A 57,671-nucleotide genomic window follows, 5' to 3' on the forward strand; every position below is an offset into this window, starting at 1 on the left:
AAAATTATAGTAAAGCGTACAAGTATTTTGATGAAATAAAAGGAAAAAAAGTTGATAATATTGACGCTCTTAAATACTATAAAGTAGTTGCAAAAGCTTTATCTACATTGAATATAAGTAAGGATAATGAAGTTGTTGAATCTGTTAATAATCTTGAAAAATACATAGATGGAAGCTCGGATATACATTTTAAAATTGGTGCATATATAACTTTAGCTCAAATTTATAGAGATAATCCTCAAGTTTTTGATGGAAATACAGATAAAGAAATATCCATTCTGGAGAAGGCTAATACTCTATCTGTTGATAAAAATAATATAATATTATATCAACAGCTGGGAGAGGCGTATTACAGTAAAGCATGTGAATTAAAGCTGGAGCAGGAAAAATATAAATTGTATTTAAATAAAGCACTTGAAAATTATAAAATAGCCATAAATGCAGGGAGCCAAATATCAGATTCTTATTGTAAGCTGGGAATGATATATAAGTATTTGGATAATGCGGGCGAAAGTAAAAACTCATTTCAAAAGGAAATTCAGATGTTTCCGGATGATTATAAAGGATACATGGAACTTGCACTTTTAGAATATGATGGACAACAAAAACTTTCAAGTAATCAAAGAAATTATAGTGATTTTATTAAGTATTATAAGCTTACAATATCTAAAAAATACAATGAGAATGATAATGAATTTATGAATTTAAGTCAAAAGTACAATGATCTTAAAAATCAAGGTATCATAAGGTGAAGGAGGCTTTTTTCAATGAGTTCTATGCAGATTCAAATAGCTAAAATAGTTGTTGGCGCTTTGGGGATTATAGTAAGCATATTGATTTTGTATTACGCTATTAAAAGCAAAGATGTAAAGGGTGACTATGAAAAAGCAGATGATTCTAAGGCAGTTTACGATATTAAGGAAAATGACAAACAGGAAACAGTTACTTTGGACAACTTAACAGATAGCACAGTACTACTTGATGACAAAAACAAAGATGAAACTGTTTGTTTATAGGATGGAGGATGTAATTATGGATAATTGCTCTAATATAAATATTTCAGAAAAAAGTATAGAAAAGAAATTTGCTGTATTAACTTTTGATGACTGGGAAAATATTGATGAAGAAAAAGTTGATATTATAAATAGTTCGAAAGCCAATTTGCTTCGTGTAGAAGTGGAAAATAGAAAAGAAAAAATTGATGTTTTATATGATATTACAAATAAAATTACTCTTGAAGAATATTTAAAGGATAAAATTTTGAAGGTAAATGAGTTTTCCAATGTTTTGCTTGAAGTGTTGAGAGAATTAAAAAAAATAGAGACTACGAAGCTTAAAGGATTTAGCTTTTTGGATTCAAAATCAGTGTATGTTGATATTTATTCTGGAGATCCTTATTTTATTTGTCTTCCTATTAAGACGCCTAGGAAGCTTCAATTGTCAGATGAGTTTTCTAAATTTACTAAGATGTTGATTATAGATGCTGCTAGAATTGATGATAGGGAAAATTTTATATCTAAAGTATTAAATTTTCTTAGGGAAAAAGCGTTTGGTATAGATGAATTTGAAGAGCTTCTTCGTAAATATTCTCAAGATAAAGCTGCTAATATGAGTAAGGTTGAAGTGGAGAAAGAACAACCGATTAATATTAAAAGTTTTAAAAAAGAGCCTGTAGTTCACAAAGTATTGAAACAGGATCAGGATGATATGATAAATCCTAGAACTGAAATTATTAAATGTGATGCTGAAAAAAGGGATGATAAAGAAAATAGTTATGTTAAAGACATAATTAAAACACGAAAAATCAAAATAAGGCGATTAAATGTTAAATATGGTCTTATAATTTCAGCAATTCAGTTGGCTGCTGCAGCTGGTGTGTTTTCGGTTATATTTTTTTTCCGTGATCAGGGATATTTAATTGAATCTATAATTATTTCAGTAATTTTAGGAATAGATTTAATTTTAGCTTTATTTTTAATATTAAATTTGTCAAGTAAAAAAAGAGCATATGAAGCTAAAGTAGCAAGTAAAAACACAGAAAATATTCGCAGTATAACGGCAAAGAATACAAATAATATAAAAATGTCCAAGAGGGAAATTGTGTCTCAAATGTCTTACTCTACACAAATTATTGAAGAAGAATATCCTTATTTGGTTGAAAATAAAAATGGCATTGTTGAAAAAATTTATATAAATAAAGATATTTTTAAAATTGGAAGATTGGCTGAGCTTGTTGATTATGTAAGTGATAATAAAGCAGTGGGAAAAATGCATGCGGAGATAAGAAAAATAAATTCGGAATATTATATTAAGGATTTAAATTCTAAGAATGGAACCTATATTAATAATAAGAGATTAGAAAGCAATGAATTATATAAGATTAAAGAAAATGATTCTATAAAATTTGCCGATAGTTCTTATGCTTTTAGGCTTAATTGAAGAGGTGAGTTATGCATAAATTTAATTTGATAGCTGGTGCTTTTAGTGATAAAGGAAATTTTAAAGATACAAATGAAGATAATATACTGGTAAAAATAGGAGAAGATAAAAGCGGAGATTTTGGAATGTTTGTTGTATGTGATGGGCTAGGAGGATTAGATTTTGGAGAGATTGCAAGTAATACAGCTGTTGTAAAGCTGAAGAAGTGGTGGGAAGAAGAATTAGCTCAAATAATAAAAACAAAGATACAAGATGAAATTCCAACAATGTTATCTTCTGTACTAAAGAAAATAAATGAAACAATAATTGAATATGGAATTCAGAAAAATAAGAAGTTAGGCACTACGGTATCTCTAATATTTATATATGGTGTTAGATATTACATATTACATGTTGGTGATAGCAGAATTTATAGTGTGAAAAATAAAATAGAAATGCTTACAGAAGATCATTCGTACGTTGCGTATAAAGTTAAAAATAATATGATGACACAAGAAGAAGCAAAAATAAGCCCTGATAGGCATGTGCTTATGCAGTGCGTAGGTGTAAAAAAAGAAATTGATATTTTTAAGCAAAGTGGTATTTTAAGTGACAAGGAAATTTTTGTGGTATGCAGCGATGGGTTTTACAATAAATTAAAGGAGGAGGATATAAAATCAAATATTATAAATGACGATTTTGATGATGAAACTTTGCAAAAATCAGCTAAAAAGCTTGTTCAACTTGTCAGAAGTAGAGGTGAAACTGATAATATTTCTGTGATTTTAGTTGGAGTAAAGAAGAATAAAATATTATAGTAAGCTTTTTTAACAAGTGTAAAGAATAGCATTTTTAAAAATGTAGTCTAATATTAGAACACTTATATTATATATTAGTTTAATAGCAAGTTTAATTGTATATTAAATTTTATAAAAAAAGTGGAAAAGTAATATATTATATGGTATTATATTGATTATTATGAATAATAATGGTTGGGTGTATATTTATTTTGGATGGTGAATTATGAGTAAGGTTAATTTTATAAAAAACATAGAATTTAGTGATAGTAACTATATTGAGCTTGTTATAAATTCTGATAGCTTTATAGATGATTATCAATTTTCTATTGTTAATGGTAGTGGAAATAACTTGATTAATTGTATTAAGGATAAGTATAAAGCAAACTGCATTTTATATTATGTTGAAAGTTATATTCCTCTTAAAAATTTTATTTTAAAGAATGTTTTTTCAATTGATGAATTTAAAAAAGTAGTAGAGCAAATTGTTGATTTGATTTTATGGATAAAAAAGCACAAGCTTGTAACTTCAAATCTAGTTATAGATATTAAATATTTGTTTATAGATGCATATAGTCATGATATTAAATTTATATATGCGCCTGTTAGTTCTAATGATTATAGTAATTCAACTATAGAAAATCTTAAAATACTTTTAAGGCAATTAGTAAATAGCAGTCAAATAAGAGGTGGAGAAGAGTTAGTAGGCTTTATTTTATCTAAGACAAATAATGATGATTTTGATATTAATAACTTTAAAAATAAAATATCAAGTTTTAATAAAAACAATGATAGAAATTCTAAAAAGCCTAGCAAATTTAAGGGCTTTGTTATTTCATTTTGTAGTATCCTTTTTTTATGCATATGTGTACCATTAATAGGTAATTATTTTAAAATTAAATTAATAATACAGTATATTGGGTATAATGCCTTAATTGGATTTTCAATATTATTTTTTACAGCAGAGTTAATTTCTTTTATAATAGTGTGCCTGACAGGAAATAAAAAGAAGAGCAGTGAAGATGAAGTTTATACTAATTTAAAAAGTGATATGAGTTATGAAAATCAGCAGGTAAAGGAAGATATTGATATAGTAAGGAGAGCTGAAGATGCTCATAAAAGAGTTAATAAAAGGGAATACAGTCCAGTAATTAAAGAAGAATTTGATTTGGATTCGAGAAAATTAAAAAAAGAAAATGATCATAGTATTTTGGATGAAGAAAATGGTACTAGCGTTCTATTTAATGATAGTTCAAATAATGCATATATCATAAAGCCAGATTCTGAAGTTGCAGACAAAATTTATATAGATAAGGCAGAATTTAATATAGGACGGGACAAGGTAAATTCAGATTTTGTAATTGAAAAGCCTACAGTTTCAGGTAAGCATGCAGCTATATTATCGGATAATGGAGAATATTACATTATTGACAATAATTCTAGTAATGGAACGTATTTGAATAATGTTAAGCTTCAACCTAATAAGAGGTACAAGCTCAACAGCAAAGATAACATTATTTTCGCAGATCAGAGTTATTGCTTTTTCTGTAATTGATTAGACAGTATGTATTACAAAATTAAATTTATGACGAAGGGATAGTATTAAATGCAGTTAACATTAATAAAAAAGGAGTCTATAAATTCTTGTATTTTGCCAGAAAAGAAAAATGGACAGTACTGGATAACTGAAAAAGATGCTGACGGTTGTGAGAAAAATGTTATAAGTGTTGAAGGTTATCAAGAAAAGTGGTTTTTGATTTCAAATAAAAAAGTTGTTATAAGAGATGAAAATAATAATAAGCTTTCTAAGGTGGCAATAGAACCGCTGCAATTTTATAATGTATATTTTGTAGAATTTAATGAAAGTGCACTTGTATATTCTGAACCAGTTACAGATGATAGGCGGTACTTTAAAAAATTTATTTTTTCTTCCAATAATAAAATTACTATTGGTAGAAATAGCGATTGCGATATAGCTTTTGAAAATAGTTTTGTATCATCTAAGCATGCAGAAATTGATGTTTATGAAAAAAATATTACTATAAAAGATTTACGCAGCTCAAATGGAACCTTTGTGAATGGATTTAAGGTTAAAGAAAAAGAGCTTGTACCGGGTGATGTAGTTTACATATTAGGGCTGAAAATTATAATTGGGAAAGGGTTCTTAGCTGTAAATAATCCTGATAATAAGGTTAAATACAATGAAAAAGTTTTGAAAAAATTTATTAAACAAGAAGTTCAAGCATTAAATGATGAAGAAGATGAAGTAAACAGTGATAATTTATTTTATCGTTCACCAAGATTTAAAAGAGATATTGAAAGGGTAAAAATAAGAATAGATTCTCCGCCAGCAATTGGAAATCAGGATGATATGCCGCTTATGCTTATATTAGGACCATCCTTAGCAATGGGAATGACATCACTTTTTACAGGTGTTATTACACTGCAAAATGTTATGAGTACTCATGGAAATATAATGACAGCAATGCCAACGCTTATGATGTCTCTTAGTATGCTTTTAGGAACAGTACTTTTTCCAATAATGTCAAAGAAATATGAAACAAAGAGGAGAAAGAAAAAAGAAAAGCTAAGACAAGAAAAGTATAGAAAGTATTTAAAGAAAGTGGATCAGAGGATTGTAGAAGAGTGCATTCATCAAAGCAAGATACTTCATGAGAATAATGTAACTCTAGATGAATGTGTTAGTAGAATTAAGCTTAAGCAGAGAAATCTTTGGGAGAGAACCTACGAACATAAAGATTTTTTAACTGTAAGGCTTGGGCTTGGCAGTATACCTTTAGAGGCTGATATAAGTTATTCTGAAAAAAGTTTTTCTATGGATGACGATGTGCTGAAGGATGAACTGTATAAGTTAGTTGATAAGCCTAAAATGCTAGAGCAGGTTCCTGTAACTATTTCTCTTTTAGAAAAATGGATTTCTGGATTAATTGGTGAAAGATCGAAAGTAATAGAACTCATTAAAGGTATTATAGTCCAGCTTACAGCACTGCATAGTTATGATGAACTAAAGCTTGTATTTATATATGATAAAAATGAAGAAAACATATGGAATTTTGTAAAATGGCTTCCACATGTTTGGAATAAGGATAAAACCATAAGGTACATAGCTGAAAATTCAAATGAAGTAAGGGAACTTTCCTCGTATTGTACAGCAGAATTTAAAAAGAGAAAAGGTATGGGTAAAGATAAAAGTCTTGAGGAAATGGGACCGTACTACATTGTATTTTCAATGAGCAGGGAACTTGCTAAAAAAGCTGAAATTGTGGATATGATACTTGAGAGTAAGTTAAATTACGGTTTTAGTCTGGTGGCTCTTTATGATGAACTTAAGAATTTGCCAAAAGAATGCAGAACTATTATAGAGTTAGGTGATAGTGAATGTAAGATATATGATAAAAGTGATATTACAGGAAAGCATACTGATTTTCAACCAGATATTTTTCTTAGACAAAGTATAGACGATATAGCAATGCATTTGGCAAATATAAAGCTTGATTCATTAGATGCTTCCTATAGTTTGCCTAAGGTTTTGACATTCTTGGAAATGTATAATGTTTCTAAAATTGAACACTTAAACCCGCTTGAACGCTGGAGAAAGAATGATCCAACTGCATCGCTAGAAATTCCATTAGGGGTTGATACTAGTGGTGAAGCTTTTAAAATTGATTTTCATGAAAGATATCATGGACCTCATGGATTAATTGCGGGAATGACGGGATCTGGTAAAAGTGAGCTTATCATGACACTAATTCTTTCATTAGCTGTAAATTACCATCCTTATGAAGTTGCATTTATACTTATTGATTACAAAGGTGGAGGTATGGCAAATGTTTTTACAAAATTACCTCACTTAGCTGGAACAATAACAAATTTGGATGGTGCAGCAGTAAACCGTTCACTTGTATCAATTCAAAGTGAGCTTAAACGTAGACAAGCTATTTTTAGTGAAACAGGTAAAAAATTAAATGTTAGCAATATTGATATCTATAAATACCAGAAGCTTTATAGGGAAAAACTTGTTACAGAGCCACTACAGCATTTGTTTATAATATCAGATGAGTTTGCAGAATTAAAAACACAGCAGCCAGAATTTATGAATCAGCTTGTAAGTGCTGCGAGAATAGGAAGAAGTCTTGGTGTTCACCTTATACTTGCAACACAAAAGCCATCTGGAGTGGTGGATGACCAAATATGGAGTAACACAAGATTTAGAATATGCCTTAAGGTTCAGGAAAAAGAAGATAGTATGGATGTTATAAAAAGACCAGATGCAGCGGAACTTTCTTTAACAGGAAGATTTTATATGCAAGTTGGTTTTAATGAATTATTTGAGCTTGGACAGTCGGCTTGGGGTGGTGCACCATATTATCCATCAGAGCAGGTAGAAAAAAAGACATATGATAAAGTTTCAATTATAGATAATTTAGGACATACAATTAAGGAAGGCAAGATTAATAGTAAAAAAGCAATGATAAAAAATCCACCAAAACAAATTGATGAAGTGGTTAAATATCTAGATAATCTTGCAAAGGAAGAAAAAATTAAGGTTAGACCACTTTGGTTAGATCCAATACCAAGTGTTGTTTATGTATCAAATTTAATAAAGAAATATGGGATTCCTAAGAACGAAAAATATATTTTTAATCCTGTTATAGGAGAAATTGATGATCCATCAAATCAAAGGCAGTTGCCTATGACACTTCCTATTACAGAAGAAGGGAATATAGTTGTTTATGGAGCTGCTGGTAATGGTAAAACAACTTTCTTAACAACAATGATGTATTCCCTTATGGAGGATCATTCTCCAAGTGAACTTAATATATATATTCTTGATTTTGCCTCTGAAACTCTTAATGCGTTTTCAAAGGCTCCACATGTAGGAGATGTAATTTTATCGCATGAAAGCGAAAAAGTTAGTAATTTATTTAAAATGTTAAATAAAGAAATAGAGAATAGAAAAAAGATACTTTCAGAATATGGTGGGGACTACATTTCATATGTCACAAAAGGGAGTGGCAGTAAGGAAACTATAATTGTTATAATACATAACTTCTCAGCTTTTACAGAAGTTTATGATGAACTTGAGGATAATGTAGCCTATCTAACTCGTGAAGGAACTAAATATGGCATTTATTTTGTTATTACTTCAGCTAATACCAGTGCTGTTAGATATAGAATCTTGCAAAACTTTAAACAGCTGTATGTATTACAATTAAATGATGTAGCTGATTACCCAGGGGTGCTTGGAAGCATACATGGAGTTTATCCATCTAATTATAGAGGAAGAGGAATTTTTAAGAAAGACGATGTGTATGAATTTCAAACTGCAATTGTAGGCAACCGTCCTGATAGTATATTTGAATTTATACGAAGATACTGTGAGGAATATGCAGATACTTGGAAGGGAGCAGCAGCTAAAAGAGTTCCAATATTACCTGAAAAAGCTGATGTAAATTATTTTCAAGGCGAAATAGTGCACAATGATTTTGATAGAGTTCCTATTGGAGTTGAAAAAGCTAGCCTTAAAACAGCTTATTACAATTTTGAAGGTGTAAATATAAATTATGTATTATCCGCTGACAATAACAGTGTAAGCTTTTTAGAGGGGTTATCAGAAATATTTGTACTAAAAGAGGTAGATGAATTAGTTGTACTAGATCCAATAGATATGTTTACTAAAACTGAAGATAAAAAATATAAATATGCAAAATCTGATACAGAATTAGAAGATATGGTTGTTTATTTATTTAATACATTGGTATATAGAAATAACACATATAAGGATTCAAAGGAAAAAGGAGAAGATGTTCCTAAGTTTGAAAGATTGATTTGTATTATAAATTCTATGTCAAATTTAAGAAGTGTTCTTTCAGATGATGCAAAGGATAAGCTAAATATTCTTCTTGAAAAATGTGAAATAGAATATAATGTATTCTTTATTATTGCCGATGCTGTAGGAAATTTAAGTTCGTATTCCTTCGAAAACTGGTATAAAAAGGTTCCATTTAATAGGGGCTTTTGGATTGGTGATGGAATAGGAAATCAGTATCAATTTAAAATTTCAAACATGTCCAAAGAATTATATAAAAATATTGAAAATGACTTTGGATATGTAATTGTAAATGGGAAAGCACGACTCATAAAGTTATTATCATCAACGAACAGTGAAGGAGATGATATATATGGATAAAATTTTGGTTGATGTATATGTGCCAGCTATAAATAAAAATTATGATGTGTATATACCGGCTAAAAGTAAATTTTATGAGGTTGTTAAGTTGGTAGTCCATATGATTGAAGAATTATCTGAAAACTACTTTATAGGACAAGATGATTCAGTAATATGTGATAGGGTATCAGGAGCAATTTACAATATCAATATGTCATCAGCTGAGCTTGGATTAAAAAATGGTTCCAAGCTGATGTTAATATAATATAAATTTTAAAAAATGAGAGGAGAAATAAAAAATGGGAAGATCAATAATGGTAGATCCAACAAAATTACAATCAACATCAAGCAACATGGATTCACAAATTGCAGAATACGAGAGGCAGTACAATCAACTTTACAGTGAAGTTGAAAGTATGGGAGCAGCTTGGCAGGGATCAGATAACCAAGCATATGTATCACAGATAGACGGCTTTAAAGAAGATTTTAAAGCAATGGTACAGGTAATGAAAGATTACTCAGACTTTTTAAAGTCAGCATCAAGGGTTTATACAAAGGCTCAAGATGATACTATAAGTGGAGCAAAAAGACTTACAAATTAGTAGGAACTTAAATAAAACCATTATAAAAAATGAAGAAAGAAGGAATAAAAAATGGCAGCAGATGGAATTAAGATTTCTTTTGCAGAAGTATCAAAAACAGCATCAACAATAAGGACATTAAATCAAGGATTAACACAAAAACTTGAGGAAATAAAAAAAGAAATAAACGATTTATCAGGAACATGGCAGAGTGATTCAGGAAATACAATTAGAGAAAAATTTAATGCATTATCACCAAAATTTGAAGATTACAGAAAAGTAGTAGATTCATATTCAAAGTTTTTAGACAGCGTAGTAGAAAACTACACTCAGACAGAATCAGCAATAAATAATAACGCAAGTGCTTTTAGATAAGACAAGCTGAAAAGATAAAATTGATAATACCAAATTCATCCTGTAAAATTGGAATTTAACTCAGAGTACAGAGTACATAGTACAGTGAAGGTTAATTTACCTTTCGTTTTACTCTGTAATCTGTACTCTATTATTGAAATTAAATATGAAAATAATTAAAATTTACATAGATAATAAAAATTTATAAAGGGGGGATTTTAGTGATTAATGTTTCAGCAGCGAGTTCAGAAGCTAATAAATTAACTAATAATTCTAATACGCTTAGTAGCATAAAAGGTAATTTAGACAATATAAGAAATGGAATTGACGCTGATTGGAAGTCATTTGAAATTATGAGCTTAAATTTAGATGTTGATAAGATAACAGAGGCTATGTCTAAATTAATGAATGAACTTCAAACTTTAAGCAGTGATATAGTAACTACCGCAGAGGAGATAAGAAGAGAAGAAGAGGAAGAAGAACGAAGAAGAGAGGCAGCAGCAAAGGCAGCAGCAGCAAAAGCAAAGTCAAATTAAACGAATTGAAATTTGGAGGTGATTATTTTGTCACGACTTGAAGTAAAAATTAGTGAAGTTAAGAGTTTAAGTGCTAAACTTGGGCCAGATCTCACAAAAGTGTCAAGTATAGCTGATAGCATAAATTCGGTGCGAGGTAACTTAGATAGCAGAATAACTGCAAGAAGAAACATAGGTTCAAGGTTAAGCAGTGCATATAATGAGGCAAAGTCTATACAAGCAAAATTAAAAGAGTTACAGAAATTTATAGATGATTCTATGGATAGGTATGAAAAGGCAGAAAACAAGGTAAATGATGAAGCAGAAGCGTTAATGGTTTTATGGAGTATAGAATATGGAGGAGAATTTGCATTAGAGTGGGGCGGCGGAATGTATGATGTGCCGGGAAATTCAGCATTAAATGGAAAAATATATGAAGCCGGAAATGAAAATTTTGAAGATATAGTGCCCATCATAGAAGATGCAAAACGAGACCAAAAAGTTTCATATGTGTCAGTAGGACTTACAGGATTATCTAATATGGATTCTGAAAAGTTTTTAATTACAAATGATGGTATGCAATTTAAAATGTTTAAACAAAACGGCCAAATATGTATTAAAGTTGTTAATGGAGGAATAGAAAATCAAGCGGATTTTTTATACTATAGGGGTTTACTAAAGGATGGACTAGGCGGCAGGTGGAAATGGAGTAAGGATCTGACAAAGAGCTTAGTAAATGATGGTGTTCCACTCTATAGTAAAGCAGATAAGAGTTTTTTCAAAAGCAATACTAATAAGTTTTTAAATACCAAAATGGGATCGCTGGATGATTATATTGGCAGGGTTGGAAAGAATCCACTTAAAGTAGCTGGTAATACTTGGACAAACACCTTTAAAGAAAATATGAATGTTAAAGAAGCATTTGCAGGGCTTAAAAATATTGATAAGGATGCCACGTTACTAACAAAAGCGGGTAAATTTGCAGGGCCAATTGGAACTTTATTAACTGTAGGTGAGGATGGTTATGAAGAATTTTTTAGTCCGAGTGCAAAGGGAAGTATGGGGGAAAAAGTACAAAATACTGTAATAGATGTGGGAGTTGATTTAGGTACTGGCTCAGCAGCTATGGCAACAGGAGCAGCTGTTGGTTCCTTTTTCTTGCCACCATTGGGTACTGTAGTTGGTGTAGGTGTAGGCGCAGTAGCAAATATAGGTATAAATTACAAATTTGGAGGGCCACCACCTGAAAGTATTGTAGATCGTACTAAGGATAAAGTAAAGGATACTGTAAAATCAGCAGAAAAGTTTGGTGGATGGGTAAAAGATAAAATAGGAAAAATTTTTTGGTAAGGCTGGTGAACTAGTTTATGTTAAAAAAATATTCAGAAAGTGATTTTTATGAATTAAAAGATGTATCGGAAGATAGGCTAAGTCCAGCTGGAATTGCGGTATTTTTTATAACTTCGTTTGCAGTTAGTGCCATATTTACAGCAGTTTGCTTTTTTGGATTGTACAAGAATAAAAATATTACCAATCCAATTTGGCACCCAATTATTATTGTTATGCTAATATTATTGCTGATTCAAGCAATAATTACATTTTTATATTGGGGAACAAAAAAATCATTTAAGCATCAAAAATTTCAAGCAGTATGGTTAAATATTGTTTCAATAAAAATGTCAATAGATACGTATCCGTTTTATTTTTTAGCTTGCGAGGACAAGCATGCACCTAGTTATATGTTTGATATTGGATGGCTTTTTTTACTAGGTGGATTTGTATATTTGATTTTATCTACAATTAGGGGAGTATTTAGAGTAAGAAAGGGAATGTTCAGAAAAGGAGGAAGATATTTATATGATTTTTCTAATTCAAAGTTGCATTTTAGTGTTCCATTAATATATGGAATTGTACTTATAGCAGGAAACTTATCGAGAAATTTATCTGCTTCTAGTGATGAAAATAGCCAAATATTTGGATTAATAGTTATTTTAGTATTTACTGTTTTAGTTCAGTATGGTATAGCAATGGCGTGGCCGGAGTTCTTCCTCTTAGCTTATTGTAAATTTAGATTCAAATCATTTATTGAAGAAATACCAAAAGCATGGTTAGAGGAATTAAAGGAAGACCATATAAATGAAAACTTGCGTTATTGGTGTAATAAACCTATAGCAGTATTAAAGTCTATTACTGGGTGGAGGGTAAAAGAAAAAGCACCATTTACTGCACTTATTGTAATTTATCTTGAGGCCTCAATGATGATTTTCGCTGTTTTAATGCTTGGAGTTATTCGGAAAATAATTATAGGTAAAATTTTTATGTATAAATTAATAGAATTAGTTATTGATGCAGCGGAAGTTTCTTTTTCGATAGGGCTTGTTATAATCGTGCCAATGTTAATTTTATTTAAGCTTATGAATGTAATATTTAAAGGGAGGAAAATTAAAAAATGAAGATAAGGCGATGTCCATTAGTTTTTAACAATGTAATAAGTGCAAATCTAAAATGCAAAGTAGATGATTGGTATGAGCTTGCTGCTGAATTTAGAAATAGGATAATTAGGAGCGGACTATATGTAACAGGACCTGTTATATATAAGTATGAAAATTTTAATAACATAGATGATGATGTTAATTTCACATTTTATTTGCCAGTTAATGAGCCAATTAACATGGCTAAAAATGATGTATTTAATTTTTATAAGCTTTGGAAAATTGAAGATGGACTAGCTATAAGGCATGCAGATTTAGATGAAGATATTGAAGAAGATAATAAGATACTTAAAGCATGTGCAATAGCAAATAAATGCAAATTACAGGAACCGTTTTATAATATTTATTTAGATGTATATGGCGGCGGAATCATAGATATTTATGCCCCGATAGTGGAGGGATGATAGTGTGATTAACCCAAATGACTCAATTAGATTTACAAATGTAGTTTCAAAAAAGTATCAATTTTATTATACAGATATGGATAAAGCAATAAAAGAATTCCTCAATGATATAGATAGAAAAGGAGCAATAATAAAAGGTCCATTATTTTATTCTCTTAACAATGTTCCAATGGATAAAAATATGAATGTTGAATTATTTATGCCTATTAAACAAGATAAATTTAAAATTGATAAGGATATGTACTTTCATAGTTATTTTAGCATAGAAGATATGGTTTCTATTTATGTGCATGCTAATTTTGAAAAAAATACAGAAATAGCATATGCAGCTCTACTAAATTATATGGATGAAAATAAATTAAATCAAGTAACTCCAATATTTCATATTCTATCAGGGGATGAAACAATGCAGTATGTAGCTGTAAAGGTTGGTGTGATTTCCGATGAGGAAAATGAGAATGATGAAAAAGAGTCACCAACTGATATAGAAAACTTAAAATATAAAGGAACAGATAAAGTTACAGTGATAAACGACAATTCAAGTGCATTTAGATAATAAAATTTTAATGCAAAGGTGGAGTACAAACGCTATCTTTGCATTAATTAAATATGAAAATAATTAAAATTTACATAGATAAGGATGAAAAAATAAGAAGCTTTTTTAAATAGGAGAAAATATGTTGAAAAATTGTAAAGAGGAAGATTTTTATAGTTTAAAGTTATCATATTTTTTCCTTTTTTTGTGCAGATGGAAACTTACATAAGTTATATGCCTAATATTGGAACTGTAAATTTAATAGGTGGAGTTGTATTTAGTAAGTGAAATTAATTCATTAGAAGAATAGAAAAAATTTTTTGGTAAAGCTGGTGAATTTGTTTATGTTAAAAAAATATTCAGAAAGTGATTTTTATGAATTGAGAATGGTATCCGTAGATAGGCTAAGTCCAGATGGAATTGCAGCATTTTTTATAACCTCGTTTGCAGTTAGTGCCATATTTACATTAGTTTGCGTTTGTGGATTGTACAAGAATAAAAATATTACCAATCCAATTTGGCACCCAATTATTAATGCTATGCTAATGTTATTGCTGATTCAAGCAATAATTGCATTTTTATATGGGGGAACGAAAAAATCATTTAAACATCAAAAATTTCAAGCAGTATGGTTAAATATTGTTTCAATAAAAATGTCAATAGATATGTATCCTTGTTATTTTTTAGCTTGTGAGGATAAGCATGCACCTAGTTATATGTTTGATATTGGATTGCTTTTTTTACTAGGTGGATTTGTATATTTAATTTTATCTACAATTAGGGGAATATTTAGAGTAAGAAAGGGAATGTTCAGAAAGGGGGGAAGATATTTATATGATTTTTCTAATTCAAAGTTGCATTTTAGTGCTCCATTAATATATGGAATTATACTTATAGTGGGAAATTTATCCAGAAATTTATCTGCTTCAAGTGATGAAAATAGCCAAATATTTGGATTGGTAATTCTTTTGATATGTAGTGCTTTTATTCAGTATGCTATAGCAATGGCATGGCCAGAGTTTTTTCTCTTAGCTTATTGTAAATTTAGATTCAAATCATTTATTGAAGAAATCCCAAAAGCATGGTTAGAGGAATTAAAGGAAGACCATATAAATAAAAACTTACGTTTAAATAAAGATTTACGTTATTGGAGCAAGAAGCCTATAGCAGTATTAAAGTCTATTACTGGATGGGAGCTAAAAGAAAAAGCACCCTTTACTGCACTTATTGTAATTTATCTTGAGGCCTCAATGATAATTTTTGCTGTTTTAATGCTTGGAGTTATTCGGAAAATAATTATAGGTAAAATTTTTATTTATAAATTAATGGAATTAATTATTGATGCTGTGGAAGTTTCTTTTTCAATAGGGCTTGTTATAATCGTGTCAATGTTAATTTTATTTAAGCTTATAAATGTAATATTTAAAGTGAAGAAAATTAAAAAATTAAGATAAGGCGATGTCTATTGGTTTTTAACAATGTAATCGTATAATTGATGTAAAACATAGAATAGCTTTAACTTTGGGTATTAAATGGATTAAACTTAAATGAAATTTTTAGTTTGCTGAAGAGTAAGTTTTAATTATTTTAAATTTATTTCTTCGTTGACACGCTAATTTATAAAATATATAATGATTTTTGAAGTCAATGAACTTGAGGTCGATAAAATGAAAGTAACACAGAGACAAATTCAAAAGGAGCAAACAAGGAAAAGGATACTTAAAGCAGCATATGATGAGTTTGGAAAAAGAGGAATAATGGCAACTAGAACATCAGATGTAGCTAAGGCAGCTGGGGTTTCACATGGCACCATTTTTGCTCATTTTAAAACTCAGGAAGAACTTATAACAGCAGTAATTCAAAACTTTGATGAAAGAATTACTAAACGTACACATGAACTTGCTGAAAATTGCTCTGGAGTTAGAGAGGTACTTAGTTCCCAGCTTCAGGGTATTAAAGAGTTTGAAGCTTTTTATACAAGGCTGATTGTAGAAATTAGGCTGCTCCCAGAAGCTTCGAGGACTATGTTTGTGGCCCTTCAATCAAGTATGTCTTTTCATCTAAATAAGGTTTTGCAACAAGAAATTGATAAAGAAGAAATTGTTGATCTTCCAATTTATTTTATATTTAATACTTGGAATGGACTTATAAATTATTATTTAGTAAATAGTGATTTGTTTGCACCTGGAGAATCTGTAATTGATAGGTATGGAGATGAATTGCTTGATAATTTTATGAAGCTTATTAACTGTAAAAAAGTAAAATATAAATAATTAAGAGGTGTAAGTAAATGATAGAATGGAATGAAGAATACGTCATAGGAATAGAAAAAATAGATGAACAACACAAGAAATTATTTGAAATTGCAAATGAAGCTTATAGACTTTTAAAAGACCCATTTTTAATAGACAAGTATGATAGAATTCTCAGGATAGTTAAAGAGTTAAAGGATTATACTAAATATCATTTTGATTATGAAGAAGAGTATATGCAAAATATAGGATATAGAAAATATTTGTCTCAAAAAGTAGCACATGATGATTTTATTGATAAAATCAATAAAGTTAACTTAAAGGAAATGGATAATAATCAAGATGAGGCTATATTAAATCTATTAGAGTTTGTAGTTAAATGGATTGGGGAGCATATAAAAATGGAAGACATTCAAATAGCTGAAGCACAGTAATATGCTGTAGAAAATAAAAATTATCTTTAGTGATAAAACAATAGAAAATTTATATAACCTTATATTAAGTGAAGGAATAGTATTTAAAAGAACAATCTTACTTTGTGTTCTAAAATATTATTCCTTTATTTTTTATAATTTAGTGTTGACATTCTTAGTTGCAAATAATAAAATGAGTATATAGTCATTGAGCAACAAGTCAATAAAAACAATTATATTATATGGAGGATTATAATTATGAAAATTTGTATTGCATGTGGAATGCCTATGAATAAAAAAGAGGATTATGCCATGGGAGATGAATCTAAGAATTACTGTAAATATTGCATGAGGGAAGATGGAACTATGCAGTCTTATGAGGAAAAACTTAAAGGCATGACTGAATTTATTGTAAGAACTCAAGGAATCGATAGAAATGTGGCAAATAAAACTGCAAGGAAAATGATGGATAAGCTTCCAGCTTGGGAGGATTTAAAATGAAGAATTATGATAATTTTTTTCTTGGAGTTAATAATTTAGAGGATGCTAAAGAATATTATCAAAATGTTTTAGGGTTAAAGCTAAAGTTTGATTTCTCAAATAAGGGAATGGCAGCTTTTAATATTGGAAATGAGGAACCAGCTATTATTTTAAAAGATAAAAAGGTTTTTGAAGATATAAAACCCACTATTTGGTTTGAAGTTGAAAGTGTTGAAAAAGAATATAAAAGGTTATTAGAGAATGGAGTACAATTTTTATCTAAACCATTTAAAATAATGACAGGTATGGCAGTAGAATTTGAAGATCCTTTTGGAAATAGACTTGGTATAACAGATTATGTAAAGTAGTAGTAACATAAATTAAACTGTAAAATATAATAGTTATTGATATTATATTTTAATTTAGGAGTAGCTATGTATTATCCTTATAATATGAGCAACTTTCACAGAATAAAAAGAACCTATGATACATTACTTACCGACAGTGGTACTAATATTATGAAGATAGGAGAAAACGCATGGGTGATTTTAGATGATAATCCATCTACGGGTTATTCTTGGAGAGTTGTTACAGATAGTTCAGGAATATATAAAGTTATAAAAAGTTTTTATTTGCCAACCAATACAGGAAGTGTTGGGTCACCAGGCAAATCTATATGGATTATAAGAGCTGTAGATACAGGAAGAGGCTCAATAACATTTAAGTATAGTAGAGCATATTCTACAGATTCTAATGATAAAGAAATACGATATGAAATTAATGTAATATAAGAAAATGCCGAGTGACAATATTTCGTTATATTAAAAAATTCTATAAGTCTAAGGCAAAAAAATCTTAAAATCATAAAATGTTTTAAGACTTTTTTACTGAGATTTATTAGAATTTTTTTTATTATTTCTTCATAATTGTATTTGATTTTCATTGATTGACTATGATTATAATGCATTATTGAAGGATATTGGAGAAAAGTTTAATTCATACTCCAAGTTAAGTAACAACATTAAATAAATAGTAATTGGCATTTGACAATAACAAAATTTAACTATATAATAATGGCAAATGCCAATTATATTTGAGGAGGAAATTTAAATGCCAAGACCAATTAAGTATAGAAAGGTTGAAAACTTGCCTAAATATACATATTTCATGCCAGCTGGAATAAAGAAATGTGAGCTTCAAGAAATATTAATAAAAATTGAAGAAGTTGAAGCTATGAGACTTAAAGATATAGAGGAGTTAAATCAGGAAGAATGTGCAGAAAGAATGCATGTTTCAAGACAGACTTTTCAAAATATAATAGACAGCGCAAGAAAAAAAGTTGCTTTGGCATTAACAGAGGGAAAGGCAATAAATATAAGTGGTGGAAATTATACAAGGAATTTATGTAAGTTTAAATGCATAGCTTGTGGCAATATATATGAAATAAAGTATGAGGAAGATAAAAATATATGTCCATCATGTGGTTCAAAAGATGTTATGTGCAGTAAAAAAAGTGATTTCTGTCATAGGGTATGCCATAAGAGGTGCAAAAATAATAAAGAAATTGGAGGAAATTTAAATGAAAATAGCAATACCTAATAATGGTAGTTCATTAAATCAGCATTTTGGTAAGAGTAAGAGCTTTATGATTGGAACAGTAGAAAATGATAAAATTGAAAAGCTTGAGGAAGTGTCAACAGAAGAGCTTGCACATCAACATGAAGGTTTGGCAGATTTACTTTTTAAACATAATGTAGATGTAGTTGTAACTGGAGGTATAGGTGCTGGCGCATTAGAGGCTTTGAGGAGTAAAGGCTTTAAGGTTATAAGAGGTGCGAAGGGTGAATGTAAAGATGTTATTGAAAGCTATATAAGTGGAAATTTAGAAGATAAGGATGTAATGTGCAATCATCATTGTGATCACTAAATATTTTGCATATGAAGAATTTTATTCTGGTATATAAATTTATATATCAGAATTTTTTTATAAAATAATGGTATAATAATGGTATAAATTACTATAGAGTTTTATAAAGGGGAGGAGTTTAGTTGAAAACTGAAACTTATAAGTTGGGAATTGTTGAAGATAAAGAATTGAGGTTTGCAGTTATAGTTTCAAAATTTAATGGTAAGTTTGTATATGGAAGGCATAAAAAAAGAGAAACATGGGAAATACCGGGTGGTCATAGAGAAGTAAATGAAAATATTGCTTTAACAGCAGAAAGGGAACTTAAAGAGGAAACTGGAGCAGTTAAATTTAATATAGAGCCTGTGTGTGATTATTCTGTAAAAAGAGAAGGACAAGTTCAGGATTATGGTAGAGTATATTATGCCAATATTGAAGAATTAGGGGAATTACCTAACTTTGAAATTGAAGAAATTAAATTATTTGACTATATACCAGAAAAGCTTACATATCCAGAGATTCAGCCGATTTTACTTAAATATGTTATGAAATATAAAATAGAAAAATTAATTTCAAATTTTAAGCTAAGAAGGATATATGCTCAGTATTTTGAAAATCTTGATGAAGTGAAGAAAGAAATTGAAAGATTAATTCCAGAAAATGCTTCTATTGGAATAGGTCATTCGGCAACACTTCAAAAGATGGGTATAACTAAAACCTTTATTGATAAGGGTAATATTGTATACGATAAAGAATTAGCTAAGGATAAAAAAGAATGTAAGGAAATAAAGAAGAAAGCACTCATTGCGGATTGGTATATTACAGGCTCTAATGCTGTATCTGTTGATGGACGAATAATTAATGTTGATCACAGTGGAAATAGGGTGGCTGCAATAACTTTTGGACCAGACAAAGTTATTATAGTTGTTGGGATTAATAAAATTGTTGATACCTGGCAGGAAGGAATAAAAAGGGTTAAAAATATAGCATGTCCATTAAATGCAGAAAGAGCTGGTTTTAACCCTCCTTGCGTTACATTAAAAAAGTGCGTTGATTGCTCATCAATTGAAAGGGTATGTAATAGTCTCTCAATAATAGAAGGACAATCATTAGAAAGTAGAATCAAAGTATTTATTGTAAATGAAAGTTTAGGATTTTGAATATAATTAGCTGATAATTAAAGTAGCTAGTATTTAAAAAAATAAAATATATTGATTGGAGAATAATGGTGAATCAATGGTTTACAATTGAGAAAATAGATAATGAAACTTATGCTGTAAGTGAGTATGGACATTGGGAACAGGTACATTCTTATTTACTTATAGGAAGAAATTATGCACTTTTAATTGATACAGGGCTTGGAATTGGGAATATAAAAAAAGAAGTTGAAAAATTAACAAATTTACCCATAATAGTAGTTACTACTCATGTACATTGGGATCATATAGGTGGACATGCATTATTTGATACTATTTATGTTTACAAGGATGAAGTTGATTGGCTAAAGTATGGTATTGATATCCCACTTCATGTTGTTAAGAAGAATATTATGAGAGACCCCTTTACTAAAAAGCCGCCTATAGAATTTAATATAGATAATTATAAAATTTACAGTGGAAAACCGAATAGGATACTAGAAGACAATGATATTATCGATATAGGTAAAAGAAAGGTAAAAATAATTCATACGCCAGGACATTCTCCGGGGCATATTTGTTTTTTTGAGGAGGATAGAGGATACTTATATACAGGAGATTTAATTTACAAAGGAACTTTATATGCTTTTTATCCAAGCACAGACCCTGTACTTTTTAAAAAATCCATAGATAAAATCAGTGAGCTTAAGGGGATAGTAAAGCTGTTGCCAGCACATAATGATATAAATATACAAGTTGATTTAAGATATAAAATACAAAAAGCATTTAAACATATTGAAAATAAAGATATGCTTAAACATGGTACTGGAGTATTTGATTTTGGCGAGTTTAAGATATATTTATAGGAGAATAACAAATGAAGTACAAATTAGTATGCGTTGACATGGATGGAACTCTTTTAAATAGTAAAAAAATTGTAAGTGATGCTAATAATAAGGCCATTAGAAAGGCACACAAATTAGGAGTTAGTATAGTAATAACTACGGGCAGGATATATGAAAATGCTGCTTTTTATTCAAAGCTTATTGGTATAAAATCTCCTGTTATTGCCTCAAATGGAGCTATTATAAAAGAAAAGAATACTGATAAGGTAATATATAAAAAACCACTTGCAATTGAAAATATAAAACAAATTATTAGTATATGTAATAAGCATAAAGTTAAGGTTAATTTTAATACCCAGGACAGTTTTATTTGTGGAAGCAGATTTGTATATTTACTAATAAGTAGATTTTTTTTAAAGTCCATGAGTTTAGCTGATGATGGCAAATTAAATATAGAGTATGTAAAGGACAGTCATAAGCTCATAGAGAAAGCTGAGCAATGCTATAATGATATTATTAAGTGTGAAATTATACATACAAATCAAAGAAAAATTAGTGCACTAAAAAAAGAATTACGAGAACTTAGTAATATTGAAGTGGTAGGATCATCTAAGTACAATATTGAAATTACAGCTAAGTTTGTTTCAAAAGGAAAGGCAGTTGAAGCTTTAGCTAACCTTTATAGAATACAAAGACAAGAAATAATTACAATTGGCGACAGCGAGAATGATTTGTCAATGATAGAATATGGTGGACTTGGAGTTGCAATGGGAAATGCCTCAGAAGAGATAAAAAGTAAAGCTGATTATATTACAGATACTAACGATAATGATGGTGTGGCAAAAGTTATAAATAAGTTTATATTAAATAATGTATTGTAAAAATGGAGGAATTTAATGCTAGTATGGTTAGTCATATACTGAAATTAAATTATTTTGTAAAGTGCTTTTTATAATCTTTTCCCCATTCACACATATAGCCAAGTATAGGTTTTAAGCTTTCCCCAACTTCTGTTAATCCATATTCAACTCTTGGTGGAATTTCAGCATAAACTTTTCTATAAATTATTCCGTATCTTTCTAATTCTCTAAGCTGCATTGTTAAAGTCTTTTGTGTTATATTTGGCAGCAAGCGTTGAAGTTCATTAAATCTAACAACGTTTTGAGATAAGTGCCATAAAATTGATAACTTCCATTTTCCACTCAATATATTAATAGTTATATCCATTGGACAGCTATCAGTTAAATTTTTTGACTTTGCCATTTTTACCCTCCAATATTTTTTATGTCGAAATGATTATTCTACCGTAATAATATCATTTTTGATACTACATTTCAAATTTGTGCGTACTTATATTTAAAATTTAAGGATGATATACTTTTACATGAAATAAATTGTAGGAGTGATATTAAATGATAATTGATAGTCATGCACATGTTGTGTTGCCAGTTGAAAAGCATATAGAATTGATGGATGAGGCAGGAATTGATAAAACAATACTATTTTCTACTTCTATGCATCCGGAATTGGCACAAAATTTGGAAGAGTATGAAAATGAATTAAATAAGTTATATGATATTATTTCTGGTAAAAAGAATAATATGGATGCTAAAATAAACTCAATTAAAGAGCAATGTGAGATTATTAAAAAATATTCATCAAGATTTTATGGTTTTGGAAATGTACCAGCAGGTTTCGATTATGAAAAAACAGCCTCATGGGTAAAAGAATATGTAGTGAAGAATAATTTTAAGGGTATTGGTGAAGTTACTATAGGTAATGGTAGAACTCAAGATTTAAGTGGTATTTTTAAAGCAGCACATGACTTTTCAAATTTACCAATATGGATTCATGCATTTTGGCCCTTGGATTTAAATGATTTAAAAGGAATATTTAATTTAGCAAAGCAATATAGTGACGTACCAGTAGTAATAGGACATTTAGGCGGACTAAATTGGCTTGATACTATTAAAATGGCAAAGGGAGTCAAAAATGTCTACATAGATTTATCAGCATTTTATGCTGCAATTCAATTAAGCATGGTAATAAAGGAATTGCCAGATAGATGCTTATTTAGTACTGATCTTCCATTCGGAGATTTAGCTATAGAAAAATTTGCTATAGAACGTGTTTGCACTGATAAAGCAGTTATAAAACAAGTTATGGGAGGAAATGCAGCAAGGCTTTTACAATTGAATGTGTAGATAACTTAAAATATAGAGATACTTTAATATAAGTTAAAGGAGGATAATGGAATTACATCTCAAGTTCCGCGTATGATCATTATCTTTATTGAGCAAGTTATTACGTATTTTCTATAATCAGTTTCCCTACAAAACAATATATTGTGAACGAGATTTTGCAATGAACATAATAATAAATTGTTTAAATAATGAATTATAAAGATTCACACTAAAATTCCGTAGGTACGGAGGAATTTTTTCCTTGCACTACTGTGGAGGTGAAGTAACAATGCTGAAGGAACGATTTAAAAAAATTCTAATAAATCTTGGCTCAAAAATTGTGAAATGCTTAGATATTTCAATCTGTTTGAGCAACGCGAGTTATTGAAATATCTTAGTATTTTATGATTTTTGAACCCTAGATTTACAGTATTTTTTAACGCGACGAAGTATTGTTACTTCACCCTTTTGACATTTTATAATTACCTTTGCAGTTAAAATCTTCCTTCCAGGCTTTATCTGCAGCTGGTTTGAAGTTTTCTGCAAGCTCATCGAGCTCTTTCATAAATTTAGGATCACTAATCATATTTTTAGCACTTTCATCAGTAGGTTTTGCACCGGTTTTTTTAACAACTTTACGTATAACATTAGGATTGTCTATCATCATGCAGGGCATCAATAAATTTTTATTATAAGGTTGTATCCTTCGTAATTCTTTGAAATATGGAGTCTTGAAGGCGTCTACAAGATGATGATTTTTTACGTTAAAGGATGAAAAATGAGAGAATATACATGGTTCTACATCTTCCTTTGCATTTATGTGGCAATAGTATTTTCCGGCAATGCAGCCGCCAACATAAGGAGCATCATTAAAAAAATCCACACAAAAATAGGGCATTGTAGTTCTAATTGCTCTTGTTCTTTTTCCAAGCTCAATTCTCTGAGTAGGTGTAAGCATATTTTTAACGTCAACACCAATTCCCACAGGCATGTAAATAAAATACCAGCTTATTTTAGAGCCTTTATCAATTAACATTTGTATAAATTTTTTTGATGATACGGTTTCAAAGTTATGAGTAGAGGTTGCAGAGGATACACCAAAAATCACACCTCTTTCACGAAGTAGGTCCATGCCATGCATTACTTTATTAAAGGTACCTTTTCCCCTCCTTGCATCAGTTTCTTTTTCAAAACCTTCTAGAGAAAACATTGGTGCAACATTTCCTAATCTTTGTATTTTGTCAGCTAAATCTTCTGTAAAAAGAGTTCCGTTGGTAAAAGGTACAAACATACAGTCATTATATTTTTTGTATATGTCCAGCATATAGTTGTTTATAAAAGGCTCTCCACCTAGAATTATAAAAAAGTACGTCCCTAAATTTCTTGCTTCGCCTATAAGTCGATCAACTTCCTTAAAAGGAATATCATCTTTTTTGCTGTAATTTCCCGCATAACATCCAGTACACCTTAAGTTACATCTCATTGATGGGCTTAAAAGAATTACGAAAGGTATTTTTGTATCTTCGTCATTCAAATATTTATCTCGTTTAGACATTCCATACCATACGGAATTTGCTAAAAAATTTACAAAAAACTTCTTAAGACATTTTTTATTTATAGTTTTAAGTATATTTTGCATATACTCGTGTACACTTTTATTTGTATTATAGTAGTTTAGGACAGTGTCAATTTGTGATAAGGAATAGTGGTCTTTGACTGCAGTTTTTATAATCCCAAATACTTTATTTACATTTTTTTCTGGATTTTTATCGATATATGATATTACAGTTTTTATAAGTGATTCTTTCACTTTTTTTTCAAAGGATTGTGTTAAATTCATAATTGGCCTCCTCCACGTAAAAACATATATAATAATCTATATATATTAAAAAAAAATATTTTTATGTCTTGAAAATAAAACGTTTTAGCTGTTATTTAATTTTTATTGGCGATAAATTTTTAATTATCTGATATAATTGTTTATAAAGATAATTGGTATTTTAGAACATAAATAGTTTGAGTTTCACAGTAGGTTCACTATATATTAAGCTATATCTTAAAAGAAAAGTTTACAGAATTACTTATATGATGAAGAGGGTGTGTGGGATGAGAAGAAAAGATAGAGAAATTACAGATTTAAATAAAATTGCGGCAATTATGAAAAAGTGTGATGTGTGCAGCTTAGCATTTTTTGATGATGAATATCCGTACATAGTACCATTAAATTTTGGTATGAATTTAGTAGAAGATAAAATAACGTTGTATTTCCATGGAGCTAATGCTGGAAAGAAATTAGAATTAATAAAAAAGAACAATAAGGTAGGATTTGAAATGAATTGTTCTCATAAATTACTTTTAGGTGAAAAAGCGTGTAATTCAACTATGGAATATGAAAGTGTATGCGGAAATGGAATAATTGAAATCCTAAAAGAAGCAGAAAAAAGGGAAGCATTAACATACATAATGAAACAATATAATGATAAGGAAGAATATGAATTTGATAGGAAATCAGTAGATGCTGTTGTAATATTTAGGCTTATAGTTTCTGAAGTACATGGGAAAATTTTAAAAAAACAGTAATGGGAAAAGGGGGTAGTGCTTAGTGGAATTGTAATTGCTATTATGTACTTTTTCACTAAGTATATAAATGGGTGATATAAATAAAAATAAGAAATCAAATGCAGAAAAGTTTATTGTGATTTATAATGAGTTAGATAGATATATGAGAAAATGTCTTGATGAGGATGATAGAATAGGTCATACTGATTTGGTAAAAAGGATGACTAAAAGAAATAAGACATTTGCAAAAAACAAAGATGATTTAATGCTTTTTGCAAGGCTTAGAAATTCAATTATTCATAATCCGTACAATAGAGAAATAGATCCTATTGCAGAACCACATGATAAAATTTTAGATAAATATAAAGAAATAAGAGATAAAGTACTTAATCCTCCTATTGCATTAGACTCTATAGCTGTTAAGGGGAAGAATATATATTCAGTAACTGTAGATGAGTTTGCGTTCGATGTTATGAATATTATGAGAGATAATAACTATACTCATGTGCCTGTAATTGATGGTGATTTTATAATTGGGGTGTTTAGCGAAAGCACAGTTTTTTCATATATGGTAGCTAATGAAGGTAGTCCTATTAATAGAGATACTAAGATAAAAGAGTTTGAAGAATTTATTCCTCTTGATAGGCATGTTAGTGAATTTTTTTCTTTTGTGCATAAGGACACATTGGTAGTGGAAATTGAAGAAATATTTCAAAGGAAGTTCAATGGTAAAAAGAGACTTTCAGTGATTTTTATTACTGAAACGGGGAGAGTTAAGGAGAAGATTCTAGGGCTTATAACTCCATGGGATGTTGCAGCAAAGTAGTAGAGATTGATTTTTGTATGTTTCTATAGAGAATTTAAATGAATTTTAACTTAAGTTAATCAAAAGAACTCTAGGTAACTTGATATGAGGGTTACCTAGGGTTTTGTTTAATTAAAAATACATTAATAATATGGTATAATTAAAAAATGTACAAATTTACGAATTAATAAAGAAAGGAATTAATTTATAGTATGAGCTTATTTATTGACATATTAATGAGAACTGTAGTAGAAACAGTTTATTTAACAGGTATTATTATTTTAATAGGTTTTTTCCTTGGTGTACTTAGAAATAGTTCAATTAAAAATTTTCAGAGAAGTTTTGGAATAAGAGCTGTGATGGTAACAGCCTTTATAGGAGTTCCAGTACATGAATTGAGTCATGCAATTGCAGCACTTTTATTTAGGCATCATATAAATGATATAAAATTACTTCAAAAACCTGATGGAAATGGTGTTCTTGGATATGTTAATCATTCGTATAATACTAGAAGTGTTTATCAAGAGATAGGAAACTTCTTTATAGGAATTGCACCTATTTTTGGCGGAATTGCATCTATAATTGTTTTAATGAGATTTTTAATGAAGGATGCTTATGATAAATTTGTTCAAATAATAATATCAAATTTTCATATAACGGTGTTAAATGAGGAAATGTTAAAAAAAATTATGAGTTCATATTTGGGACTAGTAAAGTCAATATTCTCATTTAGTAACTTTAAAAATCCGTGTTTTTACGTGTTTATTTTTTTGGCTATATGCATATCCTCACATATATCCTTAAGTAGTGCAGATATAAAGGGGGCTTCAAGGGGACTTGCTATTATATTCATAATACTGTTTTTGCTCAATGTCTTTGGATTAATCAATAATATATCAAAGTTTAATATAGAGAAATATAATATTTTTATAACAAGTTTTCTTTTTATAGCTGTTATATTATCGCTTATAACATTTATTATAAGTTTGTTTTTTGTAATTATAAAAAGATAAGCAATATGCGGAAAGAAGGAATAAAATGTTAGAGAAAACATCAAGATTAGGAAAACATTTTGAAAATTTATTCAGTAATATTGATAATAAGCTACTTATTGAAAAAGAGCAAAGACTTAGAGCAAAGCTTGGAAATGAAATGCATGATTGTATTTTCACAGAAGAAATAAATCACAAAATGAATGTTATTGATTTTTCAGACTTAGGCTTATTAGATAGTTCCAACGATGAAGTTGCATTTCTTTTTTCTACAATATTTCCAGTATTTATTGAGAATAATGGCGTTATTTTTAGATTATATAGGCATAAAATAGAGGTTGATTTATCTGATGAAATGTCAGACAGATACATTTTTATATTTTCAGAAGGTAGATTTACTTCTGGATTATTTCAATGCTTTAGATTATATGATGATGAGTATATTTATGGAATAAAAAAAATAATAGCAGCAATTCCAATGCTTAGAAAGGCTATTTTAGATGCTTTGGATAACTTGGAAAAGAGCAGTCAAAACTTTAAAAGTGACATGAATAATTTTAAAAGTAAAGTTGATTTAGCAGAAAAAAATTATAACGAAGTGCTTAAGGAATTAAGATGTAAATAATTATTTTAGAAGTTTTAAATATGAGGCAGAGCAACAAATAATAGTTGCTTTGCCTTATTTTTATAACAATTATTTAATTTTATAATGTAGCTGATATTTTAAAGTAGTAAATTACATTATATTCTATTAAAAATATATACAATATTGTAAAAATAAGTATAATATGATAAAATTAGTTTAAATATGCATAAAATTTATTTATATAGGTGGGGGTATATGATGGGATTTATAAGAAATTCAGCAAAAGCTATAATTATAAAAGAGGATAAAATTTTGCTTATTAAAAATTTAGATGATAATGGCTATTTTTACTTGCTTCCTGGTGGAGAGCAGGAGAAATTTGAAACTATGAAGGAAACAGCTATAAGAGAATGCAGAGAAGAAATTTCAGCGGAAATAGAGGTTGGTGATATAAGATTTATAAGGGAATATATAGGCAAGAATCATGAGTTTTATGATGCTGATTTTGAATTGCACCAAATCGAATATATATTTATTTGCTACTTGAAGGAAAATAGTAAGGTTAAAAATGGATCTATACCGGATAACAGACAAGTAGGAATTGAGTGGATAAAATTAAATAAGCTTAAGGAATATAGAATTTACCCAGGGATACTTAAGGAATTAATTAAAAATGATGGAAGTATTACTGGAGAAATATATTTAGGAGATGTAAACTGATTAAATATTAAAATAAATATAGGTTTTTGTTATATTAAACTTTAAATTATAATTTATTTGTTGTAAAATATAATTGTAAAATTTGCTTTTAGGAAGTGGTCTATTGCAAGGAGAAAAATGTGCAGTATGCGATAAAGAAGGAGAAAGGCATCACATAGTGTATAAAAGTCAGGGCGGATTAGATTTCCCTCTTAATTATGTATATTTGTGCGCTGAGCATCATAGAGGCGTTAATGGCCCTCATAAAAATAGAAAAGTGGATTTAAAATATAAGATTGAAATGCAAAAGAAAATCGAGGAGATTTTAGTTTATGATTTTTATAAGTTAAAAGATTTTATGGAGCTCTTGCATATTAATAAAAGACAGGCAAAACTTATAACTAAAGACTTTAAATTATATAAAGAAGGTTATAGAAAGATAGATTTAATAAAAAGGATCATGGGTGGCAAATTATATTATGATTATATGCTAGATGATAATTATGATGAGTCATGGAAAGAGCTCGACAATCTAATTTAAATATATTGGTTTTATTAACGAAAAGGAAATATAAAGAGACTGTGATACAGTCTCTTTATATTTCCTTTTCTATTTCCATTTCCATTTCTGTTTCTGTTTTTGTTTCTATTTCTTTTAAACTTTTTGCTAGACTTTCAGTGATTTTATCAAAGTTTTCTTTAAATAAAATTCCATTGACAATTTGAGATTTTATAAGCTTTCCATCTTTATATACATTTACTGAATCACTTTTACCCTTAAATAAAAAATCACCTATGGTTTTTTCCATAAATATATCCTCCTCGCATTACATGTTAAGGGCTGTAATAGATAAATTTTAGGATAATTATCTAAAACAACATTAACTTTTATTATACAAAATTAAGAATAAAATTTCAAGTGAAAGGTAAATATAATTTCTAAGGAGATGATTATTTTGTCACATAGTACAGGAAAAAAGGCAACTAAAGAATTTTCAAAGAAAACAACAAAACCAGAGCCAATACAAAGAGATAATGTAAAAGCACAAGCAACGTTTTCCAATTCACATGATCATAAAAAATGTAATAATACTATTAGCCAAAACCTAAGTAAATAATAAATAGGTTTAAAAAATGTTATAAGTGACAATACTTCTTTATATAGGAAAGCTAGATGAAATATTAAGTCATATTTTGTTTTTCCTTTAGGAGTGGTGATTTTGAAAAAAAATATTTTGTTTTGTGATGATGAAGAATTGTGGGCAATAAAGATGAGCTTATGGTCATATAGAAATTTTCTTTCCAATGAAAAGAAAAATGGCAACAAAAATGTTAAAGAGAGAGAAACAATGATTAAAAATATAATTCATAATATTGAAAGCATCGCGAAGTAAAAACAGGTTACAAAGATTCATGCCTAAATTCCGTAGGTACGGAGGAATTTTTTCCTTGCACCTACGGTGGGAGCGAAGTAAAAATGCTGAAGGAACGATTTAAAAAAATCCTAATAAATCTTCACCTAAAAATTGTAAAATACTTAGAGATTTCAATTTGTCTGAGCGTATGCGAGTTATTGAAATCTCTTAGTATTTTATGATTTTTGAGTCTTAGATTTATAGGATTTTTTTATTGAAAGTACTTTTATATTATTCTAGAAAGATAATGGGCTTACGCCCAAACCCCGCGTATGTGTATGCGACGAAGCATTGTTACTTCGCACTTTTTAGACTACTTGAACTTTTAACATATTTGTTGAGCCTGACTTTGCTATAGGTATTCCAGCAGCTATTACAATAATATCACCGCTTTTTACTAAGTTTTCTTCAACAGCTCTTTTTATGCAAGTATCTATTAATTCATCTGTAGAAGTAACTTTTGGAGATAATATAGTTGTGACACCAAAAGTTAATGCTAAACTTCTAGCAACTTTTTCATGCGGTGTAACAGCTATAATTGGACAACTAGGCTTATATTTTGAAATCATCTTAGCGGTGAGGCCACTTTGAGTTGCAGTTATTATTGCAGCTGCATTTAATTCTGATGCAGTTGTACAGGTAGCAAGACTTATTGCATTTGAAAGATTTGTTAATGAACTTTCTCTAAGTTTGTTTAAAACTTCTTTGTAATTTATGTGTTTTTCAGCGTTTTGGGCAATCTTTGACATAGTAGTTGCAGCTTCAACAGGATAAGAACCACTTGCACTTTCACCACTAAGCATTACAGCATCTGTACCATCATAAATAGCATTAGCAACATCAGAAGCTTCAGCCCTTGTTGGTCTAGGATTTCTAATCATGGAATCAAGCATTTGAGTAGCTGTTATAACTAGTTTGCCAGCATTATTGCACTTATCTATTATCATCTTTTGGACTATAGGAACATTTTCTATAGGAATTTCTACACCCATATCTCCTCTAGCTACCATAACTCCATCTGCTTCTTTAAGTATGGCGTCTATATTGTCTACGCCTTCTTGGGTTTCTATTTTAGTTATTACTTTTATATCTTTACCGCCGTTCTCTTTTAAAATCTTCTTTACTTCAACGACATCTTCCGCCTTTCTTATAAAGGATGCAGCAACCATATCAGCCTCCATTTCACAGGCAAATTTTAAATCATCTATGTCCTTTGTGGTAACAGCTGGGAGCCCTATGGAAACATTTGGAACATTAACACCTTTATGATTTGAAATTGTTCCATTTACCTGTGCAGTACATAAAATAGCTTCTCCTTTAACTTCATTTACTGTAAAGCCGAGTAAGCCATCGTCTACAAGTATAGTGTCACCCTTTTTTACTTCCTTATAAAGATCTTCATAAGAAATAGAACATTTTGTGGAATCTCCTAAGATTTCTTTATCACATATTATTGTAAATGGATTCCCTTTTACAATTTCAGCAGAGTCACCTTCAAAATTATGAGTTCTTATTTTAGGACCTTTTATATCTACTACAATAGCTACATGTTTGTTTAATTCTTTTCTTAAATCTTTTATAAGGTCAATTACTTTTTTATGGCTTTCATGTGTTCCATGAGAAAAATTTAATCTTGCAGCATTCATTCCAATATTCATTAAATCTGTTAAGGTTTGTCTATTATCGCTTGCAGGACCAATTGTGAAAATCATTTTTGTTTTTTGCATGTTAATCACCTCGTATATTATTTATAAAATTTTAAAGGTATATCCTCCTTTTAGCAAATACTCTATTATTTGCGGTAGAGCTTTTAAGGTAGCCTTACAATTATAATCATCGTGCATCAGGATAACAATATGATCTTTGTTTCTGCAAGAAATCTTAACTCTATCCACTATATTAGAGTAACCAGAAGAAGAAGTTTCTAAACTATCGAAGGAATCGACATTCCAATCTACATAGTTATAGCCTGATTTTGCAATAGTTTGTCTAAATGTAGAACTAACCATATTGGAGCCACCTGGAAATCTTATAAGATGCTGCTGAAAATTATTGCCTCCAAGTATAGTACTTATAACATCGTTACTTTCTTTTAAATCTTGAAGATAATTTTGAGGATTTATGTACAAATTTTTATAATTTGTGTCAAAACTTCTTAAAGCAATCTGATTTCCACTGCGTTTGGCTCTGATTAATACATCTGAATTACTAATGGAGTTTTTACCATTTACAAAAAACGTAGCTTTTGTATTATAACTCTTTAATATATTAAGTACTTCTGGAGTTACATTTGAAGATGGACCTCCATCAAAGGTTAAATAAGCAATTTTTTGTCCGTCTTTAGTAAATGGATATTTTATTTTCCCAATGCTTGAGTTAATAGTTTTTCCTATGACTATAGGCTTAATAACAGTTTTTTGTGTCAAATGAAATTTTATCACATAAATCAAAGATACAAATACAATTGTTATTAAAAGTACCAAACTAGATCTAAATAAAAGTTTTTTATTTTGTGTTATCAATTGTTATACCTCCCTCAGCTTAGTAAAGTCATTATTTATAAAAAGGTATTTTCAAAATTATCTTTGATTTAATTATAAAATTTTTAACTATAAAAATAAAGGGATTTTTATCCCTAATTTCTTGTTTTATCTACAGCAGATTCTTTATGCTCTCTTGAATTGCTGTTATTCTTATTATATTTTGTTACCATGTAAATACCATATAAAAATACTATCACTGCAGCTATATATGGAAAATACTGAACAAAAGCAGATGATATCCTTGATTTAATAATAGTATCATTTAAAAGCATAGAAAAAGCTGTATGGGCAAGAATTGCGCCACCTATATAAATAACTATTTTGTATTTCTGCATGAGCTTTGCTACGTATTGACTTCCTAAAAATATTATTGGTATATTTAAAAGGAGACCAAAAATAATTAAAAATATATTTCCTGCCGCAGCTCCTGCTATGGCAAGTACATTATCTAAACTCATTGTAATGTCAGCAATGATAATACTTGTTACTGCTGTCCATAGCTTTTGTGAACTATGTATAACCTTGTTATCAGTATCATTTTCAGGCTTTATAAAATCCCATGTAATTTTTATGAGTAATAAGCCGCCAATAAGTTTTATAGGAAGCCATTGAATCATAAGTATATAGGTTACTAGGCATGCAAAGATTATTCTTAAAAGTACAGCAGCTGTTACTCCTATTACAGAAGCTTTTTTTGCAAGTTTGCTTGGAAGATCTCTTGTTGCAAGTGCTATAACTCCTATGTTATCACCACTTAGTACTATGTCCAGCAGTGTTATTTGAAGAGCTCCAGCTACTAAGGCTATAAAGTTAGACATATTTTTCCTCCTTGGATTATATAAATAAAAGTTAACTTTTTATGTGGTTAAAAAAACCTCATAAAATAATTACATTTATTATTATATTATTAAATTAATAATATTTCAAATGAATTTAAATTTGGTTTTATTATTGAATAGATAAAAAATATTTAAATTTATTGATGCTTTTTTATTGATTGGGTGATATTATTAAATATATGTCGTTTTAGGACGAAATTTATTTGAAAAATGGAGATGAAAATTATGTTGCTAATCAAAAATGGTAAGGTATTAACAATGAGTGGTAAAAATTATGAAAGGGGCTGCGTGCTTGTACATAATGGCAAAATAAAAAAAATTGGCGATAAAATTGAAGAAACACCTGATATGGAAGTAATAGATGCAGAAGGATGTATTGTAATGCCTGGAATAATAGATGCTCATTGTCATATTGGGCTCGTTGAAGAAAATATGGGTTTTGAGGGCGATGATATAAATGAAGCTTCAAACCCTGTTGTTCCAGAGCTTAGAGCCATAGATGGAATAAATCCAATGGATGTTGCTTTTGATGATGCAGTTAAAGCTGGAATTACAGGTGTTATGACTGGTCCTGGAAGTGGGAATGTCATGGGGGGCCAATTTGTGTTTATGAAAACCAAAGGAAAATGTGTAGATGATATGGTTATGCTTGAACCGTCAGCAGTAAAGGTAGCTTTTGGAGAAAATCCAAAGAGATTTTATGGGAAAAAAGGGAAAATGCCAGTAACTAGAATGGCAACTGCTGCACTTTTAAGGGGAATCTTAACCAAAGCAAAATTTTATATGGCAAAAAAGAATAAAGCACTTAGGGATGGTGAATTATTTGAGGAAGACTTTAAACTTGAATCTTTAATTCCTGTGCTTGAGAGAAAAATACCTCTTAAAGCGCATGCACACAGAGCTGATGATATATTAACTGCTATAAGAATAGCAGAGGAATTTAATGTAAAAATGACACTTGATCATTGTACGGAAGGACATCTTATAAGTGAATATGTTAAAAAATCTCAATTCCCTGCAATTGTTGGTCCAAGCCTTACATCAAGGTCTAAAATAGAACTTCAAAACAAGACTTTTAAAACTCCAGGTATACTTGCTAAAGCAGGAGTTAAAGTCGCTATTATGACAGATCATCCTGTAATACCTGTAGGTTATCTTCCTATATGTGCTGGACTTGCAGCTAAGGATGGGTTGGGTGTAGAAGAAGCTTACAAGGCTATAACGATAAACTCAGCAGAAATTTGTGGTGTTTCTGATAGAGTTGGTAGTTTAGAAGAAGGGAAAGATGCAGATATAGCAATTTTTACAGGAAATCCAATGGAAGTGTTCACAGAAGCTAAGTACACAATAATAAATGGAGAAATAGTTTTTTCTAAGTGCGATAAATAAATTTAACACCCCAAGTTTTAAAAGCTTTTAGAACTTGGGGCTAGGTTTTATGGTTCTATTTGAAAAGTTTAAGAGTTGTTACATAATAATTTAGAAGTGATACATGTCCTTTCTAAGCTTCACATTTAAAACCAGAGATAAGGCTATAAAATTTGCCAGAAGTGAGCTTCCACCGTAACTCATAAAAGGTAGAGTGATTCCACTAACTAGAGTGATTTTTATAGTCATCCCTACATTTTGAAATATAGAAAATATAAATGATGAAAATATGCCTACGCAAATTAGCTTTCCACTAAGGTCTTTAGAATCTTTAGCTATTTTTATTATTTTGTATAAAAGGATAAAATATAAAGTAAATAGAAAAATAGCACCAGCTAGTCCCCATTCCTCACCAACGGAAGCAAATATAAAGTCAGTATGAATTTCTGGTATATAACCTCCATTTGAGAAGTTACCTTTAAAAAATCCATTTCCAAATATTCCACCAGATCCGATTGCAGTTATAGACTGCATAACTTGATATAGTGAATCTGACTGTGAAGCAGCTGCATTTAACGCCGAGTCCGGAGTTAAGAAGGAAGTTATTCTAGCTTTTTGATAGGCTTTTAATATACCGCTAAACCATATTATAGCACTAATAGGAATTGAACTTAGCACAAGTCCTATTAGAACTTTAATACTAATATTAGCAATAAAAAGAATACCTAAGCCTATACATAAACAAACTATTGCCATTCCTAAGTTTGGCTGCTTATAGATTAGAAGAAATGGGACTATTATGTATCCAGACAATATTAAAAAATTCTTTAAGTTATTTACTTTGCCTTCCATAACATCTATTTTTCTTACTAATATTAAAGTGAGTGAGATTTTAGCAAATTCTGCCGGCTCTATTCCAAAAATCCAAGAGTTTGCACCATTTACAGCAGGTGCCTTTAGTGTAGCAATTAAGACAATTACTATAAACCAATATAATATTTCAGAATATCTTAATATGGTTTTATAATCTATGAAGACAAGAAATATGCATACTGCAATACTCAATAATAAATTTAAAGCTTGATGCTTTACAAAGAAATAACCATGCGAATAATATGTACTTGTGAAGATATTAATTATTCCAAAAGCCACAATTAATACTGCATTAATTAAAAGAATAATATCTAGTTTTTTTAATAGATTTAACTTTTTAGGGAATTTTAACAACAATGACTTCAACTTTGCTACCTCCGTAAAATTATAGTGAATTAATATAGATATCAAAAGTATACCATGTTTTTCAGGTAAATTTGTTTAATTTTTATTAATATTTGTATTGAAAAGTATAAAGATTATTGATATAGTAAATACTATAATGTGATTTCTATGAAATGGAAAGTAGCTTATAAAACTTTTAAAGCGAACTAATGTTGGTGTAAGATTAGTATAGTTTTATAATGTGAATAGAGCCATGGAGAAGCTTCAAAGGATAAGATTATTATTCGATGGTAGCCGCTGACCAGCGTTAAGGTTTGAGTGGATTAGTCTATAATAGTAGTATTTATTGGATTAATCAATCAGAGTGGTACCGCGTATAAACGTCTCTGCATTTTGCAGTTGATGTTTTTTATTTTTTGTAAGGATATTTTTAAGGAGGAATTTTAGTGGATTACAAAAAATTAATAGCAGAGAAAGTAAAAGAAATTGTAAGTATGGACTTGGAAATCTTAGAAAGGCTTATAGAGATACCTCCCAAACCTGAAATGGGTGACTTTGCGCTTCCATGTTTTCAATTTGCTAAAATTATGAGAAAAGCACCTAACATGATAGCTGAAGAACTTTCTAAAAATATTAAAATTGAAGGTGTTGAAAAAGTTGAAAATTTGGGACCATATTTAAATTTCTTTGTAGATAAAGGGACATACTCAAAGAGTGCTATAGAAAATATTTTAAGTGAGAATGAAAAATACGGTTCATCGGCTCTTGGAGAGGGAAAAAATGTAACGGTGGAATTTTCTTCGCCAAATATAGCAAAGCCTTTTCATGTAGGTCATTTATTTAGTACAGCTATAGGAAATTCTCTGTATAGAATTTTTGATTTTGAAGGGTATAATTGCATAAGAATTAATCATCTTGGCGATTGGGGAACGCAGTTTGGTAAATTAATATGTGCTTATAAGAAGTGGGTTAATGAGGAGGATTTGGAAAAGGAACCAATAAAGGAACTCCTCAGGATATATGTAAAATTCCATGAAGAAGCGGAAAAGGATCCATCACTAGAAGATGAAGGAAGAGAATATTTCAAAAAGCTTGAAGATGGAGAGAAAGAGGAAGTAGAGCTTTGGACTAAGTTTAGAAATTTAAGCCTAAAAGAATTTAAAAAGGTATATGATGAACTTGGAGTAGAATTTGATTCATATAAAGGTGAGAGTTTTTACAGCGATAAAATGGATGCCATAATTGAAGAAATGAATAAAAAAGGTCTCTTGGTTGAGAGTAATGGAGCTAAAGTTGTTATGCTTGATGAGTATAATATGCCTCCATGCATAATACAAAAGGCTGATGGCGCAAGCATATATGCAACTAGAGATATTGCAGCAGCTGAATATAGAAAGAAAACTTATGATTTTTATAAGAGTATTTATGTAGTTGGAGCTGAGCAGAAACTTCATTTTAAACAATTTTTTAAGACACTTGAACTTGCTGGTCATGAATGGGCAAAAAGCTGTGTTCATGTTGCTTTTGGGACTGTTAAATTTGCAGATAGAAAGTTATCAACAAGAAAAGGTGAGGTAATTTTTCTTGAAGATTTATTGAACAAAGCTGTTTTAAAAGCAAAAGAAGTAATAGATGAAAAAAATCCTAATCTTGAAAATAAAGATGAAGTGGCTAAAAAGGTTGGAATAGGCTCTATAATATTTACTTATTTAAAAAATAGCAGAGAAAAGGATATTGTATTTAATTGGAGTGAAATGCTTAGCTTTGATGGTGAAACTGGACCATATGTACAGTATACTTATGCAAGGGCAAAGAGCATATTAAGAAAGTTTGAAGAAGCATCTTCAGAAATAGATTACAGTAAATTAAATTCAGAAGAAGAATTTGAGCTTGTGAAGAAACTTCAAGGTTTCAATGAAGCAATACTAAATGCAATAGATAAATTGGAACCTTTTATAGTAACTAGATATGTTATTGATGTTGCTAAAGCTTTTAATAAATTTTATAATTCATGTAACATAATTAATACAGAAGATATTGGACTCAAAAATGCTAGAATGATGCTTGTGAAAGCTTCTTCTATAGTAATAAAAAATGCACTGAACTTGCTTGGTATTAATACAGTTGAAAAAATGTAAAGGTGGGGAATTGAATGGGTTTTTCTTTGAAGGTTATTGTTAGTTTATTTGCAATGGTACTTCTTGTAATGTTTTTTTATAATTTTGTTATTAGAATTTATGTACTTCCTAAGGTTAAAATTAATAAGTGGATAGTCTTGGCACTTGGTGTAATAATGTTTTTTGTAACAAATATTGTTGGGGCAAATCTTAAAATAGATTATACTAAATTTGGAGTAAAGCAGCTGCCTTATTATATATCCATGTTACTGTTTATTTTATTCTTCTTCATGTTTTTTGATCTAATGGGATGGGGAGCGGCATCTAGAATGGATAAAAAGAAAAGCAAGAATGATATAGTTATAAGACCAAAGGCTAAGCCTAATAGAGTAAAAAATAGAGATAAGGATAAAAAATAAATAGTATCTTAAAGCATTAAATAAATACAATTACAATATATTACCGATACACCTGTACTAAATGTATAGGTGTTTTTTTAGTCTTAAGTTAAATTTAGGGAATTGGAAACTTGAATAATGTAGTAAAATAAATATAATGGTATATGATGGAATAATGAAATGGAGATGAATTAGTGTGAAAAAAACAATAGGAATATTAGCAGGAATGGGACCAAGATCTACGGCTCCATTTATAGATCTTGTTTTAGATGAATGTCAGAAGCAATATGGAGCGAAAAACGATATTGATTTCCCTAAAATGATGATATATTCGCTTCCAACACCTTTTTATGTTGATAGGCCAATAAATCATAAGGCAATGAAGGAAACCATAATTGAAGGGCTTCAAAAGCTTGAAAAAACAGGTGTGGATTTTATAGCTATGCCTTGCAATTTTGCTCATATTTATTTTGAAGAATTAGAAAAATCAATTAGCATACCTCTTTTAAACATTGTAGATGAAACTATTAAAAAGCTTCCTTCAAGCAGTGTAAAAATTACTTTATTTTCAACGAGTTCTACATATGAATTTGGAATTTATCAAAAAGGAATAAAAAAATATGGACACCAATTTGTTTTTGAAAATGAATGGCAAGTAATCTTAAATAATTTAATTAAAGATATAAAGACTAGTAAAGATAATGACAAAAATGTTGAAGTTTTAAAGGAATTAATAGAGAAAGTAAAAAAGGAAGATGTTCAAGATATAATAATTGGATGTACAGACTTAAATCCTATTTTGAAAAAAATTTCTACAGAACTCAATATTATAGATTCTTCAAAATGTCTTGCAGAGGCTACTATCGAAAAAATATTGTGAAGTAACATCATCTTGGTATATTAAATAAAATTAATGGTACAAAAAATCCTAATAAATCTTGGTTAAAAAATCATAAAATGCTTAGATATTTCAATCTGTTTGAGCATTTTTTCAGCGGGTAAACATGCACGAGGTTTGGACTAATATATAGATGACTAATACAAGTTAAAGAAGGATAATGGGATTACATCCCAAACCCCGTATATGATCGTTATCCTTCTATACTTTCAAGCAAACACGTGCTTAGAATTACCACTAAGATTTATAGGACTTTTTTAATGTAACTAATTTTTAGGTTTTGCATTTATTATTAAGAGGACCAGTTTGTGGCTTTCAAATCATATGGGCTTATGCCCAAACTTCAATATGCGTACTTCGCAATTTTTTATTAAATATTACTGGACTCTTTTAAATTCAAATTTGTTTCCATTTCTTCAGAGTTATCTTGAGTAGCTTCTGTAAAACTCAGATCAACCTCATCTAAAGGAATAACTTTTGTATGATGCTTTATTTTGTATCCTATATACAATGCAAAAAATAGTGGAATACCTATATAGGATGCAATTAATCCTTGCCAGTCAATACCATTAGGAGTTATGCATGAATACCCTTGACCAAGTATTATAACTACACACATTATTAATGCAAGTATAGGCCCAAATGGATACAGTATAGCTTTGTATTTTAAGGAATTTAAGTCTTTATTTTGATAAATAAAAGCTTTCCTAAATCTATAATGACATATAGCAATTCCTACCCAAGCTATAAAACCAGCGAGACCAGAGGCTGCTACTAGCCAAACATAAACAGTACTCTCAGCATAAAATCCAGTTAGAAAGCAGAGAGAAGCTATTATTGTAGTTAAAATTAAAGCGTTTATAGGGACACCTCTATTGTTTGTTTTAGAAAATAATTTAGGAGCCATACCTTCTTTAGCCATTGAATAAAGCATTCTGCTTGAAGCGTACATACCGGAATTACCGGCAGATAATACAGAGGTTAATATTATTGCATTCATTATTGAAGCTGCACCGGCTATACCTGCTCTTTCAAAAACCATTGTGAAGGGGCTTGTTTTAACTCCAGCAGTAGTAAATGGTATTATGGCACCTATAACTATTATTGTGCCTAAATAAAATATTAAAATTCTCCAAAATATTGAGTGTATTGCTTTTGGAATAGTTTTTTCAGGGTTTTCACTTTCTCCAGCAGCAACACCTATGAGTTCTGTTCCCTGAAATGAGAAACCAGCAATTAGGAATATAGCAAATAATGACTTAAAGCCGCCATTAAATGGACCACCAGCTATGAAATAGTTATGAAATCCAATACTTTTTCCACCCATTATACCCAAAATCATTAAAACTCCAATTACTAAAAATACAATAACAGTAACAACTTTAATTCCAGCAAACCAGAATTCCGATTCACCATATGCCTTTGAAGATAAAACATTTAAACCTACTATTATTACTAAAAATAACATACTCCAAAAAATACCTGGTACATGTGGAAACCAATATTTCATTATCAAAGAACCTGCAACCATCTCAGCAGCAATTGTTATTGCCCAGTTGTACCAATAGTTCCAGCCAAGTGAAAAGCCAAGTGCTGGATCAATAAATTTATCAGCATAAGTACTAAATGAACCTGATATTGGCATATATGTTGCCATCTCACCTAAGCTTGTAATTAAAAAATATACCATTATGCCTATTAAGCCATAAGCGGCAAGTGCACCTCCAGGACCAGCTTGATGTATAGTATCACCCATTGCAAGAAATATACCTGTACCAATAGAACCACCTAAAGCTATCATATTTAAATGTCTAGCCTTTAAACTTCTCTTTAATCCACTGTTTTGTTCACTCATAATTATCCTCCAAGTTGTTTTAGATTTCTATAAGTAACTAAAGATAAACCACCTTGAAGCGATTTATCTATAACTAAGATAATATAAAGAGTTGAAAAATAAAAAATGCCATGAAAGCATATTCATGGCATTTATACGAAAGTTATATATTCTTAACAAATACAAGAAATAACGTATATTATCATTGAAAATAGCTCTCCACAAAATCATTTGTGACAGTCTTATACATATTTTGCATAAGCCCAGCAAATAGTATTAAAGCAATTAGCTATTTACTTCGGCGAAAAATCCTTTCATATTATTTCATCTAGCTTACATCCATAATATTACTATTAAGTTTCGCGCCTCTACCTCAGTTATGTACTTTTTAGTTTATCACCAATTATCCACTGAAATTTAAAATAAGTCAAGTCAAGCGTATTTGTACATGCTTAAAGTTTTAATTGGTTTTATTAATAAAATGATATAATTACTATAAGTATTTATTGATTTCTATCTAAACAAGGTGATAATATTAAAAAAATGATTTTAATGAAGGGGACGCATAGAAATGAATATTAAAATTAGACGAGTATTAATTGATGACTTAGATGAAGTGACAAAAATCGAGAAAATATGTTTTCCAGAAGCAGAAGCAGCTTCGAGAGAATCCTTTGAAAGTCGCATAAAAACATTTCCTGATAGTTTCTTTGTTGCAGAAGATGATGAAAAAATTATTGGATTTATTAATGGATGTGTTACGAATGAAAATACTATTTATGATGAATTGTATGAAAATTCTTCACTTCATGTTAAAGATGGAGCTTATCAGACGATTTTTGGACTTGATGTTATACCAGATTATCAAAGGCAGGGGATTGCAGCACAGCTTATGAATCACATGATAAAATATGCAAAAGAATCTGGAAAAAAGGGGGTTATTCTCACTTGTAAGGAAAAGCTTATTCACTATTATTCAAAGTTTGGATATATAAATAAGGGCATATCCAAATCCGTTCATGGTGGTGCTACGTGGTATGATATGATTCTGAAACTGTAGGGGTAATAGAGAATTTATAGAGAATGCGAAGTAACTTAATCAGTGCACAGTTCACAGTGAAGGATGATTTATCTTCCTCTCGTCAGATAAATCTAAAACTTATAAATGATATTATTTTGATATAAGAATTTATATATGATGAACTGTACAAGTTTACAGGTGAAATTCCGTAGGTACGAAGGAATTTTTTCCTTGCACCACTGTGGAAGTGAAGTAGCAATGCTGAAGGAACGATTTAAAAAAATCCTAATAAATCTTTGCGAAAAAATCACAAAATACTTAGATATTTCAATTGTCTGAGCATTTTTTTAGCGAGTTATTGAAATATCTAAGGATTTTGTGATTTTTTCACATTAGATTTATAGGAGTTTTTTAATGTGACGAAGCATTGTTAATTCGCATTATTTAACCAAATTCATGTCCTGGTATTGCATTATTAACAAAAGTTTTGCCTTCTAATTCTTTAAATCCAGATACCTCTATGTCCGTTACAGCAGGGTATGCGTGATGGTAATCTGGAAATGTAAAGTGAATAGTATAATTCTTTCCAGTGAAAGTAGCTTTTGTTCCGTCATCTGTAAAAACAGCTGTGTTAGTAAGGAAAACGACTTTTTTTATTTTTTTTTCTGAATCCAACATTTTGTATACAGTGAAGTCAAAAGAAGTATCTTTAACATTGGAAATGGCAATTTCATAATATTGTTTTAATAAATGCTCTGGTGATCCATAGACTGCATTATCAAAATAGGTGCCTTCGTATAGCTTGACTTTACCACTTATATTAGTTGTATTTGTTTTAGCTGAGGTACTTGTTGAGTTTGTATTTGTTTTTATTTGGGTATTTTGCTTTGTATCCTTGACCTGAGCATTGTTATCAGAAACTGGTGTTTTATTATCAGAACTTGATGTTTTCGTGGGAATTTTCTTAGTGCTGTTTAGAGCCATTTTTTCAGCAACTGAACCACAGCTAGTAAGGCCTGTTATGGCAACTGCAGCTATTAAAGTTAGTGATATAATAGTTTTTATACGCGAACTTTTTTTAAAATTACTAATCATAATAATTCTCCTTTTATAACTGGATTTATTTTTAGAAATTCCTGCTGTCACCGGAATAAAGTTGGATTCTGAAAAGAGTCTTAATAGTTTTAATATTGTACTGCCATAATCCTCATACTGTTCTTTTTTTATATACTTTAAAGCAGCTGCATCACATGATATTTCACAGTCTTCGTGCATTTTGTAAAAAGCATACCATATTATTGGATTGAAGAAATAAACAACTTGGAGTAATACAATAATCCAGTTTAGAAGTATGTCTTTTCTTTTATAATGAGATAATTCATGCAGAAAAATATATTTTATTTCATCATCACTTAAGTTTTCCATGTATGCTTCGGAAATCAAAATATTAACTTTTAAGAATCCATATAAAGCAGGGGTTCTTAACTTATTTGTAGTCAATATAGTTATATTACGTTTTATATGCATAATCTTTTTGCAACTTTTTAATGCAGAAGTTATTCTTATATTCTTTGATTTTTTATAATGTTTAAGTTTTATAGCAAAAACTGTATTTATATATATAGTGTATATAAGCATAATAACTATACCGATTAACCATATGTAGCATATGAAATTTATTATAAAGTTGTAATTTCTAGTTTGAATTACATTTAAAGAAATTGAATTAGAGTTTTGTTTTTGTATATTAAAATTGTTTGAAGGTACGGTGATGTTGTTTAAAGAAATATTTGATTTATTGGGTGTGTTCTTAGGGTGATTTATATTTTGCACGATACTTTGAGGTAAATTTATTTTTTGTGCTGTAGAAGAAAATAAAGTATATATACTTGTGGGGCTTTCAATATAAAAGGGCATTAGCAGCCGTATAATTAGTAAAATCCATATATAATAATGGTATTTAGGGGTTAGTGCTTTATTAAATATCTTTTTTATTAAGATAATAATTAAAGCAAGGATGCTTGCATTGAAGCTTAAATATGCAATTTGTTTAAAAAGCCAAACAATAGTATCCATAATAAATTACCTACTTTTTTTAGAATGTAATAATTTTTCAAGTTCATCTATTTCTTCTTCCGATAACTTATCATCTTTGATGAAGTTAGCCATCATTAAATTAAGAGATCCATTAAAACATTTTTGAAGAAAGGTTTTTGTCTCAGCTTGAACGCAATCCTTTTCAGATACTATAGGGGAGTAATTATAATAAGTTTTTTTCTTTTCTGCTTTTAACGCACCTTTTGCAACTAAACGTCTAATTAAAGTGTGTATTGTTTTTGGGTTCCAATCTGTATCTGAACTTAGAGCTTCAACTATTTCACTAGCGAGTATGGGATTTTTATCCCAAACAACCTTCATAACCTTCCACTCAGAATCTGAAATATTTTTCATAGTTAATTCAATCCTTTCCTGTATTACAATTGTACTACAATATTATCTTACAATTGTAATACCATTTTGTCAACAAAAAAAGTTGCGAAGGAACAATGCCTCGTCACGTTAAAAAAATCCTAATAAATCTAAGGTTCAAAAATTGTAAAATACTAAGATATTTCAATAACTCGCTGGGAAAAAGCTCAGACAGATTGAAATATCTAAGTATTTTACAATTTTTGAACCAAGATTTATTAGGATTTTTTTAAATCGTTCCTTCTGCATTGTTCCTTCGCTTACACGGTGGTACAAGGAAAAAATTCCTCCGTACCTACGGAATTTTAGGCATGAATCTTTGCAACCCATTTTACTATGAAAAATTTTTCAACTTAATTTTCGGTAGCTAGTGAGTATGCTAGCAAGAGGAAGAAAATCATCCTTAACTTGCCACTTGTCACTGCTTCTAGTTAGTTCCCAGTATTAAAAAAATATTTATCTAGGGTATAAGCAATGCCATCTTCTTCATTAGATAAAGTTACTTCATCAGCTGCTTCTTTTAAAGCATCTACAGCATTATCCATGGCTACACCTATGCCAGCATATTTAACCATTGAGGCATCATTGTGTCCATCTCCAAAGGCAATCATTTCTTCTTTTTTATATCCCATAGGAATTAGCACACTATCTAATGCTTTAGCTTTATCAATTCCTTTGGCAGTATATTCAAAAAAGAAATCGGCCGTAAACATGCAACTTAAAGTATCCTTAAAAGGTTCCATCATTTCTTTGTAATGTGCTTCTAAATATTCAGGAGATCCAGCAGTTAAAATTTTATTTAATGGATAGTCAGCAAAGGCAGCTAAATCATCCTTTTCACATAATTTAAATTTATTATTACGTCCTTCATATTTAATTATATTAAAAGGTTCACCTTTGTAATCTATCATATTGTTATAAACATCGTTAACATACATGTAATTGTCTTTAACAACCATAGGTATGACATCAAATTTCTTCATATGCTCAAGAACTGCTTGTCCTTGCTCTATGTTCATAGTTTCATTAAATAGAACCTTATTAGTTTCGCAATCTGTAACTTTAGAACCATTAAAGGAAACTAGAAGACCATGATTTTCATTCATTTTTAATTCCTTAGCAAAATCCATTAATCCAGAAGTAGGTCTTCCTGATGCTAAAACTAGGATAGCACCAGCTTTCTGTGCCTCGATTAAAGCTGCTTTAGTTTTTGGTGTGATTACTTTTTCGTTGTTAGTTAATGTACCATCTATATCCATGATAATTACTTTTATATTGCTCATATGTTTTCCTCCTACGTTTTTAATCTTATTATACTAATATTTTCTTTATAAATAAATAGCTTAGATAAATAGTATTTGGAAGATAATTAATAAATCTAAGAGCGTAAGTTTTTTAAGATTTAGGCTCTTAGATTTATGTCTTTTATTTAATATTACGAAATACTATTACTTTAACTACATCCTGTAGTTGAACCACAGTCCAAGCATACATAGCATGTTCCGTTTCTAACCATTCTAGTTGAAGAACAGTTATGGCAAGTGAGGTTGTATATTCTTTCGCCTTCTGATTTTTTTATATTGAGTTTGGGCTTAGGAACTTCAATATTATCTGGTTTAACTTCACATCTTGAGTAATCATTAAGTTCTATATCTATTATTTTACTTACAAGGTCAGAAATTGATGTAGCATGTTTTATATAAGGGTGTTTTTGAACAAAACCATAAGGTTCATATTTTTGTCCTCGCAGCATTTTTGAAATATCCTTAGGTGGTACATGATACTGCAGCATTACTGATATTGATTTAGAAAGAGAATTTAAAAGTCCCATTATTATAGTGCCTTCTCTATCTGTAGTTATATATATTTCAGAAATTTCACCACTTTCATTTCTATTTACAGTAGTGTATATTTTAACATCTTCAATTTGTGCCGGGTGCGTAGTCCCATACCTTATACCTATTGGTTTTTTTCTTTGTGCATATTTTATAAATGGCTTTTCTAGTGCTTTTATTTTGGTTATAAGTTCTTTATAAGTCATGTCTTCTAATTTTACGTTTTCATTTTCTGATAAACTTGTGTTTAAAGGCTGACTTTCTTTAGAAGAATCTCTGTAAAGCGTTATTCCTTTTATGCCAAGCTTCCAGGATTCCAAAATTACATTTTTAAAATCATTAACAGAGGCAGTTTTAGGTAGATTTACAGTTTTAGATACTGAGCCTGATATTAATGGTACAATTGAAGCAACCATTAAAACATGACCCATTGGAGCAATATATCTTTCACCTGTGCCACATTTATTTGCGGTATCAAAAATTGGCAAATCTTTAGCCTTTATGTGAGGTGCTCCTTCTATTTTCCCATCAGCAATGGTTTCATATTCAAAGCCATTTTTATCGTGAACAGTTTTTTTTCTTAGTATATAATCTGATATATCATTTATTTCGTTGTCTGTATATCCAAGGTTTTTAAGAGTTTTTTTAATTAATGGGTTTATAATTGTCATGTATCCACCGCCGGATAATTTTTTATATATAACATGACTAAAAAATGGTTCTATAGAGGTTGAAGCGCAATCCATTGCAAAGGAAATTGTTCCTGTTGGTGCTATTACGGAAACTTGTGCGTTTCTATAGCCGAATTTTTCACCAGAAATTACAGTAGAATTCCAAATTTCTTTAAGTGAAGAACTTATATATTCAAGTTTCTCATTTTTAAGTATTTCATGATTAACTTTTATAGGCTCATAGTCAATATCTTCAAAAGGTGTTTCTAAAGCTCCAGCAGCTCTAGCATGATTTCTAATTACTTTTAGCATATATTTCTTATTTATATCGTATTTTTCAAAAGGATGAATTTTTTTTGCCATTAGCGAAGAAATATAATAAGAGTACCCTGTAAGAATTCCTATTAAGCTTGAAGCGATGGTTCTTCCTTCATTAGAATCATAAGCATAGCCCATTATCATAAGTAGTGCTGCTAAATTTGATACACCAAGTCCTGTTGTCCTAAACATATAGGTTCTTCTTGCAACATCTTCAGTTGGAAAGTGCCCCCAGTTAATAGAGGCTTCTAAAATAAGTTGTACTAATCCAATTACATGTTTATAGCCTTCAACATCAAAGGTTTTGTTTTCTTCATTATAGAATTTACATAAATTTATTGAAGCAAGATTACAGGAAGTATCGTCTAAAAATGCATATTCACCGCATGGATTAGTGGAATTAATTTTATTATATGAAGCATTATGAATTCCATCCTCACCGCAAGGGCATGTGTGCCAAGCATTTAATCTATCTGAAAAAAGAGGAGCTGGATCGGCACATCTCCAAGCTGATTTTGTAAAGGCTTCCCATATATCACTTACTTTTTCAAGCTTGTTTACGGAAGGATCTACACGTCCTTTAAGTTCAATTTTACTATCTGGTTTTTTATCTAAATTACATACTTTTTTCATAAATTCATTGGAAAACATCACAGAATTGTTACCGTTTTGTCCTGATACTGTTTCATAGGCTTCACCTTCAAAGCTAGCATCATATCCCATTTTCCCAAGGGCTTTAACTTTATCTTCCTCTTTGGCTTTCCAGGTTATATAATCTATAATTTCAGGATGGTCAACATTTAAACAGAGCATTTTTGCAGCACGTCTTGTTGTTCCGCCTGATTTTATTGCACCTGCATTCCTATCCAGACCTTTTAAAAAACTCATTAAGCCTGAAGAAAAACCTCCTCCTGAAAGTTTTTCTCCTTTGGCTCTTATTGGCGAGAAATTTGTACCAGTACCTGAACCACCTTTAAATAGTTTAGTTTCTGTAACATATTGTTGAGATATAGAATGATCGCCAAGAAGCTTATCTTGTATAGAAATTATAAAACAGGCAGAAGCTTGAGTTCTTGAAAAAGCGTCTTTGCTTAATACAACTTTTTTCTGCTTAGGATCATAATAAAAATTACCTTGAGGATTTCCATTTATGCCATATATGAGTGAAAGACCTGTATTGAACCACTGCGGTGAATTAGGTGCATACATTTGATTTAAAAAGGCATAAACAAGTTCATCATAGACAATTTGCTCATCATGTTCATTTTCTATAAGTTTTTCATCTTTTAGTGATTCGCACCAAAAGGATACTAATCTATGAGCAACCATTTTTAGACTATTTTCATATCCACATTCATTTGGAATTCCAGCTTTTCTAAAATATTTAGAAGCAATTATATCACATGCATTTTGAGAATAATTTTCGGGAAATTCTAGACCTTTCATATCAATTAGAATTTTACCTGTTTTTTGATCTTTCATAAGTACATTTACTTTTTTCCATTGAAATAAATCATATACAGTTTCACTTTTATTATTTTCAAGTTCCTTAGTATAAAATCTTTTGAAAAGAGTATCACTAATATTCATGTATAAACCTCCAATAAAAACTATATGTAGTATTATATGGACAAAAACATACTATATATTGTATAAAATTATAAATTAAAATTTTAATTCTTTCAACTGTTGTATTTTAGCTTTAAGTTAAAAAAGGTTAAGATTATATATGTTTTAGTACCATAAACTTTATTAAGTTAAATTTAATATATATTTTTAGTAATATAAAATGATATAATATATTTATTAGTGATAATGTTTATATAGAATATGTATTCGAAGTATGTATGAATGAGGCTTCTCTAAAATTTATTTTATACATCTTAAAGTGTTAGTTGAGCTCGTTTCAATATGTACAAGTATAAACGGAGGGGAATTTATGGAGATTTCAGGTATACGTAGAAATACAAGTGTTAAAAAAGAGAACAAAACAATTACAACTAAAAAGGATTTTTCGAGAAGTTTTAATTTTGCACAGCAAAAAAAATCTGAAGAGCAGCTTAAACAAATGCAAGAGGATATAAAGAAAAAAGGCAACAGACTTGCAATAACAAAGTGTTTTGTAGATGTAAATGCATACAAAAATCTTATAAAGGAATACCTTCAATCTGTTTTAAACTATATGTATTCGGTAAAAAAGGACATAAGTTTTTGGCAGACACAGTATTTTATTACAGTAGAAACTGTTGATAAAAAGTTAGAAGAACTAACTGAGCAAATAATGAGTGAAGAGAGAGAAAAGCTAAATGTAGCTAGTACCATAGATGATATCACGGGACTAATAGTAGATATGTATAAATAAATAGCGAAGTAGCAATGCTTCGTCGCATTAAAAAAATCCTATAAATCTAAGGTAAAAAAATCATAAAATCCTAAGATATTTCAATAACTCGCTGTGAAAACGCTCAGACAGATTGAAATATCTAAGTATTTTATGATTTTTTTACCAAGATTTATTAGAATTTTTTTAAACTGTTCTTTCAGCATTGTTACTTCGCTCCCACGGTAGTGCAAGGAAAAAATTCCTCCGTGCCTACGGAATTTTGGACGTGAATTTTTGTACTATATATTTATTACCATTAATTTTATTTAATATGCTGAGATGTACTTACTTCATTTGACGGTAGAACAAGGAAAACACATATATTGGAACTTGGGCATAAGGCTATGTGATTGATGAATAAAATGTTATGTACTTTATACAATACGCTTCTCCATGAAAAATTGTGGTAAACATATACAAAATTTAATAATGCTAAAAACAAAGAAATGAATTTTAATGGGATATTTTTACGGAACTTTAATTTTTGAATTGATTTTTTATATTTTTTGTATTTACAAAATAATAATAGGTTTAAAAGTAGTTATAAAGGATAAGAAAAAAGGGTATCTAATATTAATAATTATTTTAATACCACTAGCAACATGTTTTTTTTATGATGTTACAATTCCTAAAATTAAGGATATAAAGTATGCTTTAAATGAAGATTTACTAGTTCATAAGGGAACGGTTGAAAAGACTTATCTAACAGGAAAGGTAAATATATTTGTTTTAGATGGTAAAGAATATCAATACAATCCATGGAAATTTAAACCTATACAAAAAAATAAATATGAATTACATTACTTACCTAATAGTAGGTTTGTTGTGAAATATGAAGAAGAACAACATAAAAACAGTGACAAGTGACAGGTGGCAAGTTAAGGATGATTTTCTTCCGCTTGCTCGTACACTCACTCACTACCGAAAATCATACAACTTATTATACATTTTCCTGAGGGAAAATGAAGTTCAAATTAAGTTTGAAAGTTTTTCGCAGCGAAGTGGAGAAAAACTCACCTTAACTTGTCACTTGTCCTTTGTCACTGTTTTTTAGTTAGTCCAGCTATTGTAAGATGCATCAGATGGCATTCTCCAGTCTCCTCTTGGGGAAAGGCTTATGCTTCCAACTTTTGGACCATCAGGAATGGCAGAACGTTTAAATTGCTGTGTGAAAAATCTTTTTATAAATTGATTGAGCCATTTTTCTATAGTCTTCTCATCATAAGTGTTCTTAAAAGCTTGTTTTGCTATAAATAGTATTTTCTCTGGTGTGGAACCTTGTTTTATGAAATAGTATAAAAAGAAATCATGAAGCTCATAAGGTCCAACAATATCTTCTGTTTTTTGTGTTATATTTCCAGCCTTATCCTTTGGCAATAGTTCAGGACTCACAGGAGTATCAAGTATGTCAATAAGTATTTCAGAGGTTTTTTTATCTACTTCCTTTTGAGCTACATATTTTACAAGGTATCTAACAAGAGTTTTAGGTATAGAGCAGTTTACAGCATACATTGACATGTGGTCTCCATTGTATGTACACCATCCAAGTGCAAGTTCAGATAAATCACCAGTTCCAATTACAAGTCCTCCTTCTTTATTTGCTATATCCATTAGAATCTGAGTTCTTTCTCTAGCCTGAACATTTTCATAGGTTACATCATGAATTTCAGCTGCATGGCTTATATCCTTAAAATGAACAAGGCAAGCGGGGACTATATCTATTTCTCTAAGTTCAGTGCCTAAGTTTTTGCATAGATTTACAGCATTGTTATAGGTTCTGTCTGTAGTTCCAAAGCCTGGCATAGTAACAGTTATTATATTTTTTCTATCAATTTTTAGCATGTCAAAGGTTTTAACTATTACAAGAAGGGCAAGAGTTGAATCTAGGCCTCCAGATATGCCTATTACTGCTTTATTGAGTCTAGTGTGACTAAATCTTTTGCCAAGTCCTGCGGTCTGAATATTAAAAATCTCCTTGCATCTTAAGTCTCGCTCTTCTTCATTTGAAGGAACAAATGGATGGGAATCAATGAACCTATCAAAATTGCCCATATCGTTATTTGAGTATTTAAATTCTATTATTTGAGCTTCGTAAGGGCACAATCTTATACTATCTCTAAAGCTTATATTTTTTAGACGTTCACTGGTTAGTCTTTCCATATCTATGATAGAGGTAATAACTTCATTATCTCTTTGAAATCTTTTATTTTCTTTGAGGAGAGTTCCATTTTCTGTTATAATAAGATGACCGCTGAAAACTAAATCTGTGCTTGATTCAAAAACTCCAGAAGATGCATACAAATAAGCACACATGCATCTTGCACTTTGGTTTTCTACAAGATGTTTTCTATAATCGGACTTGCTTACTATTTCATTTGAAGCGGAAAGATTGACAATAACATTTGCACCAAGTAGGCTTAAATAACTGCTTGGAGGTATTGTAACCCACAGATCTTCACATACTTCTATTCCAAGCTTTAAGTCTCCACATTTAAATATTAGATTACTTCCAAAGGGGATATTTTTTTCAAAGTCAAGGTTTACAACTTTGCTCTTGATATTAAAGCCTTCTGTAAACCACCTTTTTTCGTAAAACTCTGAATAGTTTGGTATATAGTTTTTGGGAACAATTCCAAGTATTTTTCCTTTGAAAAGTACGTATGCGCAGTTGTATAGGCAGTAATCATATAACAGAGGAGCTCCTACAATTACAAGTATGTCAAGGTTTAATATGTATTTTTCTAATTCATTAATTGCATGTATAGATTTTTTTATTAAAATATCCTGTTCAAATAAATCTCCACAAGTGTATGAAGTTACAGAAAGTTCAGGAAAAACTACTATTTTTGAATGTTCGGCTTCAGCCTTATCTATACATTTTTTTATGTTTTCTATGTTAAAGTTTATATCTGCCACATTTGTTTTAGGGCAGGCGGCAGATGCTTTTATATATGTGTTTATCATTATAGTCACTCCTTAATCAATAATATAATATTATTATATCACGAATAATAATATATATAGGAACTTTAATAACTGCAAATAATGTGAAAATTAACGAAAAGTGAAGATTGAGTTCAAAAAATCACTTTAAAGGTTAAACAATACTGCTTTATAGGTTAAAAATAAAACTTTATTAATTCTGATTATTGGTGTAAATTATAAATATTGAGAGGGGGAATAATAATGGATACTATTCTAAAAATATGGATACTTATTTTTGTAATTATGATTTTTATTGATATAGTTACAAGTGGTTTTTTATTTGTATGGTTTTCAATAGGTGCTGCTGGAGCAATTGTAACTTATTTATTAGGTGGAAATGCAATCACTCAAGTAATTGTTTTTGCCATAATAAGCATTGTTTGCTTAGTCTTTGGATATCCTATGGCAAAAAAACTTATAAAAGGTACTGTAAAAAGGACTCCTCTTATGGAAGAAAAGTATATAGGAAAGGAGTTGATTGCCGAAAATAATATAGAGGATGTTTCAAAAATAATGGTTGGTGGAGTTTATTGGACAGCTCAAAATATTGGACATCCAATAAAAAAAGGAGAAAAATTTATAATCACTGGCATTAAAGGAAATAAGCTTTTAATAACTAAATAAAAAGGGAGATGTTAAAATGATAGGAAATATAGTATTAGTGGCCATTGTACTAATTGTATTATTAATTATTTTAAGTTGTTTAAAGGTAGTTACTACTGGATATGTTTTTATAGTTGAAAGGTTAGGACAATACCATAGGAGCCTTCAACCAGGATGGAATTTCATGATTCCTTTTGTTGATTTTGTAAGAGCTAAGGTTTCCACAAAGCAACAAATACTAGATATTGAACCTCAAAGTGTTATAACAAAGGATAATGTTAAAATATCTATAGATAATGTTATATTTTATAAGGTAATGAATGCGAGAGATGCTGTATATAACATAGAAAGCTATAAATCAGGTATTATATATTCTACTATAACAAACATGAGAAATATAGTTGGTAACATGACTCTTGATGAAGTTTTGTCAGGAAGAGATAAGATAAATCAAGAATTATTACAGGTGGTTGATGAGATTACGGATGCATATGGAATAAAAATATTATCTGTTGAAATAAAGAATATAATTCCACCAGCAGAAATACAGCAGGCAATGGAAAAACAAATGAGAGCAGAAAGAGATAAGAGAGCTACTATACTTCAGGCTGAAGGTCAAAAGCAGTCAGATATAGCAAGAGCTGAGGGAGAAAAGCAGGCAAAGATACTTCAAGCTGAAGCAGAAAAACAATCAAATATAAAACGTGCAGAAGGTCTTAGAGAATCACAACTTCTTGAAGCAGAAGGTAAGGCTAAAGCAATACAAAAAATAGCAGAAGCGGAAGCAGGAGCAATAGAAATTGTTAATAAGTCTATAATAGGATCTGGAACTAATGAAACAGTTATAGCATTAAAGCAAGTTGAAGCACTTAAAGAGATGGCTAAGAATCCAGCTAATAAACTTATACTTCCAAATGAAACATTATCATCTTTTGGTAGTATAGCAGCAATAGGAGAACTTTTAAAGAAGGATGCAAAGTAACAATAACAATGTCTTGTCACTTTAAAAAAATCCTATAAATCTAAGTGTTAATTTTAAGCGAGTACTTGCTTGAGGTATAGAAGTATAACAATCATATACGGGGTTTGGGATGTAATCCCTTTACCCTTCTTTAACTCGTATTAGTCATCTATATATTAGCCCAAACCTCGTGCATGTTTACTCGCTGAAAAAATGTTCAAACAATTGAAATACTAAGTATTTTACAATTTTTGAATTAGGATTTATTAGGACTTTTTTAAATCGTTCTTTCAGCATTGTTACTTCACTCACATGGCAATTCAAGGAAAAAATTCCTCTTTTCCTACGGAATTTTAGATGTAAAACTTGTACAGCATATCATATATAAATTCTTATATCAAAATAGCGTCATTTATTGTAAATTGGTTTATGCAGTAGTGTTATATACATATATCGACGATTATAATAATTTTATGGTAAAACATTACTTTAATGTGTTCAAATGGGTTGAATAAATAAAAAAAGTAGTTATAATTGGTAATATAGATTATAATATATTTTGTTTTTTTTAGAAAAATTTGATAAAATATTTTTAAGCAGTAAATGAAGGGGGAAATAGTTTGAAGATATTAATGTTGTCATGGGAATATCCGCCTAAAAATGTTGGAGGATTATCAACGCATGTGTATAATTTATCTAAGGCACTTAGTAATTTGGGGCATGAAATACATGTAATTACTTGTGAAGAAGGTACAGCACCTATTGAAGAAAATGATAATGGTGTTTATGTGCATAGGGTATCACCTTATAAAGTTGATACAGATGATTTTACAAAATGGGTTATGCATTTAAACTTTGCTATGATTGAAGAATGTATAAGATTGATAAGAAAAATAGGGAAAATAGATATTATTCATGCTCATGATTGGCTTACAGCATATTGTGCTAAAGTTCTAAAATGGTCTTATAAAATACCAACAGTATGTACTATGCATGCTACAGAGAAGGGAAGAAATAACGGTATAAGAACTGAAATGCAAAGGTACATATCTTCTGCAGAATGGTTATTAAATTATGAGGCATGGAAAGTAGTCGTATGCAGTACTTATATGAAAGAGGAAATAATAAATACATTTTCTATACCTGAAGATAAGGTATGGATAATACCAAATGGAGTAAATACTGAAGAATTTGATTTTGAATTTGACTGGCTTAATTATAGAAGACAGTTTGCAGCTGATGATGAAAAAATAGTGTTTTTTATAGGAAGACATGTATTTGAGAAGGGGATACAACTTCTTATAGATGCATCTTATGGGATAGTACAAGGATATAGTAAGGTTAAGTTTATAATTGCGGGAAAAGGACCTATGACAGAAGAATTAAAAAGTAGAGTAAGAAATATGGGGTTAGAAGGTAGATTTGTATTTACAGGATATATGAATAATGAAAGCAGAGATAAGCTTTATAAGGTTTCAAATGTTGTAGTATTACCATCTTTATATGAGCCATTTGGCATTGCAGCAATTGAGGCAATGGCTGCCGGATGTCCTGTGATAGTATCTGATACTGGTGGATTTAGTGAAATAGTAGAGCATAGATTTAATGGTATGAAAATGATAAATGGAAATGCAAATAGCTTAAAGGATAATGTACTTCAGCTTTTAAATGATGAAGAGCTTTGCAAGTATATGAGGGAAAATGCATACAAGACAGTAAGTGAAAATTATACTTGGAGCAGAGTTGCAGATTTAACTGTTAAAATGTACGATTTTGTGAAAGAAGAAGCTGATGGAACAGAATGGAGCTTAGGTGGTGAAATTACTACTAATAAGGAAGTAAGAAGCAAGCAACCTAGAAGAAGAACAAAAACTTCAACTAGCAAAAGCAATAAGAAGCAGGAAGTTAAGGCAGACGAAAAGGTTGAAGGAACAATTGAAATAACTAAAGAAATTGAGGCTGCTGTAGGAAGTGACGAGGAAAAAGTAGCCAAACCTAAAAGAACTTATAAAAAAAGAAGCTCATCAGCAGCAAAACCTAAAACTACAACTACAAGAAAAACAACCACGAGTAAAGATAAGACGAAGGATAAATAGTATTTGAGGTATATGGAGTCTAAGTTAGGCTCCTATTTTATTTGTTTCTTAATGTCCTTCTTATAGATTGATTTATGTGACTTTTTATTTTGTTTTTTTACTGAATATCCAAAGGTCCCCAGAGGTTTTGAAGTTAGTCCGTAATACTCACCGTGGTTATAGCATATTAAATTTGCTTTGTTAAAACATATTTTACCATTAGAATCCATGAGACTTTCATCTACTTTAACATTTAAAACTTCTAGTAGAAATAAGTCATGTGTACCAAGAGGAGTAATTGACTTTAACTTACATTCTAGGGCTATAGGTGAAATTTCTAACGAAGGTGTAGAAATGGATACTCCATCACTTAGCTTTAAGTTAAAATGTTGAACTTTGTCTTCTTTTTTGCCAGAAACAACCCCGCAATAATCTACAATTTTAACCATGCTTCTTGTAGGAAGATTTATAACACATTCTTTGCTTTCCTTAATATAACGATGAGAAAGCCTCTCTGGTCTTATTCCAATAGCTATTATAGGCTCTTTAGTGCAAACAGTACTTATCCAGCCTACTGT

Annotated in this window: 58 protein-coding genes, 1 riboswitch and 1 other annotated feature (2 of these 60 running past the window's edge); of the genes, 44 read left to right on the forward strand and 14 right to left on the reverse strand. The window is 29.8% G+C overall.

Annotated features, from left to right (window positions below; translation table 11 throughout):
• The 25 genes from ACJDT4_RS09845 to ACJDT4_RS09965 all read left to right on the forward strand — a co-directional run.
• Positions 1–752, forward strand: the 3' end of a protein-coding gene (locus ACJDT4_RS09845; RefSeq protein ID WP_406787496.1) for a protein kinase domain-containing protein. The gene continues 1,180 nt to the left of window position 1, outside the view; 752 of the gene's 1,932 nt are visible here — the last part of the coding sequence; the start codon falls outside the window, past its left edge; it ends in the stop codon at positions 750–752.
• Between the two features lie 15 nt (positions 753–767).
• A complete protein-coding gene (locus ACJDT4_RS09850; RefSeq protein ID WP_406787389.1) occupies positions 768–1,016 on the forward strand; it encodes a hypothetical protein in 249 nt (82 codons plus the stop codon).
• Positions 1,017–1,032: 16 nt separating this feature from the next.
• A complete protein-coding gene (locus tag ACJDT4_RS09855) occupies positions 1,033–2,439 on the forward strand; it encodes an FHA domain-containing protein (protein ID WP_406787390.1) in 1,407 nt (468 codons plus the stop codon).
• Between the two features lie 11 nt (positions 2,440–2,450).
• Positions 2,451–3,236, forward strand: a complete 786-nt coding sequence (locus tag ACJDT4_RS09860; protein WP_406787391.1) for a PP2C family protein-serine/threonine phosphatase — start codon at positions 2,451–2,453, stop codon at positions 3,234–3,236.
• Between the two features lie 205 nt (positions 3,237–3,441).
• Positions 3,442–4,770 (forward strand): FHA domain-containing protein, encoded by a 1,329-nt coding sequence (locus ACJDT4_RS09865; protein ID WP_406787392.1) that lies wholly within the window; start codon positions 3,442–3,444, stop codon positions 4,768–4,770.
• Positions 4,771–4,821: 51 nt separating this feature from the next.
• Entirely contained in the window at positions 4,822–9,426 is a 4,605-nt protein-coding gene (gene essC / locus ACJDT4_RS09870; protein WP_406787393.1) for a type VII secretion protein EssC, read from the forward strand.
• Positions 9,419–9,670: a methyltransferase gene (locus ACJDT4_RS09875; RefSeq protein WP_406787394.1), complete on the forward strand. Its 252-nt coding sequence runs from the start codon at positions 9,419–9,421 to the stop codon at positions 9,668–9,670. Before essC ends, ACJDT4_RS09875 begins: the two co-directional genes overlap by 8 nt.
• Positions 9,671–9,704: 34 nt before the next feature.
• Complete coding sequence (locus ACJDT4_RS09880; RefSeq protein WP_406787395.1) at positions 9,705–10,007, forward strand: WXG100 family type VII secretion target; 303 nt, start codon at positions 9,705–9,707, stop codon at positions 10,005–10,007.
• 51 nt (positions 10,008–10,058) lie between these two features.
• A complete protein-coding gene (locus ACJDT4_RS09885; protein ID WP_406787396.1) occupies positions 10,059–10,361 on the forward strand; it encodes a pore-forming ESAT-6 family protein in 303 nt (100 codons plus the stop codon).
• Between the two features lie 200 nt (positions 10,362–10,561).
• Positions 10,562–10,876 (forward strand): hypothetical protein, encoded by a 315-nt coding sequence (locus tag ACJDT4_RS09890; RefSeq protein WP_406787397.1) that lies wholly within the window; start codon positions 10,562–10,564, stop codon positions 10,874–10,876.
• Between the two features lie 27 nt (positions 10,877–10,903).
• Positions 10,904–12,205 carry a hypothetical protein gene (locus ACJDT4_RS09895; protein ID WP_406787398.1) on the forward strand — a complete coding sequence of 434 codons (1,302 nt, stop codon included), beginning with the start codon at positions 10,904–10,906 and terminating at the stop codon, positions 12,203–12,205.
• A 17-nt stretch (positions 12,206–12,222) separates the two neighbouring features.
• Positions 12,223–13,308: a hypothetical protein gene (locus ACJDT4_RS09900; protein ID WP_406787399.1), complete on the forward strand. Its 1,086-nt coding sequence runs from the start codon at positions 12,223–12,225 to the stop codon at positions 13,306–13,308.
• On the forward strand, positions 13,305–13,751 hold the full coding sequence (locus ACJDT4_RS09905) for a DUF5085 family protein (RefSeq protein WP_406787400.1): 447 nt from the start codon (positions 13,305–13,307) through the stop codon (positions 13,749–13,751). Before ACJDT4_RS09900 ends, ACJDT4_RS09905 begins: the two co-directional genes overlap by 4 nt.
• Positions 13,752–13,755: 4 nt before the next feature.
• Positions 13,756–14,307: a DUF5085 family protein gene (locus ACJDT4_RS09910; protein WP_406787401.1), complete on the forward strand. Its 552-nt coding sequence runs from the start codon at positions 13,756–13,758 to the stop codon at positions 14,305–14,307.
• 323 nt (positions 14,308–14,630) lie between these two features.
• Complete coding sequence (locus tag ACJDT4_RS09915) at positions 14,631–15,740, forward strand: hypothetical protein (protein ID WP_406787402.1); 1,110 nt, start codon at positions 14,631–14,633, stop codon at positions 15,738–15,740.
• A gap of 213 nt (positions 15,741–15,953) precedes the next feature.
• Positions 15,954–16,559 (forward strand): TetR/AcrR family transcriptional regulator, encoded by a 606-nt coding sequence (locus ACJDT4_RS09920; protein WP_406787403.1) that lies wholly within the window; start codon positions 15,954–15,956, stop codon positions 16,557–16,559.
• A 17-nt stretch (positions 16,560–16,576) separates the two neighbouring features.
• Positions 16,577–16,972 (forward strand): bacteriohemerythrin, encoded by a 396-nt coding sequence (locus tag ACJDT4_RS09925; protein ID WP_406787404.1) that lies wholly within the window; start codon positions 16,577–16,579, stop codon positions 16,970–16,972.
• Positions 16,973–17,209: 237 nt separating this feature from the next.
• Complete coding sequence (locus ACJDT4_RS09930; protein ID WP_406787405.1) at positions 17,210–17,452, forward strand: zinc ribbon domain-containing protein; 243 nt, start codon at positions 17,210–17,212, stop codon at positions 17,450–17,452.
• Positions 17,449–17,799, forward strand: coding sequence for a VOC family protein (locus tag ACJDT4_RS09935; protein WP_406787406.1), 351 nt, complete (start codon positions 17,449–17,451; stop codon positions 17,797–17,799). The genes ACJDT4_RS09930 and ACJDT4_RS09935 overlap by 4 nt, the downstream gene beginning before the upstream one ends.
• Positions 17,800–17,865: 66 nt before the next feature.
• Positions 17,866–18,222, forward strand: coding sequence for a protease inhibitor I42 family protein (locus tag ACJDT4_RS09940; protein ID WP_406787407.1), 357 nt, complete (start codon positions 17,866–17,868; stop codon positions 18,220–18,222).
• 319 nt (positions 18,223–18,541) lie between these two features.
• A complete protein-coding gene (locus tag ACJDT4_RS09945) occupies positions 18,542–19,030 on the forward strand; it encodes a DUF134 domain-containing protein (protein ID WP_406787408.1) in 489 nt (162 codons plus the stop codon).
• Positions 19,011–19,358 (forward strand): NifB/NifX family molybdenum-iron cluster-binding protein, encoded by a 348-nt coding sequence (locus tag ACJDT4_RS09950; protein ID WP_406787409.1) that lies wholly within the window; start codon positions 19,011–19,013, stop codon positions 19,356–19,358. Before ACJDT4_RS09945 ends, ACJDT4_RS09950 begins: the two co-directional genes overlap by 20 nt.
• A 122-nt stretch (positions 19,359–19,480) precedes the next feature.
• Entirely contained in the window at positions 19,481–20,497 is a 1,017-nt protein-coding gene (locus ACJDT4_RS09955) for an LUD domain-containing protein (protein ID WP_406787410.1), read from the forward strand.
• A 65-nt stretch (positions 20,498–20,562) separates the two neighbouring features.
• Positions 20,563–21,339 (forward strand): MBL fold metallo-hydrolase, encoded by a 777-nt coding sequence (locus ACJDT4_RS09960; RefSeq protein ID WP_406787411.1) that lies wholly within the window; start codon positions 20,563–20,565, stop codon positions 21,337–21,339.
• Positions 21,340–21,350: 11 nt separating this feature from the next.
• A complete protein-coding gene (locus ACJDT4_RS09965) occupies positions 21,351–22,199 on the forward strand; it encodes a Cof-type HAD-IIB family hydrolase (RefSeq protein ID WP_406787412.1) in 849 nt (282 codons plus the stop codon).
• 49 nt (positions 22,200–22,248) lie between these two features.
• Here ACJDT4_RS09965 and ACJDT4_RS09970 read toward each other — a convergent pair whose 3' ends face one another.
• Positions 22,249–22,581 (reverse strand): winged helix-turn-helix transcriptional regulator, encoded by a 333-nt coding sequence (locus ACJDT4_RS09970; protein ID WP_406787413.1) that lies wholly within the window; start codon positions 22,579–22,581, stop codon positions 22,249–22,251.
• 149 nt (positions 22,582–22,730) lie between these two features.
• On the opposite strand from ACJDT4_RS09970, the gene ACJDT4_RS09975 reads away from it, so the two are divergent.
• Positions 22,731–23,522, forward strand: coding sequence for an amidohydrolase family protein (locus ACJDT4_RS09975; protein WP_406787414.1), 792 nt, complete (start codon positions 22,731–22,733; stop codon positions 23,520–23,522).
• A gap of 439 nt (positions 23,523–23,961) precedes the next feature.
• Here ACJDT4_RS09975 and ACJDT4_RS09980 read toward each other — a convergent pair whose 3' ends face one another.
• Positions 23,962–25,341, reverse strand: a complete 1,380-nt coding sequence (locus ACJDT4_RS09980; RefSeq protein ID WP_406787415.1) for a radical SAM protein — start codon at positions 25,339–25,341, stop codon at positions 23,962–23,964.
• 266 nt (positions 25,342–25,607) lie between these two features.
• On the opposite strand from ACJDT4_RS09980, the gene ACJDT4_RS09985 reads away from it, so the two are divergent.
• The 6 genes from ACJDT4_RS09985 (at position 25,608) to ACJDT4_RS10010 (ending at position 29,683) form a co-directional block, all read left to right on the forward strand.
• A complete protein-coding gene (locus ACJDT4_RS09985) occupies positions 25,608–26,081 on the forward strand; it encodes a pyridoxamine 5'-phosphate oxidase family protein (protein ID WP_406787416.1) in 474 nt (157 codons plus the stop codon).
• Between the two features lie 67 nt (positions 26,082–26,148).
• Complete coding sequence (locus ACJDT4_RS09990; RefSeq protein ID WP_406787417.1) at positions 26,149–26,886, forward strand: CBS domain-containing protein; 738 nt, start codon at positions 26,149–26,151, stop codon at positions 26,884–26,886.
• Between the two features lie 191 nt (positions 26,887–27,077).
• The gene (locus ACJDT4_RS09995; RefSeq protein ID WP_406787418.1) at positions 27,078–27,878 is read left to right on the forward strand and encodes a hypothetical protein; all 801 of its coding nucleotides are present in this window, start codon (positions 27,078–27,080) and stop codon (positions 27,876–27,878) included.
• A gap of 25 nt (positions 27,879–27,903) precedes the next feature.
• Positions 27,904–28,482: a hypothetical protein gene (locus ACJDT4_RS10000; protein WP_406787419.1), complete on the forward strand. Its 579-nt coding sequence runs from the start codon at positions 27,904–27,906 to the stop codon at positions 28,480–28,482.
• Between the two features lie 219 nt (positions 28,483–28,701).
• Complete coding sequence (locus ACJDT4_RS10005; protein WP_406787420.1) at positions 28,702–29,163, forward strand: NUDIX domain-containing protein; 462 nt, start codon at positions 28,702–28,704, stop codon at positions 29,161–29,163.
• 103 nt (positions 29,164–29,266) lie between these two features.
• Positions 29,267–29,683, forward strand: coding sequence for an HNH endonuclease (locus tag ACJDT4_RS10010; RefSeq protein WP_406787421.1), 417 nt, complete (start codon positions 29,267–29,269; stop codon positions 29,681–29,683).
• A 55-nt stretch (positions 29,684–29,738) separates the two neighbouring features.
• Here the strand turns inward: ACJDT4_RS10010 and ACJDT4_RS10015 are convergent, their stop codons facing one another.
• Positions 29,739–29,951, reverse strand: coding sequence for a hypothetical protein (locus ACJDT4_RS10015; RefSeq protein ID WP_406787422.1), 213 nt, complete (start codon positions 29,949–29,951; stop codon positions 29,739–29,741).
• Between the two features lie 147 nt (positions 29,952–30,098).
• Here ACJDT4_RS10015 and ACJDT4_RS10020 point away from each other — a divergent pair, with 147 nt between their 5' ends.
• Entirely contained in the window at positions 30,099–30,260 is a 162-nt protein-coding gene (locus ACJDT4_RS10020; RefSeq protein ID WP_406787423.1) for a hypothetical protein, read from the forward strand.
• A 102-nt stretch (positions 30,261–30,362) separates the two neighbouring features.
• Positions 30,363–30,536 carry a hypothetical protein gene (locus ACJDT4_RS10025; RefSeq protein ID WP_406787424.1) on the forward strand — a complete coding sequence of 58 codons (174 nt, stop codon included), beginning with the start codon at positions 30,363–30,365 and terminating at the stop codon, positions 30,534–30,536.
• 329 nt (positions 30,537–30,865) lie between these two features.
• Here the strand turns inward: ACJDT4_RS10025 and pyk are convergent, their stop codons facing one another.
• The 3 genes from pyk to ACJDT4_RS10040 form a co-directional block, all read right to left on the reverse strand.
• Positions 30,866–32,284: a pyruvate kinase gene (gene pyk, locus ACJDT4_RS10030; protein ID WP_406787425.1), complete on the reverse strand. Its 1,419-nt coding sequence runs from the start codon at positions 32,282–32,284 to the stop codon at positions 30,866–30,868.
• A gap of 21 nt (positions 32,285–32,305) precedes the next feature.
• Complete coding sequence (locus ACJDT4_RS10035; protein WP_406787426.1) at positions 32,306–33,079, reverse strand: polysaccharide deacetylase family protein; 774 nt, start codon at positions 33,077–33,079, stop codon at positions 32,306–32,308.
• 113 nt (positions 33,080–33,192) lie between these two features.
• Positions 33,193–33,918, reverse strand: a complete 726-nt coding sequence (locus ACJDT4_RS10040; protein WP_406787427.1) for a TerC family protein — start codon at positions 33,916–33,918, stop codon at positions 33,193–33,195.
• Between the two features lie 246 nt (positions 33,919–34,164).
• Between ACJDT4_RS10040 and ACJDT4_RS10045 the strand changes: the two genes are divergently transcribed.
• Complete coding sequence (locus ACJDT4_RS10045; protein WP_406787428.1) at positions 34,165–35,328, forward strand: amidohydrolase; 1,164 nt, start codon at positions 34,165–34,167, stop codon at positions 35,326–35,328.
• A 90-nt stretch (positions 35,329–35,418) separates the two neighbouring features.
• On the opposite strand, the gene ACJDT4_RS10050 is transcribed toward ACJDT4_RS10045, so the two are convergent.
• A complete protein-coding gene (locus ACJDT4_RS10050; RefSeq protein WP_406787429.1) occupies positions 35,419–36,546 on the reverse strand; it encodes an FtsW/RodA/SpoVE family cell cycle protein in 1,128 nt (375 codons plus the stop codon).
• 138 nt (positions 36,547–36,684) lie between these two features.
• Positions 36,685–36,916, forward strand: a binding site (T-box leader).
• Positions 36,917–36,971: 55 nt separating this feature from the next.
• On the opposite strand from ACJDT4_RS10050, the gene argS reads away from it, so the two are divergent.
• The 3 genes from argS to ACJDT4_RS10065 all read left to right on the forward strand — a co-directional run bounded on the left by argS (position 36,972) and on the right by ACJDT4_RS10065 (position 39,920).
• Positions 36,972–38,663, forward strand: a complete 1,692-nt coding sequence (gene argS / locus ACJDT4_RS10055) for an arginine--tRNA ligase (protein WP_406787430.1) — start codon at positions 36,972–36,974, stop codon at positions 38,661–38,663.
• A gap of 14 nt (positions 38,664–38,677) precedes the next feature.
• Positions 38,678–39,061 carry a hypothetical protein gene (locus ACJDT4_RS10060; RefSeq protein ID WP_406787431.1) on the forward strand — a complete coding sequence of 128 codons (384 nt, stop codon included), beginning with the start codon at positions 38,678–38,680 and terminating at the stop codon, positions 39,059–39,061.
• A gap of 175 nt (positions 39,062–39,236) precedes the next feature.
• A complete protein-coding gene (locus tag ACJDT4_RS10065) occupies positions 39,237–39,920 on the forward strand; it encodes an aspartate/glutamate racemase family protein (RefSeq protein WP_406787432.1) in 684 nt (227 codons plus the stop codon).
• A gap of 388 nt (positions 39,921–40,308) precedes the next feature.
• Here the strand turns inward: ACJDT4_RS10065 and ACJDT4_RS10070 are convergent, their stop codons facing one another.
• Positions 40,309–41,793, reverse strand: a complete 1,485-nt coding sequence (locus ACJDT4_RS10070) for an amino acid permease (protein ID WP_406787433.1) — start codon at positions 41,791–41,793, stop codon at positions 40,309–40,311.
• A gap of 183 nt (positions 41,794–41,976) precedes the next feature.
• Positions 41,977–42,151: riboswitch (Lysine riboswitch) on the reverse strand.
• A 192-nt stretch (positions 42,152–42,343) separates the two neighbouring features.
• On the opposite strand from ACJDT4_RS10070, the gene ACJDT4_RS10075 reads away from it, so the two are divergent.
• Positions 42,344–42,832: a GNAT family N-acetyltransferase gene (locus ACJDT4_RS10075; RefSeq protein WP_406787434.1), complete on the forward strand. Its 489-nt coding sequence runs from the start codon at positions 42,344–42,346 to the stop codon at positions 42,830–42,832.
• A 405-nt stretch (positions 42,833–43,237) separates the two neighbouring features.
• On the opposite strand, the gene ACJDT4_RS10080 is transcribed toward ACJDT4_RS10075, so the two are convergent.
• The 4 genes from ACJDT4_RS10080 to ACJDT4_RS10095 all read right to left on the reverse strand — a co-directional run bounded on the left by ACJDT4_RS10080 (position 43,238) and on the right by ACJDT4_RS10095 (position 49,676).
• Positions 43,238–44,869, reverse strand: coding sequence for a M56 family metallopeptidase (locus ACJDT4_RS10080; RefSeq protein ID WP_406787435.1), 1,632 nt, complete (start codon positions 44,867–44,869; stop codon positions 43,238–43,240).
• 6 nt (positions 44,870–44,875) lie between these two features.
• Positions 44,876–45,244: a BlaI/MecI/CopY family transcriptional regulator gene (locus ACJDT4_RS10085; protein WP_406787436.1), complete on the reverse strand. Its 369-nt coding sequence runs from the start codon at positions 45,242–45,244 to the stop codon at positions 44,876–44,878.
• 449 nt (positions 45,245–45,693) lie between these two features.
• On the reverse strand, positions 45,694–46,545 hold the full coding sequence (locus ACJDT4_RS10090; protein WP_406787437.1) for a Cof-type HAD-IIB family hydrolase: 852 nt from the start codon (positions 46,543–46,545) through the stop codon (positions 45,694–45,696).
• 170 nt (positions 46,546–46,715) lie between these two features.
• Positions 46,716–49,676, reverse strand: coding sequence for a vitamin B12-dependent ribonucleotide reductase (locus ACJDT4_RS10095; RefSeq protein WP_406787438.1), 2,961 nt, complete (start codon positions 49,674–49,676; stop codon positions 46,716–46,718).
• A 349-nt stretch (positions 49,677–50,025) separates the two neighbouring features.
• Between ACJDT4_RS10095 and ACJDT4_RS10100 the strand changes: the two genes are divergently transcribed.
• A complete protein-coding gene (locus ACJDT4_RS10100) occupies positions 50,026–50,448 on the forward strand; it encodes a YaaR family protein (RefSeq protein ID WP_406787439.1) in 423 nt (140 codons plus the stop codon).
• 477 nt (positions 50,449–50,925) lie between these two features.
• On the forward strand, positions 50,926–51,336 hold the full coding sequence (locus tag ACJDT4_RS10105; protein WP_406787440.1) for a hypothetical protein: 411 nt from the start codon (positions 50,926–50,928) through the stop codon (positions 51,334–51,336).
• Positions 51,337–51,519: 183 nt separating this feature from the next.
• Here the strand turns inward: ACJDT4_RS10105 and ACJDT4_RS10110 are convergent, their stop codons facing one another.
• Positions 51,520–53,433 (reverse strand): NAD(+) synthase, encoded by a 1,914-nt coding sequence (locus tag ACJDT4_RS10110; protein ID WP_406787441.1) that lies wholly within the window; start codon positions 53,431–53,433, stop codon positions 51,520–51,522.
• Positions 53,434–53,655: 222 nt separating this feature from the next.
• Here ACJDT4_RS10110 and ACJDT4_RS10115 point away from each other — a divergent pair, with 222 nt between their 5' ends.
• The 3 genes from ACJDT4_RS10115 to ACJDT4_RS10125 all read left to right on the forward strand — a co-directional run bounded on the left by ACJDT4_RS10115 (position 53,656) and on the right by ACJDT4_RS10125 (position 57,114).
• On the forward strand, positions 53,656–54,078 hold the full coding sequence (locus tag ACJDT4_RS10115) for an NfeD family protein (protein WP_406787442.1): 423 nt from the start codon (positions 53,656–53,658) through the stop codon (positions 54,076–54,078).
• 16 nt (positions 54,079–54,094) lie between these two features.
• On the forward strand, positions 54,095–55,039 hold the full coding sequence (locus ACJDT4_RS10120) for an SPFH domain-containing protein (RefSeq protein ID WP_406787443.1): 945 nt from the start codon (positions 54,095–54,097) through the stop codon (positions 55,037–55,039).
• Between the two features lie 599 nt (positions 55,040–55,638).
• On the forward strand, positions 55,639–57,114 hold the full coding sequence (locus tag ACJDT4_RS10125) for a glycosyltransferase family 4 protein (protein ID WP_406787444.1): 1,476 nt from the start codon (positions 55,639–55,641) through the stop codon (positions 57,112–57,114).
• Positions 57,115–57,146: 32 nt separating this feature from the next.
• Here ACJDT4_RS10125 and ACJDT4_RS10130 read toward each other — a convergent pair whose 3' ends face one another.
• Positions 57,147–57,671: the 3' portion of a flavin reductase family protein gene (locus ACJDT4_RS10130; RefSeq protein WP_406787445.1), read on the reverse strand. It continues 96 nt past the right edge of the window; 525 of the gene's 621 nt are visible here — the last part of the coding sequence; its start codon lies off the right edge, out of view — the gene reads right to left on this strand; the stop codon is at positions 57,147–57,149.

The organism is Clostridium neuense (assembly GCF_045310695.1).
GTDB lineage: Bacteria > Bacillota > Clostridia > Clostridiales > Clostridiaceae > Clostridium_S > Clostridium_S neuense.

Excerpts from the sequence above, each read along its gene's own strand:
- ACJDT4_RS09925 (WP_406787404.1), top strand. The coding sequence starts at position 16,577 with ATGATAGAATGGAATGAAGAATACGTCATAGGAATAGAAAAAATAGAT.
- ACJDT4_RS09995 (WP_406787418.1), top strand. The coding sequence starts at position 27,078 with ATGAGCTTATTTATTGACATATTAATGAGAACTGTAGTAGAAACAGTT.
- ACJDT4_RS10060 (WP_406787431.1), top strand. The coding sequence starts at position 38,678 with ATGGGTTTTTCTTTGAAGGTTATTGTTAGTTTATTTGCAATGGTACTT.
- ACJDT4_RS10070 (WP_406787433.1), bottom strand. The coding sequence starts at position 41,793 with ATGAGTGAACAAAACAGTGGATTAAAGAGAAGTTTAAAGGCTAGACAT.
- ACJDT4_RS09945 (WP_406787408.1), top strand. The coding sequence starts at position 18,542 with ATGCCAAGACCAATTAAGTATAGAAAGGTTGAAAACTTGCCTAAATAT.
- ACJDT4_RS10115 (WP_406787442.1), top strand. The coding sequence starts at position 53,656 with ATGGATACTATTCTAAAAATATGGATACTTATTTTTGTAATTATGATT.
- ACJDT4_RS09905 (WP_406787400.1), top strand. The coding sequence starts at position 13,305 with ATGAAGATAAGGCGATGTCCATTAGTTTTTAACAATGTAATAAGTGCA.
- essC (WP_406787393.1), top strand. The coding sequence starts at position 4,822 with ATGCAGTTAACATTAATAAAAAAGGAGTCTATAAATTCTTGTATTTTG.
- ACJDT4_RS09950 (WP_406787409.1), top strand. The coding sequence starts at position 19,011 with ATGAAAATAGCAATACCTAATAATGGTAGTTCATTAAATCAGCATTTT.
- ACJDT4_RS09915 (WP_406787402.1), top strand. The coding sequence starts at position 14,631 with ATGTTAAAAAAATATTCAGAAAGTGATTTTTATGAATTGAGAATGGTA.
- ACJDT4_RS10045 (WP_406787428.1), top strand. The coding sequence starts at position 34,165 with ATGTTGCTAATCAAAAATGGTAAGGTATTAACAATGAGTGGTAAAAAT.
- ACJDT4_RS10120 (WP_406787443.1), top strand. The coding sequence starts at position 54,095 with ATGATAGGAAATATAGTATTAGTGGCCATTGTACTAATTGTATTATTA.
- ACJDT4_RS10015 (WP_406787422.1), bottom strand. The coding sequence starts at position 29,951 with ATGGAAAAAACCATAGGTGATTTTTTATTTAAGGGTAAAAGTGATTCA.
- ACJDT4_RS09875 (WP_406787394.1), top strand. The coding sequence starts at position 9,419 with ATGGATAAAATTTTGGTTGATGTATATGTGCCAGCTATAAATAAAAAT.
- ACJDT4_RS09860 (WP_406787391.1), top strand. The coding sequence starts at position 2,451 with ATGCATAAATTTAATTTGATAGCTGGTGCTTTTAGTGATAAAGGAAAT.
- ACJDT4_RS10075 (WP_406787434.1), top strand. The coding sequence starts at position 42,344 with ATGAATATTAAAATTAGACGAGTATTAATTGATGACTTAGATGAAGTG.
- ACJDT4_RS09975 (WP_406787414.1), top strand. The coding sequence starts at position 22,731 with ATGATAATTGATAGTCATGCACATGTTGTGTTGCCAGTTGAAAAGCAT.
- ACJDT4_RS10040 (WP_406787427.1), bottom strand. The coding sequence starts at position 33,918 with ATGTCTAACTTTATAGCCTTAGTAGCTGGAGCTCTTCAAATAACACTG.
- ACJDT4_RS09885 (WP_406787396.1), top strand. The coding sequence starts at position 10,059 with ATGGCAGCAGATGGAATTAAGATTTCTTTTGCAGAAGTATCAAAAACA.
- ACJDT4_RS10110 (WP_406787441.1), bottom strand. The coding sequence starts at position 53,433 with ATGATAAACACATATATAAAAGCATCTGCCGCCTGCCCTAAAACAAAT.
- ACJDT4_RS09965 (WP_406787412.1), top strand. The coding sequence starts at position 21,351 with ATGAAGTACAAATTAGTATGCGTTGACATGGATGGAACTCTTTTAAAT.
- ACJDT4_RS10000 (WP_406787419.1), top strand. The coding sequence starts at position 27,904 with ATGTTAGAGAAAACATCAAGATTAGGAAAACATTTTGAAAATTTATTC.
- ACJDT4_RS10100 (WP_406787439.1), top strand. The coding sequence starts at position 50,026 with ATGGAGATTTCAGGTATACGTAGAAATACAAGTGTTAAAAAAGAGAAC.
- ACJDT4_RS09930 (WP_406787405.1), top strand. The coding sequence starts at position 17,210 with ATGAAAATTTGTATTGCATGTGGAATGCCTATGAATAAAAAAGAGGAT.
- ACJDT4_RS09855 (WP_406787390.1), top strand. The coding sequence starts at position 1,033 with ATGGATAATTGCTCTAATATAAATATTTCAGAAAAAAGTATAGAAAAG.
- pyk (WP_406787425.1), bottom strand. The coding sequence starts at position 32,284 with ATGCAAAAAACAAAAATGATTTTCACAATTGGTCCTGCAAGCGATAAT.
- ACJDT4_RS09990 (WP_406787417.1), top strand. The coding sequence starts at position 26,149 with ATGGGTGATATAAATAAAAATAAGAAATCAAATGCAGAAAAGTTTATT.
- ACJDT4_RS09960 (WP_406787411.1), top strand. The coding sequence starts at position 20,563 with ATGGTGAATCAATGGTTTACAATTGAGAAAATAGATAATGAAACTTAT.
- ACJDT4_RS10090 (WP_406787437.1), bottom strand. The coding sequence starts at position 46,545 with ATGAGCAATATAAAAGTAATTATCATGGATATAGATGGTACATTAACT.
- ACJDT4_RS09920 (WP_406787403.1), top strand. The coding sequence starts at position 15,954 with ATGAAAGTAACACAGAGACAAATTCAAAAGGAGCAAACAAGGAAAAGG.
- ACJDT4_RS09935 (WP_406787406.1), top strand. The coding sequence starts at position 17,449 with ATGAAGAATTATGATAATTTTTTTCTTGGAGTTAATAATTTAGAGGAT.
- ACJDT4_RS10085 (WP_406787436.1), bottom strand. The coding sequence starts at position 45,244 with ATGAAAAATATTTCAGATTCTGAGTGGAAGGTTATGAAGGTTGTTTGG.
- ACJDT4_RS09985 (WP_406787416.1), top strand. The coding sequence starts at position 25,608 with ATGAGAAGAAAAGATAGAGAAATTACAGATTTAAATAAAATTGCGGCA.
- ACJDT4_RS10105 (WP_406787440.1), top strand. The coding sequence starts at position 50,926 with ATGGGATATTTTTACGGAACTTTAATTTTTGAATTGATTTTTTATATT.
- ACJDT4_RS09980 (WP_406787415.1), bottom strand. The coding sequence starts at position 25,341 with ATGAATTTAACACAATCCTTTGAAAAAAAAGTGAAAGAATCACTTATA.
- ACJDT4_RS10080 (WP_406787435.1), bottom strand. The coding sequence starts at position 44,869 with ATGGATACTATTGTTTGGCTTTTTAAACAAATTGCATATTTAAGCTTC.
- ACJDT4_RS09850 (WP_406787389.1), top strand. The coding sequence starts at position 768 with ATGAGTTCTATGCAGATTCAAATAGCTAAAATAGTTGTTGGCGCTTTG.
- ACJDT4_RS09940 (WP_406787407.1), top strand. The coding sequence starts at position 17,866 with ATGTATTATCCTTATAATATGAGCAACTTTCACAGAATAAAAAGAACC.
- ACJDT4_RS10095 (WP_406787438.1), bottom strand. The coding sequence starts at position 49,676 with ATGAATATTAGTGATACTCTTTTCAAAAGATTTTATACTAAGGAACTT.
- ACJDT4_RS09970 (WP_406787413.1), bottom strand. The coding sequence starts at position 22,581 with ATGGCAAAGTCAAAAAATTTAACTGATAGCTGTCCAATGGATATAACT.
- ACJDT4_RS09865 (WP_406787392.1), top strand. The coding sequence starts at position 3,442 with ATGAGTAAGGTTAATTTTATAAAAAACATAGAATTTAGTGATAGTAAC.
- ACJDT4_RS09880 (WP_406787395.1), top strand. The coding sequence starts at position 9,705 with ATGGGAAGATCAATAATGGTAGATCCAACAAAATTACAATCAACATCA.
- ACJDT4_RS09900 (WP_406787399.1), top strand. The coding sequence starts at position 12,223 with ATGTTAAAAAAATATTCAGAAAGTGATTTTTATGAATTAAAAGATGTA.
- ACJDT4_RS10005 (WP_406787420.1), top strand. The coding sequence starts at position 28,702 with ATGGGATTTATAAGAAATTCAGCAAAAGCTATAATTATAAAAGAGGAT.